General features: G+C 68.0%; 45 protein-coding genes, 1 tRNA gene and 1 pseudogene (2 of these 47 only partly in view). 15 read left to right on the plus strand and 32 right to left on the minus strand.

Annotation, left to right across the window (positions count from 1 at the left end; genetic code table 11):
* Positions 1-982: the 5' portion of a PrsW family glutamic-type intramembrane protease gene (locus G3I17_RS15110; RefSeq protein WP_164596635.1), read on the minus strand. Its footprint begins 230 nt before the window's first position; 982 of the gene's 1212 nt are visible here — the first part of the coding sequence; it begins with the start codon at positions 980-982; its stop codon lies beyond the left edge, outside the window.
* 140 nt (positions 983-1122) lie between these two features.
* Complete coding sequence (gene coaE / locus G3I17_RS15115; protein WP_164596636.1) at positions 1123-1737, minus strand: dephospho-CoA kinase; 615 nt, start codon at positions 1735-1737, stop codon at positions 1123-1125.
* 99 nt (positions 1738-1836) lie between these two features.
* Here coaE and G3I17_RS15120 point away from each other — a divergent pair, with 99 nt between their 5' ends.
* Complete coding sequence (locus tag G3I17_RS15120) at positions 1837-4647, plus strand: type 2 lanthipeptide synthetase LanM family protein (protein ID WP_164596637.1); 2811 nt, start codon at positions 1837-1839, stop codon at positions 4645-4647.
* Between the two features lie 324 nt (positions 4648-4971).
* On the plus strand, positions 4972-7890 hold the full coding sequence (locus G3I17_RS15125; RefSeq protein WP_164596638.1) for a LuxR family transcriptional regulator: 2919 nt from the start codon (positions 4972-4974) through the stop codon (positions 7888-7890).
* Between the two features lie 125 nt (positions 7891-8015).
* On the opposite strand, the gene rpsA is transcribed toward G3I17_RS15125, so the two are convergent.
* From rpsA to G3I17_RS15140, 3 genes are all read right to left on the minus strand, one after another.
* The gene (rpsA, locus tag G3I17_RS15130; RefSeq protein WP_164596639.1) at positions 8016-9494 is read right to left on the minus strand and encodes a 30S ribosomal protein S1; all 1479 of its coding nucleotides are present in this window, start codon (positions 9492-9494) and stop codon (positions 8016-8018) included.
* A 249-nt stretch (positions 9495-9743) separates the two neighbouring features.
* Entirely contained in the window at positions 9744-10649 is a 906-nt protein-coding gene (locus G3I17_RS15135; protein WP_164596640.1) for a phosphotransferase, read from the minus strand.
* Between the two features lie 97 nt (positions 10650-10746).
* On the minus strand, positions 10747-11655 hold the full coding sequence (locus G3I17_RS15140; RefSeq protein WP_164596641.1) for an SGNH/GDSL hydrolase family protein: 909 nt from the start codon (positions 11653-11655) through the stop codon (positions 10747-10749).
* A 142-nt stretch (positions 11656-11797) separates the two neighbouring features.
* Between G3I17_RS15140 and G3I17_RS15145 the strand changes: the two genes are divergently transcribed.
* From G3I17_RS15145 to G3I17_RS15155, 3 genes are all read left to right on the plus strand, one after another.
* On the plus strand, positions 11798-12373 hold the full coding sequence (locus tag G3I17_RS15145; protein WP_164596642.1) for a TetR/AcrR family transcriptional regulator: 576 nt from the start codon (positions 11798-11800) through the stop codon (positions 12371-12373).
* Complete coding sequence (locus tag G3I17_RS15150) at positions 12370-12915, plus strand: SRPBCC domain-containing protein (protein ID WP_164596643.1); 546 nt, start codon at positions 12370-12372, stop codon at positions 12913-12915. The genes G3I17_RS15145 and G3I17_RS15150 overlap by 4 nt, the downstream gene beginning before the upstream one ends.
* Before the next feature lie 68 nt (positions 12916-12983).
* A complete protein-coding gene (locus tag G3I17_RS15155; RefSeq protein WP_343238313.1) occupies positions 12984-13775 on the plus strand; it encodes a class I SAM-dependent methyltransferase in 792 nt (263 codons plus the stop codon).
* Here G3I17_RS15155 and G3I17_RS15160 read toward each other — a convergent pair.
* The gene (locus tag G3I17_RS15160; RefSeq protein WP_164596644.1) at positions 13772-14887 is read right to left on the minus strand and encodes a DUF3068 domain-containing protein; all 1116 of its coding nucleotides are present in this window, start codon (positions 14885-14887) and stop codon (positions 13772-13774) included. The genes G3I17_RS15155 and G3I17_RS15160 overlap by 4 nt on opposite strands.
* A 111-nt stretch (positions 14888-14998) precedes the next feature.
* Here G3I17_RS15160 and G3I17_RS15165 point away from each other — a divergent pair, with 111 nt between their 5' ends.
* Positions 14999-16798, plus strand: coding sequence for a hypothetical protein (locus tag G3I17_RS15165; RefSeq protein WP_164596645.1), 1800 nt, complete (start codon positions 14999-15001; stop codon positions 16796-16798).
* Between the two features lie 8 nt (positions 16799-16806).
* Entirely contained in the window at positions 16807-18021 is a 1215-nt protein-coding gene (locus G3I17_RS15170; RefSeq protein WP_164596646.1) for an acyltransferase, read from the plus strand.
* Here G3I17_RS15170 and G3I17_RS15175 read toward each other — a convergent pair.
* Complete coding sequence (locus tag G3I17_RS15175; protein ID WP_164596647.1) at positions 17910-21992, minus strand: alpha-(1->3)-arabinofuranosyltransferase; 4083 nt, start codon at positions 21990-21992, stop codon at positions 17910-17912. The genes G3I17_RS15170 and G3I17_RS15175 overlap by 112 nt on opposite strands.
* Positions 21989-22747 carry a class I SAM-dependent methyltransferase gene (locus G3I17_RS15180; protein ID WP_343238314.1) on the minus strand — a complete coding sequence of 253 codons (759 nt, stop codon included), beginning with the start codon at positions 22745-22747 and terminating at the stop codon, positions 21989-21991. Before G3I17_RS15180 ends, G3I17_RS15175 begins: the two co-directional genes overlap by 4 nt.
* Before the next feature lie 107 nt (positions 22748-22854).
* Here G3I17_RS15180 and G3I17_RS15185 point away from each other — a divergent pair, with 107 nt between their 5' ends.
* On the plus strand, positions 22855-23976 hold the full coding sequence (locus tag G3I17_RS15185; RefSeq protein WP_164596648.1) for a glycosyltransferase family 4 protein: 1122 nt from the start codon (positions 22855-22857) through the stop codon (positions 23974-23976).
* A 23-nt stretch (positions 23977-23999) separates the two neighbouring features.
* Here G3I17_RS15185 and G3I17_RS15190 read toward each other — a convergent pair whose 3' ends face one another.
* Together G3I17_RS15190 and G3I17_RS15195 are read right to left on the minus strand one after the other, a co-directional pair.
* Entirely contained in the window at positions 24000-24167 is a 168-nt protein-coding gene (locus tag G3I17_RS15190) for a DUF2613 family protein (RefSeq protein ID WP_164596649.1), read from the minus strand.
* 58 nt (positions 24168-24225) lie between these two features.
* On the minus strand, positions 24226-25947 hold the full coding sequence (locus tag G3I17_RS15195) for a hypothetical protein (protein WP_164596650.1): 1722 nt from the start codon (positions 25945-25947) through the stop codon (positions 24226-24228).
* Between the two features lie 89 nt (positions 25948-26036).
* On the opposite strand from G3I17_RS15195, the gene G3I17_RS15200 reads away from it, so the two are divergent.
* Together G3I17_RS15200 and G3I17_RS15205 are read left to right on the plus strand one after the other, a co-directional pair.
* Positions 26037-27302, plus strand: a complete 1266-nt coding sequence (locus tag G3I17_RS15200; protein WP_203590208.1) for a hypothetical protein — start codon at positions 26037-26039, stop codon at positions 27300-27302.
* Positions 27303-27350: 48 nt separating this feature from the next.
* The gene (locus G3I17_RS15205; RefSeq protein WP_164596651.1) at positions 27351-27836 is read left to right on the plus strand and encodes an NUDIX domain-containing protein; all 486 of its coding nucleotides are present in this window, start codon (positions 27351-27353) and stop codon (positions 27834-27836) included.
* A gap of 39 nt (positions 27837-27875) precedes the next feature.
* Here the strand turns inward: G3I17_RS15205 and G3I17_RS15210 are convergent, their stop codons facing one another.
* Together G3I17_RS15210 and polA are read right to left on the minus strand one after the other, a co-directional pair.
* Positions 27876-28727 carry a hypothetical protein gene (locus tag G3I17_RS15210; protein ID WP_164596652.1) on the minus strand — a complete coding sequence of 284 codons (852 nt, stop codon included), beginning with the start codon at positions 28725-28727 and terminating at the stop codon, positions 27876-27878.
* A gap of 3 nt (positions 28728-28730) precedes the next feature.
* The gene (gene polA, locus G3I17_RS15215; protein ID WP_164596653.1) at positions 28731-31442 is read right to left on the minus strand and encodes a DNA polymerase I; all 2712 of its coding nucleotides are present in this window, start codon (positions 31440-31442) and stop codon (positions 28731-28733) included.
* Between the two features lie 95 nt (positions 31443-31537).
* On the opposite strand from polA, the gene G3I17_RS15220 reads away from it, so the two are divergent.
* Positions 31538-31966 (plus strand): hotdog fold thioesterase, encoded by a 429-nt coding sequence (locus G3I17_RS15220; protein WP_164596654.1) that lies wholly within the window; start codon positions 31538-31540, stop codon positions 31964-31966.
* On the opposite strand, the gene G3I17_RS15225 is transcribed toward G3I17_RS15220, so the two are convergent.
* Positions 31945-32592, minus strand: a complete 648-nt coding sequence (locus G3I17_RS15225; protein WP_164596655.1) for a GNAT family N-acetyltransferase — start codon at positions 32590-32592, stop codon at positions 31945-31947. The genes G3I17_RS15220 and G3I17_RS15225 overlap by 22 nt on opposite strands.
* 174 nt (positions 32593-32766) lie before the next feature.
* Between G3I17_RS15225 and G3I17_RS15230 the strand changes: the two genes are divergently transcribed.
* Positions 32767-33507, plus strand: coding sequence for a DUF554 domain-containing protein (locus G3I17_RS15230; protein WP_164596656.1), 741 nt, complete (start codon positions 32767-32769; stop codon positions 33505-33507).
* Between the two features lie 69 nt (positions 33508-33576).
* Here G3I17_RS15230 and G3I17_RS15235 read toward each other — a convergent pair whose 3' ends face one another.
* From G3I17_RS15235 to G3I17_RS15265, 8 genes and pseudogenes are all read right to left on the minus strand, one after another.
* Positions 33577-34293: an ABC transporter ATP-binding protein gene (locus G3I17_RS15235; protein ID WP_164596657.1), complete on the minus strand. Its 717-nt coding sequence runs from the start codon at positions 34291-34293 to the stop codon at positions 33577-33579.
* Positions 34290-35165, minus strand: a complete 876-nt coding sequence (locus G3I17_RS15240) for an ABC transporter ATP-binding protein (RefSeq protein ID WP_164596658.1) — start codon at positions 35163-35165, stop codon at positions 34290-34292. Before G3I17_RS15240 ends, G3I17_RS15235 begins: the two co-directional genes overlap by 4 nt.
* Positions 35162-36856 (minus strand): branched-chain amino acid ABC transporter permease, encoded by a 1695-nt coding sequence (locus G3I17_RS15245; protein ID WP_164596659.1) that lies wholly within the window; start codon positions 36854-36856, stop codon positions 35162-35164. The genes G3I17_RS15240 and G3I17_RS15245 overlap by 4 nt, the downstream gene beginning before the upstream one ends.
* Positions 36853-37653 (minus strand): branched-chain amino acid ABC transporter permease, encoded by an 801-nt coding sequence (locus G3I17_RS15250; RefSeq protein ID WP_343238319.1) that lies wholly within the window; start codon positions 37651-37653, stop codon positions 36853-36855. The genes G3I17_RS15245 and G3I17_RS15250 overlap by 4 nt, the downstream gene beginning before the upstream one ends.
* An 84-nt stretch (positions 37654-37737) precedes the next feature.
* Positions 37738-38169, minus strand: a pseudogene (locus G3I17_RS39805) (hypothetical protein); the annotation flags it as partial.
* Between the two features lie 78 nt (positions 38170-38247).
* A complete protein-coding gene (locus tag G3I17_RS15255; protein ID WP_164596735.1) occupies positions 38248-39477 on the minus strand; it encodes a branched-chain amino acid ABC transporter substrate-binding protein in 1230 nt (409 codons plus the stop codon).
* 335 nt (positions 39478-39812) lie between these two features.
* Positions 39813-40388: a response regulator gene (locus G3I17_RS15260; RefSeq protein WP_164596660.1), complete on the minus strand. Its 576-nt coding sequence runs from the start codon at positions 40386-40388 to the stop codon at positions 39813-39815.
* 24 nt (positions 40389-40412) lie between these two features.
* Positions 40413-41333 carry a helix-turn-helix domain-containing protein gene (locus G3I17_RS15265; protein ID WP_203590210.1) on the minus strand — a complete coding sequence of 307 codons (921 nt, stop codon included), beginning with the start codon at positions 41331-41333 and terminating at the stop codon, positions 40413-40415.
* 53 nt (positions 41334-41386) lie between these two features.
* Here G3I17_RS15265 and G3I17_RS15270 point away from each other — a divergent pair.
* Both G3I17_RS15270 and G3I17_RS42110 read left to right on the plus strand, forming a co-directional pair.
* A tRNA-Leu gene (locus G3I17_RS15270) sits at positions 41387-41459 on the plus strand.
* A gap of 82 nt (positions 41460-41541) precedes the next feature.
* Positions 41542-41823 carry a helix-turn-helix domain-containing protein gene (locus G3I17_RS42110; protein WP_343238315.1) on the plus strand — a complete coding sequence of 94 codons (282 nt, stop codon included), beginning with the start codon at positions 41542-41544 and terminating at the stop codon, positions 41821-41823.
* A 231-nt stretch (positions 41824-42054) separates the two neighbouring features.
* Here G3I17_RS42110 and pyk read toward each other — a convergent pair whose 3' ends face one another.
* The 4 genes from pyk to gltB form a co-directional block, all read right to left on the minus strand.
* Positions 42055-43497: a pyruvate kinase gene (gene pyk / locus G3I17_RS15280; RefSeq protein WP_164596661.1), complete on the minus strand. Its 1443-nt coding sequence runs from the start codon at positions 43495-43497 to the stop codon at positions 42055-42057.
* A 74-nt stretch (positions 43498-43571) separates the two neighbouring features.
* Positions 43572-45122, minus strand: a complete 1551-nt coding sequence (locus G3I17_RS15285; RefSeq protein ID WP_203590211.1) for a metallophosphoesterase — start codon at positions 45120-45122, stop codon at positions 43572-43574.
* 453 nt (positions 45123-45575) lie between these two features.
* On the minus strand, positions 45576-47042 hold the full coding sequence (locus G3I17_RS15290; protein ID WP_164596662.1) for a glutamate synthase subunit beta: 1467 nt from the start codon (positions 47040-47042) through the stop codon (positions 45576-45578).
* Positions 47042-51574 (minus strand): glutamate synthase large subunit, encoded by a 4533-nt coding sequence (gene gltB / locus G3I17_RS15295; protein WP_164596663.1) that lies wholly within the window; start codon positions 51572-51574, stop codon positions 47042-47044. The genes G3I17_RS15290 and gltB overlap by 1 nt, the downstream gene beginning before the upstream one ends.
* A 489-nt stretch (positions 51575-52063) precedes the next feature.
* On the opposite strand from gltB, the gene G3I17_RS15300 reads away from it, so the two are divergent.
* The gene (locus tag G3I17_RS15300; RefSeq protein ID WP_164596664.1) at positions 52064-52933 is read left to right on the plus strand and encodes a phosphotransferase; all 870 of its coding nucleotides are present in this window, start codon (positions 52064-52066) and stop codon (positions 52931-52933) included.
* On the opposite strand, the gene G3I17_RS15305 is transcribed toward G3I17_RS15300, so the two are convergent.
* The 7 genes from G3I17_RS15305 to trpA form a co-directional block, all read right to left on the minus strand.
* On the minus strand, positions 52885-53694 hold the full coding sequence (locus G3I17_RS15305; protein WP_164596665.1) for a serine/threonine protein kinase: 810 nt from the start codon (positions 53692-53694) through the stop codon (positions 52885-52887). The two genes, G3I17_RS15300 and G3I17_RS15305, sit on opposite strands and share 49 nt — an antisense overlap.
* A 10-nt stretch (positions 53695-53704) precedes the next feature.
* Positions 53705-54427, minus strand: a complete 723-nt coding sequence (locus G3I17_RS15310; protein ID WP_164596666.1) for a VIT1/CCC1 transporter family protein — start codon at positions 54425-54427, stop codon at positions 53705-53707.
* Entirely contained in the window at positions 54420-55466 is a 1047-nt protein-coding gene (gene lgt, locus G3I17_RS15315) for a prolipoprotein diacylglyceryl transferase (protein ID WP_343238320.1), read from the minus strand. Before lgt ends, G3I17_RS15310 begins: the two co-directional genes overlap by 8 nt.
* A gap of 97 nt (positions 55467-55563) precedes the next feature.
* A complete protein-coding gene (locus tag G3I17_RS15320; RefSeq protein ID WP_203590212.1) occupies positions 55564-56238 on the minus strand; it encodes a thioredoxin domain-containing protein in 675 nt (224 codons plus the stop codon).
* 92 nt (positions 56239-56330) lie between these two features.
* Positions 56331-56810, minus strand: a complete 480-nt coding sequence (locus tag G3I17_RS15325; RefSeq protein WP_164596669.1) for a MauE/DoxX family redox-associated membrane protein — start codon at positions 56808-56810, stop codon at positions 56331-56333.
* Positions 56807-57469, minus strand: coding sequence for an SCO family protein (locus G3I17_RS15330; RefSeq protein WP_203590213.1), 663 nt, complete (start codon positions 57467-57469; stop codon positions 56807-56809). The genes G3I17_RS15325 and G3I17_RS15330 overlap by 4 nt, the downstream gene beginning before the upstream one ends.
* 7 nt (positions 57470-57476) lie before the next feature.
* Positions 57477-57671: the 3' end of a tryptophan synthase subunit alpha gene (trpA, locus tag G3I17_RS15335; RefSeq protein ID WP_164596670.1), read on the minus strand. The gene runs 630 nt beyond the window's last position; 195 of the gene's 825 nt are visible here — the last part of the coding sequence; its start codon lies beyond the right edge, outside the window — the gene reads right to left on this strand; the stop codon is at positions 57477-57479.

The raw sequence follows: 57671 nt of genomic DNA on the forward strand, positions 1-57671 counted from the left end.
CCTTGTGCAGGACGGTCCGGACCAGAATGATCAGCGCGCCGAGCAGCACGAGCCCCCAGGCCACCCCGAGGATGGCGCCGACCGTCGAGCCGTGCCCGCCGACGAAGCCCAGCAGGTAGACCCCACCCTGGAACAGGGCGTTGACGACCATCGCCTGGATCAGGCCGAACACCCACCGCGGCGTGAAGCCGTCGTACTTCTCGCCCAGCCCGGAGAACTCCGCGACGGCGAGACCCGTGGCCGAGCCGTAGATCAGCGGCTTCACGAAACCCTGCAGCAGTACTACGGAGATCCACGTCCCGGCGCTGCTGCCCGGCCCGGCGAAGCCGCCGCTGATCCAGCCCCAGTGGAGCACCAGCGTCTCGAAGCAGGCGAACCCGACACCGGCCACCACGCCGAAGGTGAAGCCGTCCATCAGGTCGTCGTACCGGGGCCGCGAAGCCAGATAGATCGGGCCGATCTGCCGGATCAGCTCCGAGACGACCGGTACCAGCAGCATCAGGATCAACAGGTCGCGCCCGGACGGACCGCCCGGGTTGCCGCCGACCAGGTCGGTCGACAGGCTGATCTTGTCGGACCACAACCAGGTGAACACCGCGGCCAGTACGCCGGTCAGCACGAAGGCCGCGGCGACGACCGGGATCGGCTCGTCCTCCCAGAGGTTCACGTCGTACAGGTAGAGGATGTAGACGATCGGGATGGCGAAGGCGGCCACCATGATCGCGACCGGCAGCGCGCCCAGCGCGGCCGTCACCACGGTCAGCAGCAAGGCGATGCCGAGCGCGACGCGGTAGGTGTACGGCTGGCGGCCCGCGCCCTGCGGCATGATCGTCGAGACCAGCTTGAACGACGCGACCGGCTCGTCCGGCCGGGCGGCATAGGCCTTCTTGCGCTGAGCGTCCCCGGACTGCAGATCGTTGCCACAGTGATGGCAGAAGTGCGAGACCTCGGGAACGTCAGAGCTACAGCGCGGACACTCCACGCCATCCTCCCAACCTTGGGCTTGCGGACCGGCGCGGGGCGCGCGCCGAGGGGTGGTCAGGTCGGCCGGGCCTCAGGCCGGGCGAACCCGGACAGATTCTCGTACAGCTGGGCCAGGATTCATCATTTCCCGGCCAAGGGTCACCTTTTCGTGTCCGTACCGTGCCCTGCGCGCTCCGCCAGACCGGGCCAGAGCTCGTCGATCAGAGCGTCGAGCTGCTCGAGGCTGCCCGAGTTGTCGACCACCAGATCGGCCACCGCCAGCCGCTGTTCCCGCGTTGCCTGGCTGGCGATCCGGGCGTTCGCTTCCTCGTCAGTCATCCCGCGATCCCGGGTCAGCCGCTCGACCTGGACCTCCCGCGGCACGTCGACCACGAGCACCAGTTCGAACTTGTCCCCCTGCCCGGTCTCCACCAGCAAAGGAATGTCGTGTACCACCACGGCATCACCCGATGCCCCGGCCTCGAGCTCGGCCGCCCGCGCTCGTACCCGCGGATGAATGATCGCCTCCAGCTTCCGCCGGGCCACCTCGTCCCCGAACACGATCCGCCCCACCGCCGGCCGGTCCAACTCCCCCTCGGCCGTCAGCACGTCCCCGAAGGCTGCCACCACCTCGGCCAGCCCATCGGCACCCCGCGCAACAACCTCCCGCGCGAGCAGATCCGAGTCGATCACCACCGCCCCAAGTGCCGCCAGCCGCGACGACACAGAGCTCTTCCCCGACCCGATACCCCCGGTCAACCCAACTCTCAGCACGCCAGCACCCTACCCAGTGCGCCGGCCCCCTGCAGTCGACCCCAAAGTTGGGGGCCTATTACCTACTAGTGTGTTGCAGTCGGCTGAGACGATGTGCCGGTGTCCTCCCCCGCAGCGGCCGAGCCGTCGACCCGTACGGCTCCGGTAGCCGGGCCGGCCGGCTGGCGGTCGGCGATGACGCAGGTGTTCGAACCCCTGGTACTGGATGCGTGCCGTTCCGTGCCGAGCGTGGCTCAGGTCGACCCCGGGGTCGATCGCCAGTTCGCCGAGCAGCTCGGTGGCCGCCTGGCGCTGCTAGCGGTCCGGACGATGGTGCTGGAACTGAACCAGGCCCGGGCCTGCGGACGTCTCCGCGCCGCCACACCGGCCGGGCGGTTCACCGAGTTCACCGATCAGCTCAGTACAGAGGCCGGGCTGGCGGGATTCTTCGAGCGGAACCAGGGTCTGGCCCAGACCCTCAGCGGCACCTGCCTACGGGCCGCCGACGCGCGCAGAGAACTGCTCAGCCGGTTCGGCCAGGACCGGGCCGAGATCGCCGCGGCGCTGCTTGGCGGAACCGATCCGGGCCGGTTGGTCTCGATCGAGCCTTCCGGGGACAGCCACGGCGGTGGAAGGTCGGTTGCAGTACTGACCTTCGCCGGTGGCCAGAAGGTGGTCTACAAGCCACGCCCCCTGGACCTGCATGCGCATTTCAACGAATTCCTGCAGTGGCTGGGCCGGCAAAGCCGACTCGACCTTCGAGCGGTGCGGCTGCTGACGAAGCGCGACTACGGCTGGATGGAGTTCATCGAGCACCAACCCTGTTCCGGACCGGCCGAGGTTCAGCGCTTCTATCAGCGCCAGGGTGCGTTGCTCGCCTTGCTCCACGTGCTGGACGGAACCGACATCCATTACGAGAACCTGATCGCCTCAGGTGACCAGCCGGTCCTCGTGGACGTCGAGACGCTGTTCCACCCAGCAGACACAGTGGGTTCGGTCATCAGGGACGACCCGGCCACCACCGCCATCAACGGCTCGGTGCTCCGAACCGCCTTGCTGCCCCTCCTCCTCGCCGGCGACCACGGCGTGATCGACCTGTCGGGCCTGGGCGGGGACGAAGGCGTCCAACTGCCTGACGCGATGGTCGATTGGGCAGACGCCGGGCTCGACACCATGCGGCTGATCCGGCGACCGGCAGTGGCACACGGTGCGCAGAACCGGCCGAGGGTCGGCGGCTGTCTGGTGGAACCGCGGGACCACCAGAAATCCCTGCTCGCCGGCTTCCTCACGGCGTACGACGCGATCGCTGCCGGTCGCGCCGAGCTGCTCGGCCCTGACGGGCTGCTCGAACGGTGCGCGGCGGACGGCACTCGCTATGTCGCCAGGCACACGCAGACCTACGCAACGTTGCTCGACGAATCCACCCATCCCGACCTGCTGCGAGATGCCGGGGCCCGCCGACGGTTCTTCGGCCTCCTCCGCGACGATCGCCCTGACGACAGCCACCTGCGGCTGGTGGATCACGAGCTCGCTGATCTCGAGCGAGGCGATGTGCCGCTGTTCACGTCGCGGCCCGGCTCACGAGATGTGACGGCCTCGGACGGCACCTGCCTACCGGATCTGCTCCGGACCACCGGGCTCGGCCGCGCCGAAGCGAAGATCCTGGCCTTGAACGAGATCGACCGCGGTCAGCAGGAGTGGCTGATCACCGCATCGCTGTCAACCCGCCCCGAGCCGGTCAGTCATCAGGGCACCAGGGTCCGTTCCTACCCCGCGGCCACAGCGCCCCCGGATCCCCAGCGGCTGCTCGCCGCTGCGACGGGGATCGCCGACGAGATCCTCGGTCGAGCGCTCGGCCGCGACGGCAGGGCGAACTGGATCGGGCTGGAGCTGGTAGACGACCTCTACTGGGCAGTGCTGCCGGCCGGGGCCGGGCTGGCGAACGGCTACCTCGGGCCGGCGCTGTTCTTAGCTGAGATGAGCCGCATCACCGGCGCGGACCGCTACGTCAACCTGGCAGCGGAGGTCATCCGGCCGCTGCCCTGGCTGTTCGAGGCCTGGGCCGCGGATCCGGCGCTGACCCGGGCGGTAGGGCCGGGGTTCCACGGGCTGGGCGGTGTCGGCTATGCGCTCAGCAGGCTGTCGGATCTCGGCCTCGGCAGCGAGCTGGACGGCTGGCTGACCACCGTGATCGAGCTCGCCGAGCAACTCGCCCACGACCCGGATCGGGCGACCGGTTACGGCTTCGGTACCGGGGATGCCGGCGGTCTGGCGGCCATGATGGCCATCGGTAGCAGCCCCGACCGGGCGGCGGCGCTCCGCGTCGCGGCGACGTATGCCGACCGGCTGGCACAGGTCGCCGAGGAGGGTGGTGGCCTCGGTCCGGCCGCCGGTTTCGCCCACGGATCAGCGGGAGTTGCCTGGAGCTTGCTGCGTTATGCCTCGGCTGATGGACGACCCCGCCATCGGGACGCCGGACTGCTGGCTCTCGCGGCACCAGCTGGAGGTCTGCTGGAAGTTGCGGCCGACCACGGTTGGTGCTCCGGCGACGCCGGTACAGCGCTCGCGCGGTTCGCCGCCGGGGCGATCCCGTCCAGGGACTATCTCCGCCAAGCCAGGGTTCGACCGCAACTACTGGACATGAGCTTGTGTCATGGAGAGGTCGGGGCGCTCGAGCCCTTGGTCTGGCTGGCCGGCCAGGGCGATGATGAGGCTGCCGCAGTACTCCGTCACCGGACCGCACTCGTGGTCGGAGCCATCGAACAGGAGGGGACACGCTGTGGCACGCCGGGTGGCGTCAGCTCACCCGGACTGATGACCGGTCTGGCCGGCATCGGTTACGGTCTGCTGCGCGCTGGGTTCAGCAGTCTGGTCCCCTCGGTGTTGCTGCTGGAACCACCAGCGGCTGACCGTTCCTATCGATCACCATAAGGAAAGTGGTAACAATGACGCAGCAGCCCAAAGCAACCTCGCCGGATCCAGCTGGCGCGACCTCCGATCCTGCGCCGCTCGGCGACCCGATCGGTCCGGTGGTTCCTCCCGAGCACAGCAGTCGGGTAGCCCGGACGATGGCGCTGGCCGGATACGCGGTCGGCCTGGCCTCGCCCACGTCCCCCGGAACACCGACCTGTTCCATCCGCCAGTCGCTCTAGACGGACCGGCCGGGAGCAAGCTGACCTGCCGCCCGGAATATCCCCGATTACGGTTCGCCCGAGCGCTACGGCGGTACTGACGCGACGGCTACAGTACGGAGGTATGGCGAGCCGGGCGGGGGAACTGGTCGGGCGGCAGGCCGAGGTCGACAGCATCAATGCGGCCCTGGCCGACGCACGCTCTGGAACGGCCACTGCAGTGTTCGTGGTGGGCGAGCCTGGTATCGGCAAGACCAGGCTGGCCGCTCATGCGATCGGTGTGGCGGTCGATTCGGGAATGGTGGTACTGCGTGGCCGGGTGAGCACCATCGGACCGATCACGCCGTACCGGCCGGTGATAGAAGCACTGCTGTCCTTGAGCCGCAGCGGGCAACTGCCGACGGCCGACGAACTGGGCAGCTACGGATCGGTCCTCGCCCATCTGGTCCCGGAGATCGGCGCCGGGCAGGAGACCGCGGCCAGCTCTCCGATGATGATCGCCGAGGCATTACTCCGCCTGCTGTCAGCGTGCGGACACCAACGCGGTTGCCTGTTCGTCCTCGACGACCTGCACGACGCCGACGCCGAGACCCTGGCGATCGTGGAGTTCCTGCTGGACAACCTCGACACCCAACCGGCCGCGCTCTTGCTGACAGCTCGCTCCGAACCGTGCGTCGCGACCGACCTCGCCTCGGCTGCGCGCCAACGCGGCTCAGCTCTGATAGTGGAACCGAGGCGTCTGAGTCCGCCAGAGGTACGGCAACTGGCCGGGTCCCGGCTGGAGGTCGCGGCCGGCCAAGTGCCGGACGCTGTCGTCGAGCGGCTGGTGACCGACAGCGCCGGCGTTCCCTTCGTGATCGAGGAACTGGTCTACGAGCTCACCCGCAGCGGCCAGCTCGTGACCGAGCCGGATGGTTGCCACTTGGTGCAGGACGCGGCAGAGCCGACCGTCCCCGCCACCGTCGCTCGCAACATCAGCCGCCGTACCGACCGGCTCGGACCGTACGGACGATCGATCCTGACGATCGCCGCGGTGGTCGGTCAGCGCTTCCCGCTACCGATCCTGCGGCAGGCAACCGGACTGGACGACCGCGACCTGCTGGCCACCTTGCATGCGGGTGTCGCTGCCCAACTGGTGCGGCCCGACGAACCGGCTCCGGACTGGTACGCCTTCCGCCATCCGCTCACCGCCGAGGCCCTGCTCAGCGATCTCAACCCCACCGATCGGGCCGTGTACTCGGGCCGCGTGGCCGACGCGGTGGAACAGCTCTACCCCGAACTTCCCGACGAGTGGTGCGCCCGGGTGGCCCAGCTCAGGGAGCGGACCGGGGATTTCGCCATGGCCGCCCGGCGGTTTGCCGAGGCCGGCCGCAGAGCGCTCGCTGAAGGAGCGGTCAGCTCAGCTGTCGCCCTGCTGGTGCGCGCTGACGATCTGCTCGCTCCCGCAGGCAGCCCCGACGAGCGTGCGGACGTTCTCGAATCGCTGCTGCTCGCGGTCGGCGAGTCCGGTGAGTTCGACCGGATGCCCGGGCTCACGGAGGCACTGGACGTGCTGACCAGGCGCGGCGTGCCCGCGCCGCGCCGAGCCGCGCTCCACGCACAGCTGGCGAACATAGCCAACATGGCGGGGCACATGACAGAGGCAGTCGAGCAGATCGGCATCGCGCGCCGATTGCTGGGCGACGATCCGGCCGGCGAGGACTCGGCGCGAGTCGACGTGATCGCAGCCCACGTGGAGCTCAGCAAGCCCAGCTCCGATCGCCTCGAGGCAGCGGCGTCACTTGCCCGGCGAGCCGCCTCGACGGCTGAGCAAGCCGGTCTGCCGATCGTCGCCTGCGACGCTCTTCAGCTGGTCGGATACCTCACCCGTGACCGTGATGAGGAGGCCGCCCAGCAGTACTTCGAGCAGGCTCGCCAACTCGCCGAAACCCATCGGTTGCCGATCTTCCGGGTCTACTCGGAGGTCTTCCTGGCCCGTGCCGACTGCCTGCGCGACGGGGGAACCGCCGAGCTCGAGCAGGCCCGCCGGAGCGCACTGCGGATGGGTATCCTGCCGCTCGCCTACGACGCGGGCGGCATTCTGGCTCTCCAACAGGTGATGCGGTGGGAGCTTCCCGCCGCGCAACAGACCATCGAGACAGAGTTGGCCGCCGCGGTCCGGTTGCGGCTGGGCCGGGCGGTCCCCTTCTTCCGCCTTCTGGTGGCGGTCTCGCACGCCCATCATGGGCAGCGCGCCGAGATGGAACTGGCGCTTGACCAGGTCAGAATGGACGGCGACGGCGCGCCCTACATCCGGGCGACCTCCTATGGTCTGGCGCGGGCGTTCTGCTCGTTGCTGGAGGAAGACGGCGAGCGCGCCGCTCAGGAACTCGCCCAAGCACGGGAGTACGACGCCGAGAACCCGTCGATGATGGACTTCGGGAAGTACGGCCTGATCCCCTTGCTCGGTGTTCTCGCGGGTCGCATCGGCTGGCAGCACTATCGATCGGTGACCGAGCTGAGCGCGAGCCGGACCCGGTGGAACACCCAGTTCATCCAGTTGGCACACGCCGTACTGCTCGGCCGCGCTGGGCGGCCCGACGAGGCGAATGCCGCAGCGGCGAGCGCCCTGCGCGCCGCTGAGCTGTACCCGATGGCCGCGCACCTCGGATTACGGCTCGTCGCCCAGTCTGCGTACGACGACGGCTGGGGCGAGCCCGTCGAGTGGCTCCGGAAGGCCGAGGAGTTCTTTCACCACGGCGACCTGCCCGTGGTCGCGAGCGCCTGCCGGGGATTGCTCCGCGGGATGGGCGCACCGATCCGTCAGCGGCGGGCCGGCGCCGACGAGCTCCCACCGGAACTCCGGCGGCTCGGGGTCACCATGAGGGAGTTCGAGGTGGGCAGACTGCTGGCGGAACGGATCGGCAACAAGGCGATCGCCGCCCGGTTGCACATCTCGCCGCGCACCGTCGAGAAGCATGTGGCCAATGTGCTGCTCAAGACGGACCACTGTGACCGGGAAGCCTTCGCGGCGAACGCGCCCGGCCTGTTCTCCAACCGCTGAAGGCCACTTGGGCGTCTCCGCCCGGGCCTCGGCGGCCGGGTCGAGGTGCCCCGGACGTGCGAGACCCCCGCACCCAAGTACTGGGTGCGGGGGTCTCTCGTACTGCGGGAACTACCGGAGCTCTATCAGCCCTGGCCGGTCAGCTTCTCGCGGAGAGCCTGCAGCGCCTCGTCGGAAGCGAGCGCACCCTCGACGGGAGCGTCGTCTGCCGGCTCAGCGGCCGAGGAGTACGTGGAGGCCTCGCCGGCCTCGACGTCCGCCGTCTTGGCGTCCTCGATCTGCTTCTTGTGAGCTTCCCAGCGAGTGTGGGCCTCGGCGTACTGCCGCTCCCACTCTTCGCGCGCCGAGTCGAAGCCCTCGAGCCATTCGCCGGTCTCGGGGTCGAACCCGTCCGGGTAGATGTAGTTGCCTTCCTTGTCGTACGTCGCCGCCATGCCGTAAAGCGTGGGGTCGAAGTCGTCCGACACGGGGTCAACACCCTCGTTGGCCTGCTTCAGGGACAGCGAGATCCGGCGACGCTCGAGATCGATGTCGATGATCTTGACCATCACGTCGTCGTTGACCTGGACAACCTGCTCCGGGATCTCGACGTGACGCTCGGCGAGCTCGGAGATGTGCACCAGGCCCTCGATGCCCTCTTCCACCCGGACGAACGCGCCGAACGGCACCAGCTTGGTGACCTTGCCGGGCACGATCTGACCCATCTGGTGGGTCCGGGCGAACTGCTGCCACGGGTCTTCCTGGGTCGCCTTCAGGGACAGCGAGACGCGCTCGCGCTCCATGTCGACGTCCAGCACCTCGACGGTGACCTCCTGGCCGACCTCGACCACCTCGGTCGGGTGGTCGATGTGCTTCCAGGACAGCTCCGAGACGTGCACCAGACCGTCGACGCCGCCGAGGTCCACGAACGCACCGAAGTTGACGATCGAGGAGACGACACCCTTGCGGATCTGGCCCTTCTGCAGCTGGGTGAGGAAGTTCATCCGCACCTCGGACTGCGTCTGCTCCAGCCACGCGCGACGCGACAGAACCACGTTGTTGCGGTTCTTGTCGAGCTCGATGATCTTGGCCTCGATCTCCTGGCCGACGTACGGCTGGAGGTCGCGGACGCGACGCATCTCGACGAGCGAGGCGGGCAGGAAGCCACGGAGGCCGATGTCCAGGATGAGTCCACCCTTGACGACCTCGATGACGGTGCCGGTGACGACGCCGTCCTCTTCCTTGATCTTCTCGATCGTGCCCCAGGCCTTCTCGTACTGGGCGCGCTTCTTCGACAGGATCAGGCGGCCTTCTTTGTCCTCCTTCTGGAGAACCAGGGCCTCGACGTGGTCGCCGACCTTGACGACCTCGTTCGGGTCGACGTCGTGCTTGATCGACAGCTCGCGCGACGGGATGACGCCTTCGGTCTTGTAACCGATGTCGAGGAGAACCTCGTCCCGGTCGACCTTGACGATGGTCCCCTCAACGATGTCGCCGTCGTTGAAGTACTTGATGGTCAGATCGATCGCCGCGAGGAAGTCTTCCTCCGACCCGATGTCATTGACCGCTACCTGCGGGGTGATGCGTACTGCGGGGTCGAGAGGTGCCTCGATGCTGGCCGTCATGTGGTGGGTTGCTCCGTGGGCTGATGGTGTCGTACGGGTGCACCGGGCCGTTGGATCGCATCAGAAGCGCTGGATTACCTGAACAGGACAGAATCACCACCGACTGCTGCGAGCACGAGCCTGCTCCGTCCGAGGTCGCGCGGGCCCATAGCGCATCTCACAGAATACGTGTAATGGTGAGGGCACGGCAACCCGGGGCACCCGGTTGCGACCGGCCGCCCGCCGAGGTGTCCCGACGTGCCACTGCTCTCAATGTACGACGTCCGGATCCGGACGGCCGCCCGCGAGGTCTCCCGTGTCGCAGATCCGGCCGACCAGAGCGTGCGCGGCAGCGGCGACGGGGTTCGCTCCAGGGCGCGCGGCGAGGTCGATCAGAGCCCACAGATCCGCCGCCCGGGCCCGCTCCACCAGCCTGTCCCCGAGGTCGGGACCGGCCCGTACTGCGCTCAGCACCGCGCCGCCGAGGACGGGATCGACACAGAACCGGAGCAGGTTCCCCAGATCCGCGTACGGCGACCCGGCGTGCGCGAACTCCCAGTCGATCAGCCCGGTGAGCTCGGCGGTCGCCGGGTCGACCAGCAGATTCTTCGGGTTGAAGTCACTGTGGACGAGGCAGATCCGGTCCACCCCGGTCTCGGCCAGATCCTCGGCCTGGTCGATCACAGCCTCGAACCGTGCGCCCTGTTCGCGCGTCAACCCGATCCCCTCGGCGTGGGACTCGAAGAACTCCGCGAGGTCACCGACCCCGAACGGCTCGATCGCCAGCTCGCGCCCGGCGAAGTCACCGAAGGTCAGGAACGGCATCCCGCTCAGCCGCACCAGGAGCTCGCCGAGCTGCTCCCCCACCTTCCGCCGCTCGTCGTCGCCGGCCGCCCCGAGATAGGTCTCCAGGTTCACGCCGGGCAGCCGCTCGTACAAGACATAAGGAGGAGCCCCGTCCCCCGCCGGGTCCGGCATCGCGTCCAGCACCCGCGGCACGGGCAGCAGCCCACGGACCAGTTGCATCAAGGACGCATCCACCGCCGCACGCTCGGGGCGCTTGCCATACAGCTTCAGCACCGCATCCTCGCCGGCGGCGCTCACGGCGAAGGTCTCCCCGCCGTAGCCACCGGTCAACGGCACCGCACTGGCCGCGAGCGCCCCGAAGTCATCCATGTCGCGCATCCTGCCGCACCGCCCGGACAGCCGCCACACACCAACCCGCGGCGAGGACGCTTCTCGCCGGCGAGCTGAGCGTGGCGGCAGCGGTTTGCTACGCCTTGGTGGGTGCTGCGAGTCCGGCCGCCGCCAGGACGGTCGGCACCGCGTTACGCAGGCCCGCCGCGTTCGGGTGCAGCGGCACGAGCCCGTTCGTCGGCACGCTCGGGATCAGCCCCTCGATCCATCTGGTCGAGCTGCCCTTGCACATGTCGTGACCGACGCTGGGGGTCGCCAGGTCGACGTACGTCGCACCGTGCGCGCTCGCCTGCTGCGCCATCCGGAGGTTCAACCGGGTCAGGGCCGCCTGCAGGTAGTCGGCATCCATGCCCCAGACCGGAACGATCGGCCAGCAGCCGCCCTTCTTGATCCCGGTCGGGTAGCCGACCATCAGGATCTTCGCGTGCGGCGCGCGTTGCCGGATCTGCTCGATCACTGTGCCGTAGGTCGGCGCGAACGCGTCGATCTTCTGGGCCAGCTTGTCCACGCCACCAGCGGTGTTGGCCGCCTTGCAGGACTTACCGAGGCCCTGCGGCAGCAGGTTCACGCATGAGATCGCGAGCCCGACCAGACCGATGTCGTTGCCACCGATCCCGACCGAGACGAGCGTCGTGTCGGCACTCAGCGCGTCGTACTGCGGCGCCGCCGTCCCGAGGATGATGCCCGGTTGCGGGTTGGCGAAATGGGTGGTCTGCGCCGCACCACAGGTGACGTCGCGGAATTCCGCGGGCCTGACCTCCTTGGCGATCAGCGATGCGTAGTTGACCGCCGAGCGCGCACAGGTGAAAACCTCCTTCGCGGGCAGCACGAGCGAGCCGGCCGCATAGGAGTCGCCCATCGCCACATAGACGAGTGGCGGCGCGGCCGCCTGAGCACTGGCTGTCGCAGTGAGCGGCCCGGCGACGAGCAACCCCGTCGCCGCGAGCACCGCGACCGTCCGCGCACGTACTGATCTGTTCTGCATGCCGCCCACCTTCGCACGATAAGTAACCGGCCGGTAACACACCGGATGCGTGTCAGCTTGAAGAAAATTCAGCTTTTCGGCAAGAGCTCGGGCCTGGTGATTTTCCGCCCGCTCATTACGCTACTGTGGTAGCGTAAATAAGGTGAACACGACCGGACGCGGTAGACCGCGCGACGCAGGCGTCGAGGGCAGAGTGCTCGCGGCCGCAGCGGCGGAGATCCGCCAGAGTGGGTACGACGGGCTGTCGATCGATCGAGTGGCCGCGCGGGCCGGGGTCGCCAAGACGACGTTGTACCGGCGCTGGGCCACCAAGGCCGAGCTCGTCGTCGCGCTGATCACGAACTTGCGCGAGGACGTCCCGTTCGAGCCGTCCGACGACCCGCGTCGCGACCTGACCGACCTGGTCACCGCGATCGCGACCAACCTCGCCTCGACTCCGCCGACGCTGATCGCCGATCTGGCGGCCGCGGCTGCCCGCGAACCACGCGTCGGCGACAGCGTCCGCGCGTTGTGGGCCGAGCGCCACCGAGCCGTGACCGCTGTGGTCGCCAAGGCCCAGGAGGCCGGCCTCGTGCTCGACCACGTCTCCCCCGCCGTTCTGGTCGACCAGCTGGTCGGCCCGCTCTACTACCGGCTCCTCGTCACCGGCGAGCCGTTGTCCCCCGACTACGCGAGGACGCTCGTCCGCAGCGTCCTCGGCCCTGAGGAGCCCCGATGACCACCGCCACCTCCACCACCAAGAAGTCACCCGTACGCCGACGCGTGCTCACTGCCCTCGGATCGGCCGCGATCCTGCTGATCGGGTACTGCGTCTACGCGATCGCCCACACCACCGTGTTGCACACCGAGATCGAGGTGGACGCGACACCCGATGAGGTCTGGAAGGTGCTCGCCGACCGCGCGGCGTACCCGGAGTGGAATCCGTTCATCGTCTCGTCGACCGGTGAGCTGAAGACCGGCGCGACCATCACCAACGTGCTCAAGGACACGAACGGCAAGGACACCACCTTCACTCCCGAACTGCTCGCGGTCGAGCCCGGCAAGGAGCTGCGCTGGATCGGCAAGATCGCCTTCGGTGGCATCTTCGACGGCGAACACGCCTTCCGGATCGAGCCACTCGACGGCGGCCGCTCACGCCTGATCCAGGAGGAGAAGTTCAACGGCATCGCCGTCCCGTTCACCGTCAGCATGCTCAACGAGACGATCAAGCCCCAGTTCGAGGCGATGAACCGCGCGCTCGCCGCACGAGCGCGCGGGTAAGGGAAAGCGAGGCCGCACCGAGACCGGCCAGGCGTCGGGGGTGGCGGGTGGCCGATAGGCTGCGGGGCGTGGTTGAGCCGCGGCGGGTGGAGTTGACTGAGTCCGAGACTTCCAGGGCGAGTCGGGCCTATTGGGATTCGGCTGCTGGGGAGTATCTCGAGGAGCATGGGGAGTTTTTGGGGGACGACAGGTTCGTCTGGTGTCCCGAGGGGGTTGACGAGGCTGCTGCGCAGTTGCTCGGGCCGGTGCGCGGCAAGCGGGTTCTCGAGGTCGGGTGTGGGGCCGCGCAGTGCTCGCGATGGCTGGCCGGGCAGGCGGCGAATGTGGTTGCCTTCGACATCTCGGTCGAGCAGCTCAAGGTCGGCCGGCAGCTCGACGAGCGGACCGGGACCGCGGTACGGACTGTTGCCGCCGACGCCGTGGCCATCCCGTTCAAGGACGGCACCTTCGACCTCGCCTGCTCGGCCTTCGGGGCGTTGCCGTTCGTTGCCGACGCGGAAGCGGCGCTGAAAGAGATAGCGCGGACGCTGAAGCCCGGTGGCCTACTCGTCTTCTCGGTGACCCACCCGATCCGCTGGAGCATGCCCGACGACCCGACTCCCGCAGGACTCAAGATCACCCAGTCGTACTTCGACCGCACTCCGTACGTCGAGGTCGATGGCAACGACAACCCCGTCTACGCCGAGCACCACCGCACGACGGGCGACTGGATCCGCGCCCTCACCGGCGCAGGCTTCGTCGTCGACGACCTGCTCGAACCCGAGTGGCCGGCCGGCAACGACCAGGTCTGGGGTGGCTGGGGACCAGATCGCGGCCGGCTGGTTCCCGGTACCGCGATCTGGTCCGCCCGCAAGAACTAGTCCTTCTCGTCCGGCTCCGCGTCGGCCTCGTCGTCAGGAGCACCCGCGACGGCGGGCCGCGGACGCAGGTGCAGCGCGGCGACCAGCGCGAGCAACAGCAGCCCGATGATCAGCGAGATGAGCGGCACCCAGAAGCCGATCAGGTGCAGCTGGGCGGCCTTGTCCTTGTAGCCGCCCTCCTGGATGCCGTTCTCCTTGGCGCCCAGAACGTTCTTCTTCACCGTCGCGTCGTCGTAGGCGATCGTCACGTCGGTCGCGACCAGCCGCTCCTCGCCGTTGATCTCCAGGCCCGCGTGCTGCTTCTCCTGGCCCTTGATGATCGCGCCGGTGATCGGCTCGATCCACAGCGTCCGGGTGTTCTGGTAGGCGCGATCCACCTTGACCGCGGCCGGCGACGACTCACCCACGAGGGTGCCCGGAAGCTCCAGTTGGGTGGCCTGCTTGAGGTTCTGCTTCGGAACCTCCTGCTCGAACACATAGACCTTGAGGCCGTACAGATTGTCCTCGGCCTTGTAGTTGATCGGGTAGGCCTTGCGCGTCGTCGTGTCCCAGAACTGGTACGTCTTCTTCTCCGTACCGAACGGGAACTTCAGCACCAGTCCCTCATGCTTCTTGAAGTACTCGCTGCCGCCGTTCGACGCCGTCTGCCGGGCCGACTTGTCCAGCGAGGTGGCGATGTACTCGCCGGTGTCCTTGTCGTCCCAGAACACGGACTCACCGGTATGCGCGTCCAGCACGACCCGCTCCTGGACGAAGCTCAGCGGCGCGTCGTCGGTCTTGCTCGCGTCATCGGGGAACTGGTAGTTCGGCGAGTCGTCCGTCACCACCGCGGTGTCGAAGACGACGACCTTGCGGTCGAGCTTCTTGCTGATGTCCTCGGCCGCCTTGACGTCGCCGCGGACCGTCCGGCGTGCCTCCAGCGTCTCGTGCTCCTTCTTCTTCAGCTCCTTGGCGCTGAAGAAGGTCGCGTCCGGTCCCGCCGAAACGGTGTGCGCGACCTGGTCCGGTGGCGCCACCGCCAACGTCGGATACGCGTAGAACTTGGCCAATGCCGCGATCCCCACGAAGAAGATCCCCAGTGCGATCACCAGCACACGACTGCGATTCCCCACAACAACCCCTCCCGGTCTGTCCGCGGGACGCTACCAGCGGGTAGGTGCCTTGAACAGAGACCAGCGACGGGAAAATCCAGCAGTGGCCGAACTGTCATATAGTCCGGCCCCATGAGGGCGATCTGGGGGGCGACCGGGCGGCTGCGCGCGGCACCGGAAGAGGCGGTACTACGCGTTGCGGTGGTGGCGATCGCCGCCGTCCAGGCGATCGTGCTCGGCGTGCTCGCCCGCCGTGGCTCCTGGCTGAGCGACGACCTCGACTTCCTCGTCCAAGGCGGCAAGGGCTTCGCTCCTCGCGAGCTGCTCGTCCCGGTCAACGACCACATCGCCCCCGGCCTGCGTTTCGTCTACGCGGTCTTCGCCCAGGTGGCCCCGTTGAACTACGACCTCACGGTCGTCTGGCGGGTGCTGATGCAAGCACTGGCGATTGCGTTGATGGGCTTCCTGCTGCTCCGATTGCTGGGCACCAGTTGGTGGGTCGTCACCGGTACTGCGCTCTACGCACTGGCTCCGGTCAGCATGCCGTCGTTCATGTCACTGTCCAGCGCCGTCAACAATCTGCCCACGCACGTCTTCGGTCTGCTCGTCCTGCACGCCATCGTCGACTGGCACTCCGGCCGCCGGCACAGAGCAGTTGCCTACGGCCCCCTTTCGTTGCTGATCTCGTTGGCCTGCTGGGAGAAGTCGGGCCTGATCATGGCCACCGCACTCGCCCTGGCGCTCTACCTGCGCAAGGTGCCGCTGCGCCAATGGGTGCGGCAGAGCTGGCCGCTCGGCGCCGCGTTCGCCGTCCCAGTCGTTGCTTTCAGCATCCTTTACTTGACGCACGGCCACCCGTCCAGGGGCAGCTGGCCAGGCTTCGGGGAGCTGCTCGAAGAGGGTGCACGCTCGTTCGCGGTACCGATCGGAACGCTGGCCGGCGGACCGTGGCGCTGGGCCGCGTTCGACACGGCGTTCGGTCTCGCCGACGCACCCCTCGCGGCCGTCGTACTGGGTGCCGTCGTACTGGCCGCCCTGCTCGTGGCCGCCTGGCGGACGGACCCTCGAGTCCTTCTCCTCTGGGGATCTCTGCTCGCCTATGTACTGACAACCTGGCTGCTGGTGTCGTACGGCCGGTCCGCGGTCTTCGGCGCGGTCTTCACCCTGCACTACCACTACTGGTCGGACATCTCGATCCCGCTGACGCTGGCCGTCGTCCTGTCCGCGCGATCCGTCCACCCCCGCGTCGAGTGGGCTCGCCTGGCTCCCGCTGCTGTCGCCTGCTGCCTGGTTGCCTGGACCGCCGGAGTCGTCGTCTCGGACGCCGGCTTCGCCCAGAGCTGGGGCAAGAACCCCGCCCGGCCGTACTTCGGCAACGTCACCGCCGAGCTCGACAAGGCCGGCCCGGCGGTCAACCTGTGGGACGTCTCGATGCCCACGACGATCTCGGGGCTACTGTCCGCCGACAACCGCCTCTCCCCCGTCCTACGCACCGCCGGCGTCCCGTTCCGGCTGCAGGGCCCCGGCCCCGACATCTCCATCGTCACCGAACTCGGTGAAGTCCGGCCGTCGACGCTGAAAGTCTGGGCGACGTCGCACACCCCCGGCGGCTGTGCGACAGAACTGAAAGGTACGACGCCCGTGACGCTGCCGCTGAAGAAGCCGGGGCTCGACTACGGCCCGACCCGCTGGTTCGCGAAGCTCTCCTATATCACCAACCAGGAGGTCCGGGTGCTGGCCGAGCTGATCGATGCCGACGGCAAGGTCGTAGCGATGCCGCTGCCCGACCAGGCCTGGCCGAGCGGCTTCACCACGATGTACTTCGGTCCGTCCGCGCCGATCCAGGCGACCGAAGTCCGGCTGCGGGCCGTGGATCCGGACGACTCAGTCTGTCTGGGCGAGTTCGAGCTCGGCCTGCCGGTGGTGTTGTGATGAGGCGGATGAGGTTCCCGGCTCTGGACGGGCTGCGAGCGATCGGCGCACTGGCCGTCGTGACCACCCATGTCGGCTTCCAGAGCGGCGAATCGCTGAACGGGCCGTTCGCCGGACTGCTGGCGCGACTGGACGTCGGTGTCGCCATCTTCTTCGCCATCTCCGGGTTCCTGCTCTACCGGCCGCATGTCGTCGCCTGGTTCGACGAGAGCGAGCCGCCCCTGCTGTTGCCGTACCTGCGCAACCGGGCGCTGCGCATCGTGCCCGCGCTGTGGGTCGCGGTACTGCTGGCCGCCTTCCTGGTGCGCCACGACCAAACCATCGGCTGGCTGACCTACCTACGGCACGCCACCTTCACCCAGATCTATATCGAGAGCCCTTCCGTACCAGGCCTGTCGCAGCTGTGGAGCCTCGCGACCGAAGTGGCCTTCTATCTGCTGCTGCCCTTCATCGCCAAGCTGCTGACGAGCTACGAGCGGCCCACCCGGCGGGGAGTCCGGTGGCGGCTGGCAGTGCTGTTCGGGTTCGCGCTGCTCGGTCCGGTCTGGATGGCCGGCGTCAACGCGACGGACCACAGCCTGGCGGGCCTGTGGCTGCCCGGCTACATCGGCTGGTTCGCGGTCGGCATGGGCATGGCGCTGTGGCAGGTCGCCCGGGCCAGCGGGCGGCTCGGCCCGTCCGCGCTAGACACCCTCACGAAGATCCCCGGCACCGTCTGGGGGATCGCGATCGCGCTGTTCCTGATCGCCGCCACGCCGATCGCTGGTCCGTACGGCCTCAGCGTGCCGACTCCGGCCCAGGCGTTCGTGAAGTGCCTGCTCTACACCGGCATCGCCGCGTGTGCGCTGTTCCCGGCGGTCAGTCCGACCCGCCGGACGGCCGGAGTCCTGGGCGGCAAGGTCGGACATATCGCCGGCGATCTCTCGTACAGCGTCTTCGTCTATCACCTGATCGTGTTGAGCCTCGTCCAGCGGCTCTTCGACCAGCAGCTCTTCAGCGGACACTTCGCGCTGCTCTACTGGCCGACTCTCGGAGCGACGATCGCGGTGGCTGCTGCCAGCTACTACGGGCTGGAGCGGCCGATCATGCGCCGCGGCCGGAAGGACCGGACCTACGACGTCTCCGGAGTCGGCCGGGACAGCAACGCCAGCGCGCAGCCGAAGAGGATCGACGACTGGACCAAGCCGGAGATCAAGCCCGCTCCCCCGTTCGGCCACGGCTGAACCGCCGCCACCAGCGATCCCAGCAGGACGACACCGACCACGACCGCGATGAGGATCAGCCGGCGTCCGTCGAGGAACCAGGCGAGCAAGGCGGCGAGCAGAGTGGCACCGAGGCCGATCCAGCCGGCCATGAACGTCCCTGCCGCGACGGCCAGCACGGAAGCGATCCAGGGCCCGACGCGGCCGGCCTCGCGCAGCCTGTGCCCACTGCGCCGGCGACGCCTTCGGGCGAAGATCGCCACTCCCAGCACACCCAGGAACGCGATCAAGCCGACCAGCAGCCCGGCGCGGTAGTCCCGGTCCGGCGTGAAGCGAGCTGTGACCACCTGCTCCGCTCCGGCCGGCAGAATCCAGCCCTGCTGCCAGCCGCCGACCCTTAGCGGGACCAGCTTGCGGCCACTGCCGTCGTAGGCATCCCAGCCTACGCTGAAGTTCTGCGCGACCGTCAGTACCGACTGCTCGTCCGCCTGCGGTACCTCCAGGCTCATCGAAGCTGGTGTGGGCCGCCAGACATCCACGCTCTTGACCGGACTGACGGCTGTGTCGCCGAAGCCGGGGCGGGTCAGCTTGACCTCGGTCGGCACGAAGTCAGGGCTCGCCGTGACATCGACCGTGTGCCGGCCGCCCTGGAGCTGGACCGTGTCCTGCTGGCAGAGGGCGAAGCTGAGTGGCCGCCGCTGCAGGACATCGCGGACGGTACCTGTGAGGGCCGTGGGCCGGTCCACGCCGTCGATCCGGACCGACGGCCCGAAACCGCACTGCGATCCGGTGACAGCGTTCAGGTCGACCGCCTTGCGGAGTTGGTCGATGCCGACCACGCGCAACTCGGAGATGCCGACCGGGAGGTGCCGGGCGAACCCACTGGCGGCGTCCACGTCGATGGACTGATCGTTGCCGGTGAAGGCGATCACGATGTACTTCCGCACGGCGGATCCCGCGGGCAACGTGACGTAGCCTTCCGGATCGACCTTGTACTCGGTGGCCGGTCCGGAGTCGAGACTGACGGACACGGTGGTCGCCCGGGAGGCCGCCAGGTACGGGTCGTTCAGGAACTGCAGCCGGGTCACCGGCTTTTTCTTTGCCCCCGGCAACCTCAAGGTCAGGGTCGGCTGCAGGTCGTCCGGACCGGCGACCCAGCCGGTGCCGAGATCCCGGTCGACGACCGCGCCGGGCCGCCCCTCGGGCGCGGTCACCGCCCGCGACGATGCTGCCGCACGGATCGGCGCGGGCCGATCCAGCAGCCGCTCCAGCGCGTCGCCGTCCCTCGGCAACGCGGTCCCTTCCAGCCGGTACGCCGCGGCCTGGGGCAGCTCGACGCTCCGCAGCAGGCCGGTCGCCTCCTCGGAGTCGCGCGCGTTGCCCGCCCGGCACAACGGCCGGGTGCCGGCGTGCAGGCAGGCCGATCGACCGATCTGCTGGTTCCGGAACACGAGCGCGTCGGGCTGGCGATCCGGACCGGCCGGCACCACCAGTCTGCTCACCGGTGTCACGCCGGGCAGCAGGACCTCGGAGATCGAGACACCGTTGGGGTTCTTCCCGTCGGTCACGCCGACGGTGATCCGGAGCCGCTGGGTGGTCCCGGGCGGTGCCGAGATCCCCTGCGGCTTGTCGGTGTCCTGGACGGCCGACGTCAGCGAACCACGATCGGTGTCGACCTTGACCGTGCGGATTGCTTCATTGGTCGGTGCCGCCAGGGAGAACTGCACCTTGAGGTTGTCGAGCGACTGCGGCGCCGCGAAGGTCAGCTCCAGCCACTCACCACTGCTGCGGCCGAAGTTCCCGGAAATCCAGCGGGTGAGGGGATCACCGTCGACGGCGGCCGACGGCCCGTTGCCGGGCCCCACCCTGAGGGTCGCGTCGGCGTCCGCTGCCGATGAGGAGGCCTGTACGTCGGTGACGCCACCCGCCCACGATCTCGCCGTCAACGCGGCGGCCGGGTCGACGACGTAGTCGAGTGTGCGCCGCCGCTGCCGACCTGGGTCATCAGGGGTCAGTACAGGTGACACGTTCTCCGCGGGTCTGCCGACACTCACCTCTCGGCGCTGCAGCCCGTCGGTCTGCACGAGCTGAAGCTTGTCGAGCCCCTTGGCGTCGGTGCTCGTCACTGCTTCCCGGTCGCCGCCCAGCGCGGTCAACACCGCCGGTACATCTTCAGGAGCACCACGCACCTCGACCAGCTGCGACTGCGGGACCAGCCTCGCCGGGCTCACCTCGCCGACGTCGTAGATCTCTACACTCGGGAACGGCAGTCTGGTGTGCTCATCGAGCGTCAGGCCGGGCTGCTCGATGGAGCTGCCGGTCGGCGGGCCGAAGTACGCGACTCGCTTGAGGCCTGACTCGTCCAGGCTCTCGTGGACGGCCAGGGTCGGGCTCACCTGGGCGTCGATGCGTAGGTCGTTCCGCACGACGACGTACCTCACCCCTGCCCTGACCAATGCCTGCTGCAGCGTCTTGTCGCCGACTCCTGAGCCCAGTCGCCGCTCAACCTCGTCCAGCCACCGCGTAGTACCGGCTGATCCCAGCGGCACTGCGTCCCTGACCGCCAGTGGCCGCTTCAACAGCGACTGGAACGGCTCGTCCTTGGTAGAACCCCAAGTGAAGTCAGCAAAGGACGCAGCCGGTACTACGAGCACGCTGCCGGTCGTCTGCTGACTGTCGAGCCAGGTCGCCGCCTCACGCCAGTGCACCGGGATCGCTTGGTAGGACTCCGGCCGTGGCAGCTGCCCGAACACCGCGGGCGTGGCCACCGAGACGACCAGGCAGGCCGCCAGTACCGGGACTACGCGGCGGTGGACGCCACGGGCCGTCGCCCAGCTCGTCAGGCGAGTCAGGGCGTGCGCTGCGGCCAGTGTTAGCGGCAGCCGGACCACCAGCTCGAACTTGTGAGTGTTGCGGATCGCGGCGAGCGGCCCGTCGAGCAGCTCCTGCAGCTGCGGTGCCAGTGGCGATCCAGCCGTCCCTGCGTGTCCAAGGGTGACCAGCAGCAGGCCGACGACCAGCGAGAGCTGCAGGAAGCCACGGTGCTTCAGCGTGCCCATCGCGAGGCCTACAAGACCTAGTAGGGCGATGGCGGCCGTCGTGAGGATCAGGGCCGGCTGCGTGACGTACAGCCAACCGGCCGGCCAGGTCGGACCGTCGCCTGCCTGCAGGAAGTTCAGCCACTGCGACGTACCGCGGAAGGACTCGAAGGCACTCGCCTTGCTGGTCGTGACCGCGGCGTTCTCGATCCAGTCGAGGAAGGGCGGGCTGTAGCGGCCCAGGATCGCCAGCGGGATCAGCCACCACAACGAGACCGCGAATACGCACCCGAGCCAGCCCACTGCGACCTTGAGCGTCGACCTGTCCAGCCACCGGGTGACCAGCCACAGAGCAGGCAGCACCAGGGTCGCGCCGGTCGCGACCGCGTTGACTCCCCCGACCAGTCCGAACGCCACAGCGGACCAGCCGACCCGCCACCAGCCCGAGCGGGCCTTGGGAGTCACCAGGGGCAGCAGCACCCACGGAGCCATCGCCAGCGGCCAGACCTCGATGGAGGTGATCGCCACCTCGCCGAGCATCCGTGGACTCAACGCGTAGAACATGGCGACGGCGAACCGCGCCCACGGAGCGCCGTACCCGAGAGCGCCGCAGAGCTTCCAGACGCCGAGGAAGGCCACGCACATCACCAGTGACCACCACAGCCGCTGAGCGACCCAGCCCGGCACTGACAGCGTGTCCAGCAACCAGTGGAACGGACCCATCGGCAGCAGGTAGCCGTAGGCCTGGTTCTGCAGCTGCCCGAAGGCTCCCTGCGGATCCCACAGGTGGAGCGAGCGGGCCAGGAACGCGCCTGGTCCGGCGGTGAGGTCGAGCTTGGTGTCCGGGACGATCTTGCCCGGCGCCTGGTGGAAGGACAGCGCGATCAGGATCAGGCAGCCCAGCAGCAGCCGGGTCCGCCAGATCACCTTCTCCTTGCTGGAGGTCTTCTTCATCGGCGCCGAAGCACCACGACGAGGTTCCAGGTCGCGAACTCCCGCAGCCCGGGCACCGCCAGTACGCCGTACGCCCAGCGTGGGTGGTACCGCGGGAAGGCTGCGACCAGCTCGGCGTCGCGGCACGAGCGTGCCCAGCGCAGGCCGCCGGCGACGGTGATCGGGAAGAGCGATTCACCGAATTTGTTCTTCGGTGGTTTGCCCTGCTTGCGCTCGTAACGCCGCGCGGCCCGGTGGCCACCGAGGAAGTGCCAGGGCGCGGTCTCGTGGCCGCCGTGCAGCCCCCACCAGCCCGTGTAGGACAAGAAGATCGTGCCGCCGGGTTTGGTGACGCGGACCAGCTCGTCGGCCATCAGCCACGGGTCGGGCACGTGCTCGAGAACGTTCGAGGAGAAGCAGATGTCGATCTCGCCGTCGCCGATCGGCAAGGCCATTCCGCTGCCCAGGACGGTGCCCGGCACTGGCTCACCACGGCCGCTGAGCTCGCCGAGATCGGAGTCGACCGCGTAGTAGGTCGCCCCCGCGGCGCGGAAGGCGTCCGCGAAGTAGCCGGGGCCGCCGCCGACGTCGAGCATCCGCGCGCCGCGCAGGTCGGCGTACGAGGAGAGCTGGCCGACCGAGTCCGCGGCGAGCGTCCCGTAGAAGTGATCGGGGTCGGTCTGCTCGACCCCGAACGCCCGGAACAACCGCACAGCGCGGCCGAGATCGGCCGTCCAGCCGACGGTGGTCACAGGGCTCGGAATCGCTTCGGACACAGGCCGGACCCTAACCGATATCGCGAGCTCTGGCGGACATCGTTACTCCCTGGTAACCTCGCGGCCTCATCCGCGGGGGCGGACTAGCGGAAGGTGGGGCATTACCGGTGCGCGAGCAGACCGTGCTGTTGCTGAACTGGCGGGACACGACGAACCCTGAGGGCGGGGGTTCGGAACGGTGTGTGGAGGAAGTTGCGAGAGGCCTTGCAGCGATGGGCTGGTCCGTCACCATGCTCTGCGCGGCCTACCCCGGCAGCCCTCGTGAGGCCCGCCGCCATGACGTCCGGTACCTGTACCGCGGCAGCAAGGTGACCGTGTACCTGTGCGGGCTGCTCTACGCATTGCTGCACCGCCCTGCCCACGTCATCGACGTGCAGAACGGCCTCCCATTCTTTACCCGCCTCGTACGTCGTACCGGGGTCGTCGTGCTCGTGCATCACGTGCACCAGGAGCAGTGGCAGGTCGTGTACCCGGGATGGAAGGGTCGGCTCGGGTGGTGGCTGGAGTCGCGGGTGGCTCCCCGGCTCTACCAGGACTGCCGTTACGTGACCGTGTCGTCGGCATCGCGCGATGAGCTGCAGGCGCTCGGGGTGGAGCGGGCACGCATCGACGTGATCCACAACGGGACCGACCCTGCGCCGCCACGTCAACTGCCGCAGGCGACTGCGCCCACTGTGGTCTGCGTCGGACGGATCGTGCCGCACAAGCAGGTGGAGCACGCGGTCGACGCCATTGCTGAAGCCAGGAAGGTATTGCCGGACGCACGGCTGCTCGTCGTCGGGTCTGGGTGGTGGGAGGACTCGCTGCGCTCCTACGTGGAGTCGCGCGGCCTGCAGGACGCCGTGGAGTTCCGGGGGCACGTCAGCGAGGCCGACAAGCATGCGGCGTACGACGAGGCCTGGGTGCTTGCCCTGCCGAGTCTCAAGGAGGGTTGGGGACTGGTGGTCGGCGAGGCGGCAGCGCACGGCGTACCGACTGTCGCCTATCGCAGTGCGGGTGGACCGACCGAGTCGGTGCAGCACGACGCCACGGGGCTCCTGGTGGACACCGAGGCCGAGTTCAGCACCGCCATCCTGTCGCTGCTGCAGGACGAGGCCGACCGGCGCAGGTTGTCGACGGGCGCGCTGGCGTCGGCGGGCAACTTCACCTGGGCGGCGACCGTCCGCGGGTTCGATCGCGTGCTCTGCGGTGAGGTCGTGACAGCAGAAAAGCCGGCCAGCGTTCGCTGACCGGCTGTCTGAAAAGCTAGCTGCTACTTGCCCCCGTAGTTGACGAGCGGGACGTCCACCTGGCCCGCGCTGGTCTGACCAACGGGCGCTTTCGGCTCGTCCTGCACGGTCTGCACGACCCCGACGACAGCGGCGGTCGAGACGGCCATGCCGGCGAGTACTGCCAACACAGCACCAATCAGAGTTCCCATGAAGCGTGTCCCCTCCTAGACAAGTAAACCGGATGGTAACAACCGGCTAGTAACTTCGCTAGAGGCTGGAACGGACTCGCTTTCGCTCAGTGATCGTTCCTACCGCGGCGGCGGCTAGTACAGCACCTGCGAGGGTCCAGGCGGCTAGTACCAGGACTACTGCCCAGGGGCGGGCGTCTTGCTCTGCAGGGCTTCCCGCGATGCGGTAGACGATGACTGTCGGGCCGCTGAACTCCTCGATGAGCTGTGGGGTGAGCTCGCGCGGGGACGGGCCGCCTGCGTCCCGGTCGACGACCACCCAGCCGACGCCTTGCTGCTGCAGGGCCTGGGCCGGGTCCACTCCGGAGCGGACGGACTCCCGGAGGGCGGTGGCGATCGCGGTTGCTCTGGGGTCTTCGCCGGCCAGGCGGCGGCCGTCGACGATCAGCTCGTCGGGGACGATCGATGGTCTGGAGAAGTAGCGCGGCATCGGGTCGAGCACCGGGCGGCGGCCGTTCCAGGCGGGTGCTCGGTAGGACTCGAACGGCCAGGGGATGAACTCGCCCGTTGCCTTGTCACTCGCCAGCGCCCGGCGGGCCTGCGCCCAGTCGGCCGGGTACTGCGCAGGCTTGAGCCCGTCGCCACCGGCCAGCGACGGCATCGCTGCGATCGGGATAAGGGCCGCTGTGGCTCCCACCATCCACTTCATCGGCACTACGCGCAGTACTGCGGCCAGGGCGACCCCGAAGCCGAGGGACTCGAGCAGGACCAGCGGGCCGAGGTACCGCTGCCCGTCCCGGAACAGCCCCGCGCCCGGCACCTCCCGCACCGCCCACGCCAACACCCCGGGCGCCACCACGCCGGCCATCCCCACTACAAGCCCCAGCAGGCCAAGCACCACGAGCCCTCTGACCAGGCGCTCCGGTCGGCGCCACCAGATCACCACACCCGCAATAGCCACCATCAAGACCAGGTAGCCGAGCACTACCGGCACCAGCTGTCCCCGGCTCCCCGGCACCACATCCGCATTCCAGACCCCGCCCAACGTGAGCAACGTCGGCAGGGTGCCCCCATACCCCTCATCCCGAGCCGCAAAAGCCCGCACAGCCGCCGGATCCGACGTAGCAGCCACCACCCGAGCCACCCCAGCCACCACCCAAGGCGCATTCAAAGCAGCAGCCCCGACCAACACCATCCGCGTCAGCCGTACCGTTCCCCGCCCAGGCGTCTGCTTTGGCCACAGGAGAACTGCGGCCGCCACCAGCAGGCCGGTGATTCCGCCGGAGGCGGTCAAGGCGCAGCCGGCTGAAGCCAGCAAGAAGCCCGGCCAGCCCTCCCCTTGTCTCACCCTCAACGCGGCGCGGACCAGCCACGGAAGGGCGGCGTAGCCGAGCAGGAGGGCCCAGGCACCCAGATGGAAGCGCTCGGCTACGAACGGGTTCCAGACGTACAACGTGGTGGCTGCAGCTCCAGCCAGCGGGCCGCCGAGGCGTAGGTGGCGCCAGAGGGCCGTCATGCCCAGCCCGCTCAGGAGCGGGATCGCTACCAGTACCAGCTTGTTGAGCAACTGGCCGCCAAGGAGCTCGTCCAGTACTGCGACCAGTACGTCCGAGGGGACGGCGCGCGGCAAGGCGGTTGTGACTCCGAACAGGTCAAGCCGTAGCGTGAGGTCGGGCACGAAGACCATGTCGTAGCCGACCACGTACCCAGGAGCGAGCAGTGGCGCGGTGATCAGCACGGTCAGCAGCACTGGCCAGGACCACGGCAACCACCGCGCCAGCCGGGTGGATCCCCCCTCCACGCCTACCTCCTCGCAAGTGATGTGTTCATGCCTTCCCCGCCCCAAGTCTTTAGCGCAACCTACCCGCCAGCCAGCAGAACAGAAGCCGCATGACCTCTGAGATGACTCCCGACCAGCAGCCCGTCGCGCCGAAGCTCGGCTTCCTGCGCAGCGCCACCGTGGTAGCGGTCGGCATGGCCATCATGAACGTAGCGGCCTACGGTTTCACCTTGTTTGCGGTGCACCGGCTCGTCCCGGAGCAGTTCAGCGCCGTCATCGCCCTTCTCGGCCTGCTCCTGATCGGCAATGTGGTCCCCCTCGGCCTGCAGGCGTCGGGCGCCCGCCGGATCGCCACCCACGTCGGCCCCGGCCGGGAGGCGCTTGCCGACGCCCTGCTCAAGGCGGGCCGTCGCTCAGCGCTCGGACTGACCGCTGTCAGCCTGATCGCCGCGCCGCTGCTCGTCTGGCTGCTGCACATCGATTCAGTGCTCGCGGTACTGCTCCTGGCGCCCACACTCGGCGGTCTGACCCTCATGGGGTCGCAGCTCGGCGTACTGCAGGGCAGCGAGCGCTGGACCGAGCTGGCCGGCATGTACGTCGCAGTTGGCGTCGGGCGTTTCGCCTTCGGAGCCGGTGGCCTGCTGGTCCACCCGAGCCTCACCGCCGCCATGATCGGCATTGCGATCGGGGCGGCGGTACCGCCACTGGTCGGCAGCATGCTGCTCCGCGGCTCCACCGGCGGCACACCAGAGCAAGTCAAGGAAGTACTGCGGGAGACGGTGCACGGCACTCACGCCCTGCTCGCCTTCTTCGCCATCGCCAACGCCGACGCGCTGCTCGCCCGGGCCATGATGGATGGCGAGCACAGCGGGTACTACGCGGCCGGCGTGATCGTGGCCAAGGCCTGTTTGTTCCTGCCCCAGTTCGTGATCGTGATCGTGTTCCCGTCCCTGGCCAACTCCCCCGGCGACACGCTCCGCCTCCGCCGCTCGATCCAGGCGGTAGCCGCGCTCGGCGTCTGCTGTGTGCTCGGCGCACTGTTGCTGCCGGACCTCGTGGTGACCGTTGCCGGCGGCAAGGAGAAGTACCCCTTCCTCGGCGACTTCGCCTGGATCTTCGCTCTCGCCGGTTCCGCGTACGCCGTTCTGCAGCTGGTCGTGTACGCCGCGATCGCGCAGCAGGAGAAGCGTGCCGCCCTGGTGATCTGGGTCGGGTTGGCCGTGCTGGCGGTCGCCGCGCTGATCGTCCTGGGCGCCGATCTCGCCACCGGTTTCGCCGCCATCAAGGTGCTGGCCGGGATGACGGCGGCCTGTGCCCTCGCCTTGTCGGCCGTCCTGGCGACAGGGCTTCACCGCCAGACGGCCGACGCCGGCTAGTACTCACTTCTTGCGTCGGGCAACCCCGCCCTGTCTAGGCTCGGCGGCATGACGACACCGAAGTTCATCCTCGACCTGCGCGAGAAGATCGGCCACGACCTGCTCTGGCTGACGGGGATCAGCGGGATCGTGCTGGACGACGCCGAGCGCATCCTGCTGGTCCGGCGGGCCGACACCGGCCTCTGGTCGTTGCCTGCCGGGATCCTGGAGCCTGGCGAGCACCCCGCGGTGGCGATGCTGCGGGAGATCCACGAGGAGACCGGTGTCGAGGCCGAGATCGAGCGCCTGGTCAGCATCGACGTCCTGCCACCCGGCTCCTACCCGAATGGCGACCAGGTCCAGTTCCTCGACCTGACCTTCCGCTGCAGTCCACTCCGCGGCGAGGCCCGGGTGAACGACGACGAGTCCCTCGAGGTCGCCTGGTTCGACCTCACCGGCCTACCGCCGCTGCCCGACCGCCAACTCGCCTCGATCGCCAACGCCCGCAGCGCAGACCCCCTCCCCCTCTACACCGGCCGCCCACTGGCGAACTGACGCGGCAGCTGCAGCCGGGACCAATCGCTCTCGGGTTTGCTAGCGCCGCAGCTCCAGTTGCAGATCGCGGGACCAGCGCTCGCGAGCCGAGGGCTCCTTCGCCAGCTGGGCTGCGAGTTTCTGGCGGCTCGGTACGGAGCGCCCCTGCTCGACCAGCCAAACGGCCTGGCGCAGTGCGGCTCGGGCGGCGTCATCGCGCTTGGGCGTGGCAACGGTCGGGTCGCGCCAGCGGGTCCGCCGGAAAGAGTCGGCCGTCTTCGGCTGGTGGTCGCCGAAGTACTCCCAGATCCGCAGGTCCAACGACACGTTCCGGATCGCGGCCGGCGGCAGCTCGGCCGTCCAGGTCGCCTGCTGCTGCCAGCGCCATGTGTTCGGGCTCGTCTTCTCCCGCGAGGTGATCCCGACGAAGCGCAACTGCCGCCGGATCACGTCCCACTGCGCCGACTCCTCGTCGATCCAGTCCCGCAGGATCGCGTACAGATTGCCGAAGGTGGAGCCGCGGAACACCAGGTCGACGAACACCGTCGGCCGGCCACGCATCAGGTCCGCCGGTGCGAGCCCGTCCGCCGCCAGGTTCGTCCGCAGCTGCCGGAGCTCCTCGCTGGTGAACCCGCGGCCGTCCATCCCGAACAGCGAGAGCGGCACCTGATGCAGCCGGTCCTTCCAGCTCGTCGCGGCGAGTGCGCCGCTGAGCAGGTCGAACCAGCTGTCCACCGAGCGCCCGACGAAGTACAGGTCGCCGCCCCCGCTGTGCGCGAGGACGCGACCAGCACACTGGACCAGATCGTCGAGGCGGTACAACCCCGTCGGCTCGTCACCGTCGAGCAACGAGCCGAGCTGATCCGGCCGGACCAGATCCCAACGGAACGGCCGGTTCGGCTCGTCGGGCATGACCTAGTGCGCAGCCTCGTGCCAGGTGCGGCCGACGCCGACCGAGACGTCCAGTGGGACGGTCATCTCGACGGCGGCGCCCATGTCGCGGCGGACCAGCTCCTCCAGCGTCTCGCGCTCGCCCGGGGCGATCTCGAAGACCAGTTCGTCGTGGACCTGGAGGAGCATTCGCGACTTCAGGCCGGAGGACTTCAGCGAGGCGTCGACCTTGAGCATGGCCATTTTGATGACGTCGGCAGCTGAGCCCTGGATGGGGGCGTTCAGGGCCATTCGCTCGGCCATCTCGCGCCGCTGCCGGTTGTCGCTAGTCAGGTCGGGCAGGTAGCGACGGCGCCCGAGGATGGTCTCGGTGTAGCCGCTCTTGCCGGCCTCGAGGACGATGCTGCGCAGGTAGTCGCGGACGCCGCCGAAGCGCTCGAAGTACTCGTCCATCAAGCCCTTCGCCTCGTCGACGCCGATCTTCAGCTGCTGACTCAACCCGTACGCCGACAGGCCGTAGGCCAGGCCGTAGTTCATCGCCTTGATCTTGGCGCGCATCTCCTGCGTCACCTCGCCGGCCTCCACCGAGAAGACCCGCGCGGCGGTGACCGAGTGGAAGTCCTCGCCGGAGTTGAACGCGTCGATCAGCCCCTGGTCCTCCGACACGTGCGCCATGATCCGCATCTCGATCTGGCTGTAGTCGGCCGACATCAGTGCCTCGAAACCCTCGCCGACGACGAACGCCTCGCGGATCCGGCGGCCCTCCTCGGTCCGGATCGGGATGTTCTGCAGGTTCGGGTCGGTCGAGCTGAGCCGCCCGGTCGCCGCGATCGTCTGGTTGAACGTGGTGTGGATCCGCGCGTCGGCCGGGCTGATCGTCTTCAGCAGCCCCTCGACCGTCTGCCGCAGCCGGGTCGCGTCGCGGTGCGCGAGCAGGAAGGCCAGGAACGGGTGCTCGGTCTTCTCGAACAGCGACTGCAGCGAGTCCGCGTCGGTCGTGTAGCCCGTCTTGGTCCGCTTGGTCTTCGGCATCTGCAACTCGTCGAACAGCACCACCTGCAGCTGCTTCGGCGACCCGAGGTTGATCTCCTTGCCGATCACCTCGTACGCCGCGGTGGCCGCCTCCCGCACACCGGTGGCGAACCGGGCCTCGAGCTCCTCCAGGTACGGCCGGTCGACGGAGATCCCGTCGCGCTCCATCGCCGCGATCACGTCGATCAGCGGGAGCTCCACGTCGGCGAGCAGCGGCGTCCCGGCCTGCTTCTCCAGCTCGGCGTCGAGGGTGTCGGCCAGGTCGGCGATCGCCCGGGCGCGCAGCATCGTCGCGTCCGCGGCCGGGCCGCCCTCGATGTCGTCGAAGCTGAGCTGGCCGTTGTCGGCCTCCTCGCTGCGCAGCTCACGCTTGAGATACCGCACGGTCAGGTCGGCCAGGTCGTACGACCGTTGGTCCGGGCGGGCCAGATACGCGCTCAGCTGGGTGTCGGAGGTGAGCCCACCGAGGGTCCAGCCACGCTCCAGGAACCCGAGCAGCGGGCCCTTCGCATCGTGCAGCGCCTTCGGCTGGTTCTTGTCCGCGAGCCACGCCTGCCAGGCGGCGTCGTCGTCCGGCGTCAGCGTGGCCGGGTCGAACCAGGCCGCCGCCCCCGTCGACGTCGCCAGCGCGAGGCCGGTGATCTCGCCGGTCCCGCGACCCCAGCTGCCCTGGACCGCGACGCCGGTGCGCGCGCCGGTGGAGACGTGCTCCTTGATCCAGGCCTCGACCTCGCCGGGTTTCAGCTGGGCGCCTTCGAGGTCGAAGCCTTCCTCGATCGTCTCCTCGACCTCTTCGTGCTCGGCGACCAGCCGCTCGCGCAGCACCCGGAACTCCAGGCTGTCGAACAGGGTGTGCACCTTGTCGCGGTCCCACGGGTGCCGGACCAGGTCGTCGACGACGACGTCCAGCGTCAGGTCGCGGACCAGCTCGTTGATCTGCCGGTTGCGGATCACGTCGGCCAGGTGGTCGCGCAGCGACTCACCGGCCTTGCCCTTGATCTCGTTCACCCGGTCGATCACGTCGTTCAGCGAACCGAACTGGTTCAGCCACTTCGCCGCGGTCTTGTCGCCGACCCCGGGCACGCCCGGCAGGTTGTCGCTCTTCTCCCCCACCAGCGCGGCCAGGTCCGGGTAGAGCCGCGGCGGGATGCCGTACTTCGCCTCGACCGCGGCCGGGTCCATCCGGGCGATCTCGGAGACGCCCCGCTTGGGGTACAGCACGGTGATGTTGTCGTTGATCAGCTGGAACGAGTCGCGGTCACCAGAGCTGATCAGCACCTCGAAACCCTGCTCGTCACCCTGCGTCGCGAGGGTGGCGATGATGTCGTCGGCCTCCCAGCCGTCGATCTCGGTGGTCGGGATGCGGAGCGCCTCCAGCACCTCCTTGACCAGCGAGACCTGCCCCTTGAACTCGTCCGGCGACTTCGAGCGGCCGGCCTTGTACTCCGTGTACTGCTCGGCGCGGAAGGTCTTGCGGGACACGTCGAAGGCGACGCAGATGTGCGTCGGCTGCTCGTCGCGCAGCATGTTGATCAGCATGGAGGTGAACCCGTACACCGCGTTGGTGTGCTGACCCGTCGAGGTGGAGAAGTTCTCCACCGGCAGCGCGTAGAACGCCCGGTACGCGAGCGAGTGCCCGTCCAGCAGCAGGAGCCGCGGTCGCGCGGTGGAGCCGTCCACCGCCGTACCCGGTTCCTTGGTCATCGTCGAAGAGTCTGTTTCAGGAGCCACACACCGACTCTAGTGGGTCCCACGGACAGTTTTCGCACCCGCACGCGGGGCTCCCGTAGCCTTGTCACATGAGTGATGAGAAGACCGCCTCGGAGCTGGTACCGGGGATGTCGACCGAGGGGACACTGCTCGAGCTGATGGGCATCGCCATCACCGAGGCCGCACCGGACCGGGTCGTCGCGACGATGCCGGTGAAGGGCAACGTCCAGCCGTACGGGTTGCTGCACGGCGGCGCGTCCTGCGTGCTCGCCGAGAGCCTCGGCTCGATCGGCTCCGCGCTGCACGCCGCGGCGTACGGCAAGGTCGCGGTCGGCGTCGACATCAACGCGACCCACCACCGGGCAGTCCGCGACGGGGTCGTCACGGGTGTCGCCACCCCGATCTACCTCGGCCGGACCACCACGTCGTACGAGGTCGTCATCACCGACGACCGGGACAAGCGGGTCTGCACCGCGCGGATCACCTGCCAGCTGATTCAGGCGCCGCCGGGAGCCTGAGCTCCCTCGTACTGCCCGTCTTCGTCATGCAGGGCGCTGTGGTCCTCCACCAGCGGCGAGCGGGTGAGCTGGGCGCGGCGAGCCATCACCGAACGCCTCGACGACAACAGGGCCAGCAGGTTGGGCGCGTGCTCGGCCGCGAGCCGCCGCCGCACGGTATGCGTGCTCGCGAACCGCAGTACGCCGGCCTGCCCCAGCCCCAACCGGGCCAGGAACCTGTTCGCCTCGCGGGCGACCGGCGGGGCGACGACGGCCAGATGCGGGCAGTTCTCGTGCTCGGCCCAGCCGGCCGCCTCGGCGATCAACGCCTTGCCCAGGCCATGCCGGCGGGCGTGGTCGCTGACGTGCAGGTACTCCACCGTCACGGTGACCTCATCGTGCAGCGGGCTGATCGGGGTCTGGCGCAGATAGGCCATCCCACCCAGCTCGCCGTCGATCTCGCCGACCACCAGCCGGCCCGACGGGTCGGCCGCGTGCTTGGCCACGGAGGCCTGCGCGGACTCCACGGACGGCGCGGCGAGCAACCGGGCCTGGTGTCCGGCCCCGAGCACCATCTCGCGCCAGAGCATCACCAAAGCAGCGGCGTCGTCGGGATGGGCGTCGCGCACCTCAATGGCTGGTGCCACGTGGCCCTCCTAGATCTTGATCCACCCCCGAGGTGAACAAGTGCGAGCGGATACGCTCATCCCCCGCGCAACAGTAGGGCCTCGGCCGTCACTTGCAAAGCTGTGACTCGCCCATGCAACCACCCCCGCACCGGCAGTCACCGGCGGGGTGTGAATTGAAACAGGAGACCAGGTTTGTTCATCGGAATCGGTACTGTCGTGAACGTCGCGGCGGTACTCGCCGGATCGGTCCTCGGTGTTCTGATCGGCCATCGACTGAGTCAGCGGACCCGCGACCTGGTCACTGATGCGCTCGGGCTGGTCACGCTGCTGATCGCGATCACCTCGGCACTGACCGTGGGCGATGACGCTCTCAGCAACGCGGTCGGTGACAGCGCTCCGGTGCTGATCGTGCTCGGCGCGATGCTGATCGGTGGCATCGCCGGCTCGCTGCTGCGGATCGAGCAGCGGCTGGAGGGGCTGGGCGCGTGGATGCAGCGCCGGTTCAGTCGCGACGACAGTGAGAGCACTTTCGTCGAGGGCTTCGTCTCGGCGTCGATGGTGTTCTGCGTCGGCCCGCTGACCTTCCTGGGCGCGTTGTCCGACGGCCTGGGCCGTGGCGCCGACCAGTTGTTCCTCAAGTCGGTACTGGACGGGTTCGCCTCGATCGCCTTCGCCGCGTCACTGGGCTGGGGCGTGGCCGCCTCCGCGGTCGTAGTACTGGTCGTCCAGGGCCTGATGACGGCCATCGGCGCAGTACTGGGCGACGTACTCCCCGAGGCCCACGTGACCGCTCTGGGCGCCACTGGCGGGCTGCTGCTGATCGGCGTCGCCCTGCGGCTGCTGAAGATCAAGCAGATCGCCGTCGCCGACCTGCTGCCCGCGCTGATCGTCGCTCCCCTGCTGGTCCAGCTACTCGTCGTCCTCCGCCACTGATTTCGTTGTCAACGGCAAGGAGCCCCGGTCTCGCGACCGGGGCTCCAGGCAACCTTGTACTGCGGGGTGTCAGTCCTCGCCGAGGTACGCCTTGCGGACGTCGTCGTTGACCAGCAGATCGCGCCCCGTGCCGGACAGCACGATCTGGCCGACCTCGAGCACGTACCCGAAGTCGGCACGCTTGAGCGCCGCCTGGGCGTTCTGCTCGACCAGCAGGATCGTGGTGCCCTGCTTCTGCAGCTCGGTGACCGTCGACATGATCAGCTTCATCATGATCGGCGACAAGCCCATCGACGGCTCGTCCAGCATCAGCAGCTTGGGCTTGCTCATCATCGCCCGGCCCATCGCGAGCATCTGCTGCTCACCACCCGAGAACGTCCCGGCCGGCTGCTTGCGCCGCTCCCCCAGGATCGGGAAGAGGTCGTACGCCGCGTCCAGATCGGTCCGGATCGCCGCGTGGTCGTTGCGCGAGAACGCCCCGAGCAGCAGGTTCTCCTGCACCGAAAGGCGCGGGAAGATCCGCCGGCCCTCCGGAGAGTGCGCCAGCCCCCTCGTGACGATGTCGTGGGCCGGCACCTGGTCGATCCGCTCACCCTGGAACCAGATCTCGCCGTGCGTCGGCCGGAGCAGGCCGGAGATCGTCCGCAGCGTGGTCGTCTTGCCGGCGCCGTTCGTGCCGATCAGCGAGACGACCTGGCCCACCTCGACGGAGAAGCTGATCCGCTTCACCGCAACGATCTTGCCGTAGGCAACTTCCAGGTCCTTGACCTCGAGCAACGCGGTCATGCTTTGCCCTCCTCGTCGGCCGCGGTGGTGTCCTGGACGCCGGCATCGGTGATGTCGTCCTCGTCGTCGTCCTCACCGGTGCCGATGTAGGCCTCGATCACCCGTGGATCCGACTGCACCTCGCCCGGCGTGCCCTCGATCAGCGCCTCGCCCCGGACCAGACACAGCACCCGGTCACAGAGGTTGAAGATGAACCGCATGTCGTGCTCGATCACGACCACCGACAAGCCCGAATCCCGGATCTTGAAGATCAGGTCACTGGCCTGTTTGGTCTCCTGCGGGTTCATCCCCGCCGTCGGCTCGTCCAGCAGGATGAGCTTCGGGTCGGTGGCCAGCGCCCGGGCGATCTCGAGCCGGCGCTGGTCGCCGTAGGGCATGTTCCGGGCCAGGTACTCCGTCGACTTGCCGAGCCCGACGAAGTCGAGCAACTCCTGGGCCCGCGCCCTGGTGGCAGCCTCCTCGCGCCGGAACTTCGGCCCGCGCAGGATCGAGGTGATCGCGCCCGAACTGGTCCGGCAGTAGCGCCCGACCATCACGTTCTCCAGCGCCGTCATGTTGGCGAACAGCCGGATGTTCTGGAAGGTCCGGGCCATCCCGGCCCGGACGACTGCCCGCGGCTTGGGTGGCAACGGCGTACCGGCGAAGCGGACCTGGCCGCTGGTCGGCTTGTAGAGGCCGGTGAGGCAGTTGAAGAAGGTCGTCTTGCCGGCCCCGTTGGGGCCGATCAGACCGACGATCTCGCCCTCGCGGACGGTCAGGTTGACATCGTTGACCGCCAGCAGACCACCGAACCGCATGGTCACCCCGGAGGCCTCCAGCACCGGCTCGCCGATCGCGCGCGCCGGGCTTGCCGCCGCTTCGGTGATCGTCATTTCGCCTCCTCGACCAGGTCGCTGCCGATGGCCACCGCGAGCTCCTCGTCGTCCTCGTGGAACTCCAGTTGCCTGCGTCTACTGGCGACCAGTCCCTCAGGACGGAACCGCATCATCAGCACCAGCAGCAGACCGAACATCAGCAGCCGGTACTCCGAGAAGAACCGCAGCTTCTCCGGCAGCAGCTTCAGGATCGTTGCTCCCAGCAACACACCGGCGATGGTGCCCATCCCGCCGAGCACGATCGCCGCCAGCAGGAACGCCGACTCGAGGAACACGTACTGGTCGGGGCTGACGGCGACATCCTGGTGGGCCTTGATGGTGCCGGCCAGGCCGGCCAGGAACGCGCCGATCGCGAAGGCGAGGATCTTCAGTCCGAAGACGTTCACACCCATCGCCTCAGCCGCCTTCTCGTCCTCCCGGATCGCCACCCAGCCACGACCGATCCGGCTGTCGTTCAGCCTGGCGAAGACCAGGATGACGAAGGCGATCAGGATCAGCAGCAGGAAGTAGTAGTTCGTGAACCGGCCCAGCTCGATGCCACCGACGGTGTGCGTGTCACCGAAGTTGAAGCTACCGATCTGCAGCTCCGGAATACCGGGGATGCCGTTCGGGCCGTTGGTCAGCAGCGGACCGTTGGTGCCGTCCAGGTTGTTCATCGTCAACCGGAAGATCTCACCGAAGCCCAGCGTCACGATCGCCAGGTAGTCACCCGAGACCCGCAGCGTCGGCGACCCGATGATGAGCCCCAGCGTGGCCGCCACACAGGCGCCGAGCAGGACGACGATCGGGAACGGCGGGTGCCAGTCGATCGTCGCGAACGCCGACTCGGACAGCATCGCCGCGACGTAGGCACCGGATCCGAGGAACGCGATGTAGCCGAGGTCGAGCAGTCCGGCCAGGCCGACCACGATGTTCAGGCCCATCGCGGTGGCCGCGAAGATCAGCACCTGGGTCGCGATCGACATATTCGCGTCCGACCCGTTCTGGGTGAACGGGAAGAAGAACGCGACCACGAACGCGGCCAGCGTGAGGACCTTCTTGTTCCGCTGCGCGACGTGACTGAACCAGTTCAGGGTGCCGGTACGGAACATCACCACGACGACCACGGCGAAGAAGACCAGGCAGATGATGAACGACCACGCCTCGGTCAGCCCGAGTGCGTAGGCCGCACCGAACAGGACCGCCGCCATCGTCACCGCGATGGCCAGGATCTCCGCCCAGGCCGGCGCCTTCGCCCTGCTCAGGTCTTTCAGCTGCCGCAACGGCAGCAGCCTCGAACCGACCAGCAGCGCGATCGCGCCGGCCAGGCTGATGTACGCACCCGGGTCGACGTTGATCAGACCGCCGGACTCGGTGCCGATCGCGATCAGGATCAGCACCATGTACAGCGTCAGGCCGACCCCGAACGCCCGCAGGCCAAGCGTCGCGTCCAGCCACGGGCCGAGCGACTTGGTCAGCGGACCCTTGATGGCCAGCAGCAGGATCAGCGCCAGCACGGCGCCGATGATCGTCAGCCGCTGCAAACCACCGGGGTCACCGATGTACGACAGGTCACCGAGGATGCTGCGGTCGTAGCTCCAGGACAGGAAGGAGCCGACGATCACCAGCACCACGCCGGCGATCCCCAGTGGCCAGGCCGCGCGGTTCGTTCCCGCCGCCTGCGGAACTGCTGTTTGTGCGGCACTCATGCGCGGTCCACCACCCTTGCTCCGAGCAGACCCTGCGGCCTGAAGACCAGCACCAGGATCAGCAGGACGAAGGCCCAGACATCCTTCCAGGATCCACCGCCGAACTGTCCCGGAACGTACTGAGTGGCCATCGACTCGACGACCCCGAGCACCAGGCCACCGACGACGGCGCCCTGGATGTTGCCGATTCCGCCGAGTACTGCCGCCGTGAACGCCTTCAGACCCGCCAGGAAGCCCATCCGGAACTCGATGTTGCTGTTCTGGAAGCCCTGCGAGATACCGGCGATCGAGGCGAGCACGGCACCGAGGGCGAACGCGACCACGATGATCCGGTCGACGTTGATGCCCATCAGCCGGGCGGTGTCCGGGTCCTGGGAGACCGCGAGCATGCCGCGGCCGAGGCGGGTCCGGTTGATGAAGTACCACAGCAGCACGGTGCAGACGGCCAGGGCGATGATCGTGAAGAGCGCCGACCGCTGGATGGTGACGCCACCGAGCTCCAGCGCCTTACCGGTCACCACGTCGATCTGCGGGAACGGGATCTTCTGCTTGGCGCTCGGCCACTCGACCTTGCCGATGATGTCCTTGTAGACCAGCCAGCTGATCTCCATCAGTACGCCGCTGGCCACCGCCACGACGGCGACCGGCCGCACCAGGGCCTTGGCCCGGTCCGTACCATGCAGGCCGGCGGCGAACAACAGTCCGGCCGCCGTACCGATGATCAGGCCGCCGACGACCGCCGCCAGCGTGATCAGGACGGACAGGTCGGGCTGGGCCAGCCGGAGCAGCCCCCACACCGCGAGCGCGAGAACACTTGCCGCCAGCAACGGAGCACGGTCGCGCCATTTGGTGACCGGGTGATCGAGCGGAACTTTGGTGTTGCGCGCCCCGATCAGGTACGCGACCAGCAAGGTGAGACCGGCCATCGCGAACACCGTCCAGCCCGGCTTCTCGTAGAGCAGCCGGATGAACTCCTGCAGGAACACCGAGATACCGATCGCGGTGATCAGCGGGGCCAGCCGTGGCGCGTTCCGCAGGGGACGATACGCGACACGTTCCATCAGCACCGCGGTCCCGACCGAGGCCGCCATGGCGCCCACGATCATCACCGGGAGGATCCAGACCGAGGTGTGACCGTTGAAGAACAAAAGATAAGTGGTCAGTGCGCCGAACGCACCGATCATGAACACCTCGCCATGGGCGAAGTTGATGAGCTGCACGATTCCATAGACGACGGTGTACCCGACCGCGATCAGGGCGTACAGCGATCCCAGCGTCAGCCCGTTCACGAACTGCTGGAGGAACTGGTCCACGGCGACCTCCCAACTGCCTCAGTTTCGACATGCCTAGGGGGTGGGACGTTCGCCCCACCCCCTAGGACATCAGGTCGACTACTTGGTTTCGAAGTCCTTGGTCTCCACGGTCGCCCACTTGCCGGCGGCAACCTTGTAGACGGTCAGGACCTTGGAGGTCGTGTCGCCGAACTCGTCGAAGGCGACCTTGCCGGTGACGCCGTCGAATGCCACCGAAGCCATCGCGTCGACAGTCGCCTTGCGGGCGGACTCGACGTCCTTGGCGTCCTTCAGCGACACCTTCAGCGCGTTGATGATCGAGTTCGCCGCGTCGAAGGAGTAGCCGCCGTACGCACCGTAGGCGTCCTTGTAGCCGGCCGCGGTGTAGTCGGCGACGAACTTCTTCGCCGACGGCAGCGAGTCGGTCGGCGCGCCGACCGAGGTGGCCAGGTCACCATCGCTGGTCTTGCCACCGAGCTGGATGAACTTCGGGTCGAAGATGCCGTCGCCACCCATCAGCGGGATGTTCAGGCCGGCGGCCTTCATCTGCTGCGAGAGCGGACCGGCCAGCGGGAACTCGCCGCCGTAGTACAGAGCCTGCGGCGCGCTCGGCTTGATCGCCGAGATGACGGCCTGGTAGTTCGAGTCGTCCGGGTTGACCGTCTGAGCCTCGACGACCTGGCCACCGAGCTTCTTGAACTCCTCGGTGAAGGTGCCGACCAGGCCCTGGCCGTAGGCCTTCTTGTCGTGGATCGTGGCGACCTTGGTGATCTTCGCCGTCTCGTACAGGTACCGGGCAGCGAACGGACCCTGGACAGCGTCCGTCGTGCAGGTACGGAAGTAGTTCGTGTAGAGCCGCTTGGGGGCGGTCTGCCACTGGGCGCCCTGGGTCAGGCCGGGACCGGTGTTGGCCGGGGAGACCTGGACGATGTTCTTCGGCGCGAGCACCGGAGTGACCTGCTGGGCGACGCTGGTGTTCAGCGTGCCGACCACACCGATCACGTCGGGGTCGGAGGACAGCGAGGTCGCGGCGTTCTTGCCGACGTCCGTCTTGGCCTCGTCATCCTTCGCGGCGACCTCGAGCTTCCAGCCCGGGACCGCGTTCGTGTCGTTCGCCTGCTTCACGGCCAGTTCCACCGAGTGCTGGATACCCAGACCCAGAGCCGACAAGTCTCCGGACAGAGGCGCGATCACGCCGATCTTGGCGGTCTTCGTCGCGGTGCCGGAGCCCCCACCGTTGTCGTCGTCGCTGCGTGAACCGCAGGCAGTCAGAGCCAACGACGCAACGATCAGCGACGCGCCGACCCGTACTACGGAACGCTGCTGCACTGTTCCTCCCATGTCTGGATAGTCCGGGCAAACCCCCGGACTCTCGCGAATGCCGCGAGCACCCGCAGGTTAGACCGCCGGGAGTCCTACAAGCGAACGTCACCCAGCGTGTGTTGTGAGGTCGTTACCGCCGTAAGCAGCATGGGGACGAGTGACGACTGTTAACCGCTGGTCGATGCCCTGGTTCGGTGACCAGAGAGTGACAGTGCCGTCACTGCGCGCCCCGGCAACAACCAACTCGATGACCTTGCGCAACGAAACTCTTTGCACCGCACCCGCGCATCTCGTTGCGTCAGGCATCGAAATGGCACGGAGGGTGTCCACCGGACTACGGGTCAGGAACCTGCTTCGTCAACGACCAGCTCGGCCACCTGGCGCATCGAGACGCGCTTGTCCATCGCGGTCTTCTGGATCCAGCGGAACGAGTCCGGCTCGGACAGCCCGAACTTGGTCTGCAGCACCGACTTGGCCCGGTCGACCAGCTTGCGCGTCTCCAGCCGCTCGGCCAGGTCGGCCACCTCACGCTCGAGCTCCGCCAGCTCGACGTACCGGGAGGAGGCGATCTCGATGGCCGGCAACAGGTCCGCCTTGGAGAACGGTTTCACCAGGTACGCCATCGCGCCGGCGTCCCGGGCCCGCTCGACCAGTTCACGCTGCGAGAACGCGGTCAGCATCAGCACCGGAGCGATCCGGTCGCCGGCGATTTTCTCGGCCGCGCTGAGCCCGTCCAGCTTCGGCATCTTGACATCGAGAATCACCAGATCAGGCCGGAACTCGGTCGCCAGCCGGATGGCTTCCTCCCCATCCCCCGCCTGCCCGACAACGTCGTACCCCTCCTCAGCCAGCATCTCCGCCAGATCCATCCGGATCAGCGCTTCATCCTCCGCGATCACCACCCGCTTAGCATTCACAAGGGCCACCTTATCGATCCCCCCTCAGCTCTTGACCCCGACAAACCGATCGAGCGCCTCGACCCCCTCTTTCCGACTGACGGCGACCAGGTTCCGTCGCGGCAGCCGCCAGGGAATCGCGAGTCGGTCGAGCGCGTCGGTCAGGATGCCGATGATGTCCTCGGACTCGTTGGAGAACATGTACCTGCCGTACTCGTACCGCCTCATCTCCCCACCCACGATCGAGCGGGTTGTCCAGTTCACGATCCGGCAACCGTCCGAATGAAACAAACCCCGCAGCAACTTTTCGGGGTACTTGGCAACGATCTCCCGCTGCCAGTCGGCCAACTCGATCTTCCGCAGATGCTTCCGCCCCGGCCCATGCTGAGGAAACAAACAAGGCCAGTGCTTCCACCGCACCTCGATCCGCGTCGCAGTTGAACCACCTCGCAGGCACGGGCTCGCAGTCGGCTTCACCAGCCGCATCGTCGCCGCGACTTCCTCGCTGAGGGTCATGTACTTCTGATCGTTCGCGATCTGCAAGGTGTAGACACCACGCTTCGCCGCGACGATGTGACCATCACCCAGGTACCAGCCAAGCAACAGCGCGTACGCCGATTCGTCGAGTTCCGCCCCATCGCAAAGCGGACATGGCGTAGGAGCAAACCCTAGCCGCCGCGGCAGTCCGAGCTCCTGGTACTGCCGCCGCCACCGCTTGATGGTCTTGACCGCAACCCCATGAATCTCAGCATTGGCTCGATCACTGACCCCGTTGTCCGACATCCGCAACGCGGAGTCAACCGTCTCCTGCGACCTGAAGTGAGGCATGTCACCAGGTTTCCAGTGACCGCCGACACTTTGCGTACCACGCCTGAAATGGAATCGATTTGCCAGGAGGCCGCCAAAACAAGGAAGATGGTCTTGCTCAACGGAGCTGCCGAATGACGGAAGCACCGCAGCGAACAACGCGCCCTTGCAGTGTCGCGACCTCCTCTGTGGGTTAGGATCTTGGGCGGAAAGCCCTGGTACTCCAACGGCAGAGAGGATGCACTCAAACTGCATACAGTGTGGGTTCGAATCCCACCCAGGGCACCGAATCGGCCTCGAATCCATTGGGATTCGGGGCTTTTTCATGCTTGGCCGAACTGTCGGTGGGTTCTGAGATTGTCTGGTCATGTACGACGACGAGGTGCGGGCCGCGGCCATGGCTGCTATCGCCAGCGGTGAGAGCCTCAACTCGATCAGCAAGCGCCAAGGCATCAGCAGGTCGACCCTGCGCGACTGGCGCGATCGGCCGGAGCCGAAGGTTCGGCTGAGCCGTTGCCCGCTCTGCGCTGACGGGCTGCTTGGTCGCAGCGGAGCCGGGCATCTGTCTCCGCGGACTGTTCAACTCCGATGGCTGTCGGGGCGCGAACTGGACGACCCGTACCGTCGGCGGCGAGGTCAAGCGGTATGAGTGCCCGAGGTGCCAGTTCTCCAATGAGTCGGCCGACATCATGGCGTTGTGCCAGTGGGCGCTGGATCTACTGGCCATCCCTTGGCGAATGCCGCGGCGGAACCTGCTCTCGGTTGCCAGGCGTGGAGGCGTTGCCGCGCTTGATCGGTATGTCGGGCCGAAGTCCTGACCAAAAAGTTAGAGGCAGCCGGTCAGGTGGCCGGCTGCCTCTAGGTGCTTGGTGTTGCTTGGTCAGTCGCGGTACGCCGGGGCTGCGCCGGAGATGGCGTCGCCCATTCGGTGGACTCGGAGGGCGTTGGTGGAGCCGGGGATGGAGGGTGGGGAGCCGGCGACGATGACTACCAGGTCGCCCTTTTGGAGTTTGCCGAGTTCCAGCAGGCGCTGGTCTACCTGGCGGACCATGTCGTCGGTGTGCTGGACGGTCGGGACGATGTGGGTCTCGACGCCCCAGACGACGCTCAGCCAGGCGCTCACCGACGGGACCGGCGTGAAGGCCAGTACCGGGATCTCGGTGCGGTAGCGGGCCAGCCTCAGGGCCGTGTCGCCGCTCTGGGTGAAGGCGACCAGCATCTTCGCGTTCAGCGCCTCGGCCACGTCGGCCGCCGCCTTGGCGATCACGCCGCCCTTGGTCTTCGGCTCCCACTCGATCTCGGCGACCCGGCCGAGGCCGTGCTGCTCGGTCGACGCGACGATCCGGGCCATCGTCTTGACCGTCTCGATCGGGAACCGGCCGACGCTGGTCTCACCGGACAGCATCACCGCGTCGGCGCCGTCGAGCACCGCGTTGGCGACGTCGGAGGCCTCGGCCCGGGTCGGCCGCGGCGCCGAGATCATCGACTCCAGCATCTGGGTGGCGACGATCACCGGCTTCGCGTTCAGCCGGGCCTGGTCGATGATCAGCTTCTGGACCAGCGGGACCTCCTCCAGCGGGAGTTCCACGCCGAGGTCACCGCGGGCGACCATGAAGCCGTCGAAGGCCTCGATGATCTCGTCGAGGTTGGCGACCGCCTGCGGCTTCTCGATCTTGGCGATCACCGGCACCCGGTGACCTTCCTCTTCCATGATCTTGTGCACGATCTGGATGTCGGCCGCGCGCTGGACGAAGGACAGCGCGATCATGTCGGCCGGCAGGTGCAGGGCCCAGCGCAGGTCCTCCACGTCCTTCTCCGACATGGCCGGCACGCTCACCGTGACACCTGGCAGGTTGATGCCCTTGTGGTTCGACACCGGTCCGCCCACGGTCACCCGGCAGATCACGTCGGTCTCGGTCACCTCCTCGGCGACCAGAGCGATGCGGCCGTCGTCGATGAGTAGCTGATCACCCACGTTGACGTCGCCGGGCAGCCCGTCGTACGTCGTACCGCAGATGGTCACGTCACCGGGGACCTCCCGGGTGGTGATGGTGAAGCGCTCACCGTAGGTCAAGGTGACCTTGCCTTCGGCGAACTCCGCCAGCCGGATCTTCGGGCCCTGCAGGTCTACGAGGATGCCGACGTTTTTGCCGGTCTCCTCCGCTGCAGCGCGAATCCGGTGGTAGATGCGCTCGTGCTCGGCATGGGCGCCGTGGCTCAGGTTCAGCCGAGCGACGTCCATACCAGCTTGGACGAGTTCCAGGATGCGCTCCGGGGCGGCCGTAGCCGGGCCGAGCGTACAAACGATTTTTGCGCGACGCACGTCACAAAACCCTACTCCTACAAGACCACTGTGCCGCTGGTCCGCCCCCGTTACTGGTGGGTTAACAACTTGTATCAGGACGCGAGCGGCTTGTACACGCCGACCGTGACCTCGCCCGTCAGCTCCGCCGTGACGGTCTGCAGGCCGACCGGCTGACCCTTCACGTAGGTGACCAGAGTGACCTCACCAGGCCGCCTCAGGGTGTATCCGAGGGCGAACGCGTACGCCGCTCCGCCGGTGGTCCCGTTGGTGAAGGTGGTGACCGCCCTGCCGCCGATGATCTTCGTCTCCGGCCCGACCTGGCGATGCAGGTGACCCGAGAGCAGCAGCGACGCGCACCCCCGGTTCGCGGTGTCCTGGAAGGACGCCGGGTCGTGCACGACGAAGGTCGAGATCCGTTTGTCCTCGGGCTGGTCGCAGGCCACGTCGGACAGCCGCTTGGACTGGTCGGCCGTGGTCTCGTCGCCCTTCTCGTCGGCGCTGCCGAGGCCGGTCCGGGTCGGGTCGCTGTCGCCCAGGAACCGGATCCCCTCGACCTCGACCGGCTTGCTGTCCAGCACGGTGAACTTGTTCTTGCGCATCGCGTCCTCGATATGGCCGCCGGCGTCGTGGTTGCCCGCGACCGCGACCACCTTGAGGTCCTTGAAGTGCTCGGCGAGCGAGTTGATGCTGAACACCTCCCACGCCTGCCCCGAGGACGAGTCGTCACCGGCGTCGATCAGGATCTTCGCGCCGGCCACCTTGCCGACCTCGGCGGCGAACGGGTCCATCCCGATGTTGTCGTGCCGGTCCGACACGAGCAGCGCGATGGTCTCCCCGTCGGCTGCCTGATGGATCCGGCCGCCGACCCGGCTGACTCGGTCGCGGAGCTGGCCGTAGAAGTCGGTGGACCGCTCGTAGGTCTCGACCGCGGTCCGGATCACGCCGACCCCGCCGGTGGTGGAGAAGCCTGACGCGACCTCGACGCTCTTCAGCCGATCGTCGAAGGACAGCTCCGGTAGCAGTTTCGACAGCGGCTGCCACTCGGTCGGCGTCGTCTCGGGCGTGCGCATCCGGGCCGGGCCGAAGATCGACGCGATCGTGATCAGCATCGCCACGAGGACGACGATTGCGCGGTGCTGCACGCGGCGTTCGGAGTTGTGCAGCGCCGTCCAGAGCTCGCGCCGGCGCCGGGGGCCGACCGTCGCCCAGGCGGTCGCGACGACGACCGCCACGAGTAGGCCGGCGCCCGCGCCGGCGACCGCGTTGTCGATGGCCATCTCCTGGAGCACCTGGAGGATCCGGGCGATCTCACCGTCGGGCTGGGAGGCGATCAGGGCGTCGCGGTTGAGTAACTCGGTGAGGTTGTCGGCGTCTGTTTCCTGGATGTCGATGTTGATGCCGAAATCCGCGGGAAGGTCGGTTTGCAGGCGCAGCCGCGGCAGGACGGCGCCGAGGTCGAGGGTGACGTGGCCGTCGAAGGTGGGTGAGACGTTCGCGGCGTGCGCGCCGATCGTGACGCGCTCGGAGTCGTTGGTGAAGCCGAGTAGCCCGACCGAGACCGAGACCAGCAGCCAGAGCAGAACCAGCCCGGCCCATGGCGCCGCTTTGCGGAACCGGGCCTTGGTCACCAGCCGTCGAAACACAGGCTCCAACCTATTGCGCCGGGTCAAACGGGTGCATCTCGGCGCGCGGTTGAGGTTGTACTGCGGGGGCTTGCTGCCGCGATCTGGGTGGTGAGGTGTGGGTTAGCTTCCAGCCAGCACTTTTCGCCCAGATCCAGGTTGATTGCCTGAGCACAACCAATCCCCCGGGCGAAAAGCACTGCCTGAAAGCAGTTGGTGTTGGCGGTGTAGGCACGCGCGGGTTCGTCCGTTGAGGCGGCACTACACGCCGCCCACCCCGCCTGCACCGCGCTCGCACTCCACTCCCTAGCAACAGACCCGCTCGCACTCCACTCGCTAGCAACATCCCCGCTCACCCCCAGCAGTCCGCTCGCCGGCCGGCATCGCGCTCGCCTCGCCAGCGCCGCGTCCAACAGCGATGCAGCCGGCGAAGCGAAGCGGAGTGGGCGTCGCGAGCCGTGCACGGCATCACTGTTAGACGACGAGGGGCCGTGCCGTGGGGGGAATGGGGGTGGGGAGGGTTGAGGAGCCGGTTAGGTGGGCGTCTACGCCGGCGGCGCAGGAGCGGCCTTCGGCTATGGCCCAGACGATCAGGGACTGGCCTCGGCCGGCGTCGCCGCAGGCGAAGACTCCGGTTACTGAGGTTTGGTAGGTCTTGTCTCGTTTGACGTTGCCGCGCTCGTCCAGCTCTACGCCCAACTGTTCGAGGAAGCCTTCCTTTTCTGGGCCCAGGAAGCCCATCGCGAGCAGGACCAGCTGCGCGGGGATGGTTCGCTCGCTGCCGGCGACCGGCGTGAAGCGGCCTTCGACGAGCTCGACCTCGACCAGGTCCAGACCGGAAACCTTGCCGTCGGCATCCGCGACGAAGTTGTTGGTCGAGACCGCGTAGACCCGCTCGCCACCCTCCTCGTGCGCGGAGGCGACCCGGTAGATCATCGGGTATGTCGGCCACGGCTGTCCGGCCGGCCGCTCCTCGGTGGGGCGCGGCATGATCTCCAGTTGGGTGACGCTGCGAGCGCCCTGGCGATGCGCAGTACCGAGGCAGTCGGCGCCGGTGTCACCGCCACCGATGATCACGACGTCTTTGCCGGTGGCAACGATCTGGTCCTCGACCGTCTCCCCCAGCGCGACCTTGTTCGCCTGCGGCAAGTACTCCATCGCCTGGTGGATGCCGCCGAACTCGCGACCCGGCACCGGCAGATCCCGGGCGGCGGTGGCGCCGGTGGCGATCACGACCGCGTCGTACCGCTGCTTGAGCTGGGTCCCGGTGACGTCCGCGCCGACGTTGACGCCGGAGCGGAAGACCGTGCCCTCTTCCTTCATCTGCTGGATCCGGCGCTCGACCTGGATCTTCTCCATTTTAAATTCCGGGATACCGAACCGCAGCAGCCCGCCCGGCGCCGAGGCGCGTTCGTAGACGGCGACGGTATGACCCGCGCGAGTCAACTGCTGCGCGACGGCGAGCCCGGCCGGGCCCGAGCCGACGACCGCGATCGTCTTGCCGGTCAACCACTCCGGCGGCTGGGGCTGGACGTCGCCCGACTCCCAGGCCTTGTCGATGATCGCGACCTCGACGTTCTTGATCGTGACCGGTTCCTGGTTGATGCCGAGCACGCAGGCCGGCTCACACGGCGCCGGGCACAGCCGCCCGGTGAACTCCGGGAAGTTGTTGGTCGCGTGCAGCCGCTCGATCGCGCCGGTCCAGTCGTCGCGCCAGACCAGGTCGTTCCACTCCGGGATCAGGTTGCCCAGCGGGCAGCCGGAGTGGCAGAACGGGATGCCGCAGTCCATGCAGCGGCCCGCCTGCTTGCTGATGATCGGCAGCAGCGCCTTGCCGGCCCCACCGGGGTAGACCTCTTTCCAGTCCTGTTTGCGTTCCTCGACCGGGCGACGGTCCGCGACCTCGCGCTGGGTGGTGAGGAATCCCTTCGGGTCAGCCATCAGATGGCCTCCATCATCGCTCGCGTGGTGGCGTCCTCGTCGAGCCCGTCGCGTTCGGCAGCCGCCTTGGCTGCCAGAACTCGGGCGTAGTCACGGGGCATCACCGTGGTGAATCGAGAAGCGGCCGCTTGCCAGTCGCCGAGCAGCTTGGCCGCCCGCTCCGAACCGGTCTCCTCGTGGTGCCTGCGGACCAGGTCCTGCAACAACTCGGCCTCCGCCTCGGTGAGCGGGAGCAGGTCGACCAGCTCCGGGTTCACCAGCGCGCGGTCCAGATCGAGCACGTGGGCCACGCCGCCCGACATACCTGCCGCGAAATTCCGGCCGACCGCGCCGATGACGACGACGCGACCACCCGTCATGTACTCGCAGGCGTGGTCGCCGACTGCCTCGACCACGGCGGTGGCGCCGGAATTCCGGACACAGAACCGTTGCCCTGCGCCACCATTGATGAACAGTTCACCCGACGTCGCGCCGTACGCGATGACGTTGCCGGCGATGATCTGGTCGGCCGCGTCGAACCGCGCGTTGCGGTCCGGACGGATCACCACCCGCCCACCGGACAGTCCCTTGCCGACGTAGTCGTTGGCATCGCCCTCCAGCCGGAGGGTGACACCGCGCGGTACGAAGGCGGCGAACGAGTTGCCGGCCGACCCCGTGAAGGTCAGGTCGATCGTGCCGTCGGGCAGGCCGGCGGCACGGTACTTCTTGGTGATCGCGTTGCCGAGCATGGTGCCGACGGTCCGGTTCACGTTCCGGATCGCCAGTTGCGCCCGGACCGGCTCGCCGTTGTCGATGGCCGGTGCGCAGATCCGGATCAGCTCGTTGTCGAGCGCCTTGTCGAGCCCGTGGTCCTGCGTGATGGTCTGATGCCGCGAGGCGCCCTCCGGCAGCGAGGGCACGTGCAGGATCGGCGACAGGTCGAGCCCGTCGGCCTTCCAGTGGTCGACCGCACGCCGGATGTCCAGCGCTTCGGCGTGCCCGATCGCCTCGTCGAGCGTCCGGAATCCCAGCTCGGCCAGGTACTCCCGGACCTCCTCCGCGATGAACTCGAAGAAGTTGACGACGAATTCGGGCTTGCCCGCGAACCGCTCCCGCAGTACCGGGTTCTGGGTCGCGACGCCGACCGGGCAGGTGTCCAGGTGGCAGACGCGCATCATGATGCAGCCCGAGACGACCAGCGGAGCCGTGGCGAAGCCATACTCCTCAGCGCCGAGCAGTGCCGCGATGACGACATCCCGACCGGTCTTGAGCTGGCCGTCGGTCTGGACGACGATCCGGTCGCGCAGACCGTTGAGCAGCAGGGTCTGCTGGGTCTCGGCGAGGCCGAGCTCCCATGGTCCACCCGCGTGCTTCAGCGACGTCAAGGGAGCAGCACCGGTACCACCGTCGTGCCCGGAGATCAGTACGACGTCCGCGTGCGCCTTGCTGACGCCGGCCGCGATCGTCCCGACCCCGACCTCGGAGACGAGCTTCACGTGGATCCGGGCCAGCGGGTTGGCGTTCTTCAGGTCGTGGATCAGCTGGGCGAGATCCTCGATCGAGTAGATGTCGTGGTGCGGCGGCGGCGAGATCAGGCCGACGCCCGGCGTGGAGTGCCGAGTGCTGGCCACCCACGGGTACACCTTGTGCCCCGGCAGCTGACCACCTTCACCGGGCTTCGCGCCCTGCGCCATCTTGATCTGGATGTCGTCGGAGTTCGTCAGGTACTCCGAGGTGACGCCGAAGCGCCCCGACGCGACCTGCTTGATGGAGCTCCGCCGCTCCGGGTCGTGCAGCCGGTCGGAGTCCTCGCCGCCCTCACCGGTGTTCGACTTGCCGCCGAGCCGGTTCATCGCGATGGCGAGCGTGGTGTGCGCCTCGGCGCTGATCGAGCCGTAGCTCATCGCACCGGTCGAGAACCGCTTGACGATCGCGGTAACCGGCTCGACCTCGTCGATGCCGATCGGCTCGCGACCCGAGTTGAAGGTGAACAGCCCGCGCAGCGTCATCAGCCGCTCGGACTGCTCGTCGACGCGGGACGTGTACTGCTTGAAGATGTCGTACCGGCCGCTGCGGGTCGAGTGCTGCAGCCGGAACACGGTCTCGGGGTCGAACAGGTGCTGCTCGCCCTCACGGCGCCACTGGTACTCGCCGCCGACCTCCAGCGTGCGGTGTGCGGCGAGGATGCCGTCGGCCGGGTACGCCTTCAGGTGCCGGCGCCTGACCTCCTCGGCGATGACGTCGAGCCCGATCCCGCCGAGCTTGGAGGAAGTACCGGTGAAGTACTCGTCGACCAGGTCCGGGGCCAGGCCGTTGGCCTCGAAGATCTGCGCGCCCGTGTACGACGCGACGGTGGAGACGCCCATCTTGGACATCACCTTGAGCACGCCCTTGCCCAGCGACTTCACCAGGTTGCGGACGGCCTGCTCGGGCTCGAGACCGGGCAGGTACGTGCCCTGGCGGCAGAGGTCCTCGACGGACTCCAGCGCGAGGTACGGGTTGACGCCGGCGGCGCCGTACCCCATCAGCAGGGCGACGTGGTGGACCTCACGGACGTCGCCGGCCTCGACCACCAGACCGACCTGCGTACGGGTCTTCTCCCTCACCAGGTGGTGATGAACCGCGCCGGTCAGCAGCAGCGACGGGATCGGCGCGTTCTCGGCGTTGGAGTGGCGGTCGGACAGCACCAGGATCCGGGCGCCTTGAGCAATCGCCGCATCGGCTTCCGCGCAGATCTCGTCGAGCCGGGCCTTGAGCGACGCGCCACCGCCCTCGACCACGTAGTGACCGCGCAGCACGGTCGTGGCCAGGCCGGGCAGATCGCCGTCCAGGTTGATGTGGCGCAGCTTGGCGAGCTCGTCGTTGGTGATCACCGGGAACGGCAGCACCACCTGACGGCACGACGTCGGGCTCGGGTCGAGCAGGTTCGCCTCCGGCCCCAGCGACGAGGACAGCGAGGTGACGAGCTCCTCGCGGATCGCGTCCAGCGGCGGGTTGGTGACCTGGGCGAACAGCTGGGCGAAGTAGTCGAACAGCAGCCGCGGCCGCTCACTCAGGATCGCGATCGGGGTATCGGTGCCCATCGAGCCGATCGGCTCCGTGCCCAGCTTGGCCATCGGGGTGAGCAGCACGCGCAGCTCTTCCTCGGTGTAGCCGAACACCTGCTGGCGACGGGAGACCGAGGCGTGGCTGTGCACGACGTGCTCACGCTCGTGCAGGTCGCCGAACCGGATCAGGCCGGCGTGCAGCCACTCGTCGTACGGGTTCTCGGCGGCCAGCGCCGACTTCACCTCGTTGTCGGTGATGATCCGGTGGCCCTCGACGTCGACCAGGAAGATCTTGCCCGGCTCGAGCCGGCCCTTCTGGACCACGGTCGCGGGGTCGATGTCGAGGACGCCCGCCTCGGAGGCCAGGACGACGAGACCGTCGTCGGTGACCCAGTACCGGGAGGGGCGCAGACCGTTGCGGTCGAGGACCGCGCCGACCTTGGTGCCGTCGGAGAAGACGACCGACGCGGGTCCGTCCCAGGGCTCCATCACGGTGGAGTGGAACTCGTAGAACGCACGGCGCTTGGAGTCCATCGTGGTGGCGTTCTCCCACGCCTCCGGGATCATCATCAGCATCGCGTGCGGCAGCGACCGGCCGCCCAGGTGGAGAAGTTCCAGCACCTCGTCGAACGAGGCGGAGTCGGAGGCTCCCGGCGTACAGATCGGGTAGAGCTGCTCCAGATCACCCGGGATCAGGTCGCTGGCGAGCAGGGCTTCTCGGGCGCGCATCCAGTTCCGGTTGCCCTGCACGGTGTTGATCTCGCCGTTGTGGGCGATGTACCGGTACGGGTGGGCCAGCGGCCAGGACGGGAACGTGTTGGTGGAGAAGCGCGAGTGCACGACGCCGATCGCCGAGGCGAGGTCGGGGTCGGTCAGCTCGGGGAAGAACTTGTCCAGCTGGTCGGTGGTCAGCATCCCCTTGTAGGTGATGGTGCGGCCCGACAGCGACGGGAAGTAGGTCTCCGTCTCCTTCTCGGCGCGCTTGCGCAGCCGGAAGGCCATCCGCTCCAGCGCCAGGCCGAGCACACGACCGGCCTTGGCCGTCACGAACAGTTGGCGGAAGACCGGCATCACCGAACGCGCGGTGGAGCCCAGCAGATCGGGTGTGGTCGGCATCTCGCGCCAGCCCAGGACGGTCAGGTTCTCCTCGGCGGCCAGCTCTTCGATCCGCGCGACGGCCTTGTTCGCGTCGTCGGGATCCTGCGGCAGGAAGGCGATACCGGTCGCGTAGCTGCGTGCGACGGGTAGCTCGAAGTCGCACACCTTGCGGTAGTACGCGTCCGGGATCTGGATCAGGATGCCGGCGCCGTCACCGGAGTCCGGCTCGGCACCCGAGGCACCACGATGCTCCAGGTTGCGCAGGGCGGTCAGAGCCTTGGCCACGATGTCGTGGCTCGGTTCACCGGTCAGGGTTGCGACGAAGGCGACACCACACGCGTCGTGCTCGTGGCGTCCGTCGTACAGACCCTCGCTAGGCCTCTGCGAAAGGGGGGCGCGACCATACATTCAGGGGCTCCCGTCGTCCTACGGTCAACAACTGGCCGCGGGACAACACTGGCCCAAGCCGGGAGTCCCGAGACTACCTCATGACGCCCGACAGGTGGACAGACATTCCACCGTCCGAGCGCCTTTCACAGTCCACAATCACACCGCGTAAGCAAGCGCTCACTCCGTTGTCTACCCATGGTGACACCACGGGGTTAAATCTGGGTGCTGAACTTCGTTCCGAAAGCCAACTGGCAACCGCTCCCCGCCCACGGCGACGCCCATCCACTGAACCTGATCGCTCTGCACCCCGCCATCACCGGAGCCGCCGCATAGCGTCCCGACCGACAGGACATAGTCCTCCTACCGCCCCCTCCCATCACCTCAGCAAGCCTGACCTCCCGACCGATCGCCGACTATGTCCTGTCGGTCGGCACAGCCCACGCCCCGGGCGCGAGGGACGGTGGGGTCGCTGGGGAGAGCCTGGGGTCAGGTGGTAGATCTGGTGGGATGCACTGGGAGCCGGAGGACGACTGGGTTGCGCTTACCGCGGGGACCGGGGTGTCCAACGGTGGGGTGTGGCTGACGCCTGGCGGGTTGGTGGCCAAGCGGTTGTTGCCGGGGGTTGAGCGGCCCGATCACTACGCGTACTGGCGGCGGCCGGCTGAGGTGGCTAGTAGTGGGCTGGTGGAGGGGACGGCGGGGGTGCGGGCGCCGCGGTGTGTGAAGGTGGACAGCGATCCCGATGGGGTGACGGTGTGGAGTGTGGCGGTTTCGCCGGTGGCGATCGCGCCTGAGGAGCTGGCGGCGGCGGTCGGGCGGTTTGGGTTGAATTCGATGGTGCCGACCGAGTGGTTCGCGCGGCGGATTCTGCGGGATCGGCTGGCCAATGACGAGCAGGGGGACGGCTGGGCGCCGTTGGCCGGGGAGGATCGGTTGCCGGTGGGGCTTCGCCGGGATTGCGAAGCGCTGTGGGCCAGGCGGTACGAGTTGATGGATGAGCTTGATGCGCTGCCGCAGCAGGTGGTGCATGGGGACGCGCATCCGGTGAATCTGCTCGGGTGTGAGGGTGATGAGGTGATCGCGGTCGACTGGGAGCAGTTCGGGGTCGGGCCGGTGGGCTTTGACCTCGCCTATCTGGTGGTCTCCACTCCCGCACCGATCGACGTGTTGCTGCCCGCTTTTCAGGCCGGGAGCCGGTCGGCTTGGCCAGTTGAGGCCGTACGGCGGGGCGCGGTGCTCACGGCTGCGATCACCGTGGTGGCCCGGGCCGCTTGGTCGCTGAGGCAGGTCGAGCCGGGTGATTACCTGGAGCGGCTGGAGCGGTTGGCTCAGGTGGTCGAGGAGGCTGCTCGCCAGGCTGCGTGGAAGGCCGGGTAGCTGGGGAAGCGGGTGGTGACGGCTTCCTGCAGTACGGCGTACAGGGCGTCGGAGCCTTTGAAGGCCGGCCGGTCGAGAGTGCCGTCGGCGAGGAAGACCAGGGCGGTGCGCGCCATCACGAAGGCGGTCGTACGGTCGTCGATCGGAGCGCCGAGCGAGAGCTCCTCGGGCGCCATGAACCGGCTCGAGCCGAACATCCGGCCCATGTCGTTGCGGTAGGCACCGAGTTGGTAGTCGTCGAGATCCATCGCGGTGAGCTGCCGGGTGCCGAAGTCGTACAGCAGCGAGCCGTCGTAGAAGTCACCCTCGACCCAGCCCTGCGTGTTGAGCAGATCATGCAGATCAAAGAGCTGGTCGAGGGCTGTGGCGATCTGCTCGACAGACAGCGCTCGAAACCGCTGGAACGCGCTCGCCGGATCATCTTGCCGCGTGCCGAGGTGCTCCCCATCCCGCCATTCGTAGACGAGCAACGGACCCGCGGGCGACTCGATCAACCCGTGGTACTCCGGCAACAACGGATGGCTGACCGCCTCGGCCAGCCGGGCCGCGTTGCGCAGGCCAGCCTCGCGCCGCTCGAACTTGGCGAACGGCTCGGGATCGGCCGGATCCCCCGCGGTCTTCAGGAAGAACCGCTGCCCGGCCACCTCTACGCCGTACGAGACATTGCCCGAGTCCTGGGTGTTGGCGCCGAAGCGCGCGAACACCTGACCGAACTGCTGGACAAAGAGATCTGGCCGCTCATCAATCGCCGCAGGAAACACCCACACGACACTAGCCGATGCCGGGGCCGACCAGGGTGCCGACGAAGTAGGTGAGGGCTGCTGCGGTGCCGCCGAGGATCAGTTGGCGGAGACCGGAGTACCACCAGGAGCGGCTGGTTACCCGGCTGACTACGGCGCCGCAGATGAAAAGGGCGGTGAGGGACATGATCAGGGAGGGGAGCACTGAAGAGGCGCCGAGGAGGTACGGCAGGAGTGGAATCAGGGCGCCTACGGCGAAGCAGACGAAGGACGAACCTGCGGCGACGACTGGTGAGGGTAGGTCGTTGGGGTCGATGCCCAGCTCTTCGCGAACGTGTTCCTCGAGGGCCTGCTCGGGGTCGGCGTGGAATTGCTGCGCGACCTTGTCGGCCAGCTCTGGGTCTAGACCCTTCTGCTGGTACGTCTCGGAGAGCTCGCGTTCCTCGTCGGTCGGGTGCCGCTGGATCGCGCGGCGCTCGACCTCGATCTCGGCGCGGGCCAGTTCCCGCTGCGAGGCGACGGAGGTGTACTCCCCCGCCGCCATCGAGAATGCGCCCGCTGCCAGGCCGGCCAGCCCGGCGAGGACGATGAAGTTCGAGCCGCTGTCCGTGCCGCCGTCCATACCGGCGATCAGGGCGAAGTTGGAGACCAGGCCGTCCATCGCGCCGAAGACCGCCGGGCGCAGCCAGCCGCCGGTGACATCCCGGTGGGTGTGATCACCGGAATACTCAGCGGAAGTGGACGATTCAGTCACGAGGCCCGTCGGTGGACTCGACCTTCGTCGCGTCCACGTCCGCGCCCGCGTCTGCGTCCGGCACCGGGCTGTGCGGCCCGGTCTCCTCGACGACCGGAGCCGTCTCGTCGGCGTCCTGGGCCGGCTTGTCAGCATCCGCCGGGGACGAGGCCGGCGAGGGTTCGCCGGCGGCGGGGTTGGAGGCCTCAGCAGTGGCTGCGGAGGCAGCGTCCGTCGCTGGTACGAGGGTGATGTCTTCTTGGCCGGGTTTTAGTTTGGCGCTGAGGATGAAGAAGGCTACTGCGAGGACGAACATGATCATCGACGTCCAGACGTTCAGCCGGAGGCCGGCGAACTCGTTGACGGTGTCGATGCGGAGGTTCTCGATCCAGGCGCGACCGGCGGTGTAGCCGGCGACGTACAGGGCGAAGGCACGGCCGTGGCCCAGCTTGAAGCGGCGGCCGGCCAGGATCACCAGGGCGATCACGCCCAGGTTCCAGATGGCTTCGTACAGGAAGGTCGGGTGGAAGGTGCCGAAGTCCGCGAAACCGTCGGGGCGGTGCGCCGGGTCGATCTCCAGGCCCCACCAGTGGTTCGTCGGGCGACCGAACAGCTCCTGGTTGAAGTAGTTCCCGAACCGCCCGATCACCTGGGCCAGCGCGATCCCGGGCGCCATCACATCGGCGACGGCCAGGAACGGCACCTTGTGGCGGCGGCAGGCGATCCAGGCGCCGAGGCAGCCGAAGCCGACCGCGCCCCAGATGCCGAGCCCGCCGTGCCAGATCTTCAGCGCGTCGATCGGGTGCTTGCCCTCGCCGAAGTACAGCTCGGCGTCGGTGATCACGTGGTAGATCCGGGCGCCGACCAGGCCGAACGGCACCGCCCACATGATGATGTCGGCGAGCACCTCGGGCGAGCCGCCGCGGGCGACCCACCGCCGGCGGCCCAGCCAGTAGCCGGCGAAGATGCCGATCAGGATGCAGATGGCGTAAGCACGCAGCGGCAACGGGCCGAGGTGCCAGACGCCCTGGCTGGGACTGGGGATGAACGCCGGAACGATCACGGCGGGCAGCAGACTAGACATGGCAGTCGGGACCCTACTCGACCCGCCCCGATCGCGACCACAGACCCATGGTCACGATTGGGAACGGAGCGTGTCAGCTGACTCCGCTGACGGCAGCTTTGAGGCCGTCGACGGTCAGTTGGTCACTCTGCAACTGCTTGCCGTTCACGAACACGGTGGGAGTGCCTTCCACCTTGCGGTCGTTGGCCACCTTGCCGACCGACTCGAGCCAGCCCGCGTAGCTGTTGTCCTTGATCGCCGCCTCGAACTTCGCGTCGTCGATGCCGAGCTTCTTGCCCAGCTCGATCAGCTGGTCGTTCGTCCACGCCTTGGTGAAGTCGGCGTAGATCTCGTCGGAGTAGCTCAGCGCCTTGCCGCTCGCGGCCGCCGCGGCGAACGCGTTGGCGAGCCGGGGTGAGTTGTCCGGGTTGACGAACGTCATCGGCCAGTACGTCAGGGTGACCGTGCCGTCCTCGACCAGCTCGTCGAGCATCGGCCCGGTCTTCTCCTCGAACTCCGCGCAGTGCGGGCAGCGGAAGTCGAGGTACAGGTCGATGTTCGTCGACGCGTCCGCCTTGCCGACCTGCACGCCCTCGCCGCTGGTGCCGGGACCGGTGATCACCGCCGGCTCGGTCCGCCCGTTCGTGGTCACCTCGACCGACGAGTGCTTGCGCCAGTAGTCGACGCCGACGGCTGCGACGATCGCGAGCAGGACCACACCGACGACGACGATCAAGCCGACCGGCACCCGGCGCTTCTTCTCCTGCACCAGCGGATTGCCCGGGCGCGAATTGCCTGGACGAGAATTGCCTGGACGAGAATTGCCCGAACGCGGATTGCCGGGACGGCCTTTGGACTTGCTCACGACGCTGCTTCTCCCGTTGAGGTGTGCGGATCCGATTCGAGCGCGAACTTGCTGAGCGGTTTCAGGAAAAGCCATCCCGCGAGCACCAGCAGGCCGGCGTCCCGCAGGATCTCCTGCAGGTACTTCGTCTGCCCGGGCGCGACCTGACCGCCGCCACCGAAGCAGCCGCAGTCGATCGCCAGCCCGCGGGCCCAGGCCGACGACACCGCGGCGATGAACATCAGCATGAAGACACCGGCCGCCACCGCGGCCGCACGGACGCCGTAACCGATGATCAGCAGCAGCCCGATCCCTATCTCCAGGAAGGGCAGCAGCAGACCGACGATGCCGTCGAAGCCCTGCGGCAGCAGTTCATAGGCCCGGACCGCCTGCGTGGCGGCCTCCGGGTCGGTCACCTTCAGCGCACCGGCCACCAGCATCACGCCACCGAGTACCAGACGAGCGACCAACGACAGCCAGGGAAACCACCGTCTCACTGGTTGTCCTCCACCAGCTTGCCGAAGTCGTGCGCCAGGTCACCGATCGCGGCGTTCGACAGCCAGAGCACGCCGGCCTTGTCGTTCTTGCCGAAGCCGAGCACCTGCGCGCCGTGACCGACCTCGTAACCACCCGACGGCAGCTTCTGCATCCCCTCGACCGGTACGCCGACGGCCTTGGCGATGTCCTTGATCGACCCCAGTGACCCGGTCAGCCCGACGAAGGACGGGTCGAACCGGTCCAGGTACTTGCGGATCACCGGCCCGGTGTCGCGCGACGGGTCGGTGGTAATGAACAGCAACTGCACCTGGTCGCGCACCGACTCGTCGAGCTTGGTCAGCGCGGACGCCACGTCGGCCATCACGGTCGGACAGACGTCGGGGCAGTTGGTGTACCCGAAGAAGACCAGCGTGACCGGCTTCTTGGTCGAGGTGACCAGGTTGAAGTCGTTCCCCGCCGTGTCGCTCAGTACCTTCGCCGGCAGCGCGTACGGCCGGTCCAAGGTTGCCCCACGCAAACCGTTCGGGTCCCCGGCAGGAGTACGGATGATCGCTCCGCCGGGGTTGTTCGCTGTCTGCTTCTGTCCGCCACTGCAGCCCACAAGGGCAAGCAGAGCCACCGCGGCGAACACAACAGCCGCGTTCCTGGTTCGACTCACGGACGGTTCAACGCTCAACGGGCTTGCGGGGTTCCCGCCGGACGCCTTCGGCCAGACTTTCGGTCAGTTTCCGTACGCCGGCCGCGCCACCCGCGTCGAGCGCCTTGACGAAGGCCGATCCGACGATCACCGCATCCGCGTACGCCGCGATGCCGGCCGCCTGGTCCGCGTTGGAAACGCCGAGCCCGACGCCGATCGGCAA

This window comes from Streptomyces sp. SID13031 (genome assembly GCF_010548305.1).
Lineage (GTDB): Bacteria > Actinomycetota > Actinomycetes > Propionibacteriales > Kribbellaceae > Kribbella.

Bases quoted from the DNA above. Each gene is read 5' to 3' on its own strand.
- G3I17_RS15125 (WP_164596638.1), top strand. From the start codon at position 4,972: ATGGCGAGCCGGGCGGGGGAACTGGTCGGGCGGCAGGCCGAGGTCGAC.
- rpsA (WP_164596639.1), bottom strand. From the start codon at position 9,494: ATGACGGCCAGCATCGAGGCACCTCTCGACCCCGCAGTACGCATCACC.
- G3I17_RS15135 (WP_164596640.1), bottom strand. From the start codon at position 10,649: ATGGATGACTTCGGGGCGCTCGCGGCCAGTGCGGTGCCGTTGACCGGT.
- G3I17_RS15140 (WP_164596641.1), bottom strand. From the start codon at position 11,655: ATGCAGAACAGATCAGTACGTGCGCGGACGGTCGCGGTGCTCGCGGCG.
- G3I17_RS15150 (WP_164596643.1), top strand. From the start codon at position 12,370: ATGACCACCGCCACCTCCACCACCAAGAAGTCACCCGTACGCCGACGC.
- G3I17_RS15165 (WP_164596645.1), top strand. From the start codon at position 14,999: ATGAGGGCGATCTGGGGGGCGACCGGGCGGCTGCGCGCGGCACCGGAA.
- G3I17_RS15170 (WP_164596646.1), top strand. From the start codon at position 16,807: ATGAGGTTCCCGGCTCTGGACGGGCTGCGAGCGATCGGCGCACTGGCC.
- G3I17_RS15175 (WP_164596647.1), bottom strand. From the start codon at position 21,992: ATGAAGAAGACCTCCAGCAAGGAGAAGGTGATCTGGCGGACCCGGCTG.
- G3I17_RS15190 (WP_164596649.1), bottom strand. From the start codon at position 24,167: ATGGGAACTCTGATTGGTGCTGTGTTGGCAGTACTCGCCGGCATGGCC.
- G3I17_RS15200 (WP_203590208.1), top strand. From the start codon at position 26,037: ATGACCTCTGAGATGACTCCCGACCAGCAGCCCGTCGCGCCGAAGCTC.
- G3I17_RS15205 (WP_164596651.1), top strand. From the start codon at position 27,351: ATGACGACACCGAAGTTCATCCTCGACCTGCGCGAGAAGATCGGCCAC.
- G3I17_RS15210 (WP_164596652.1), bottom strand. From the start codon at position 28,727: ATGCCCGACGAGCCGAACCGGCCGTTCCGTTGGGATCTGGTCCGGCCG.
- polA (WP_164596653.1), bottom strand. From the start codon at position 31,442: ATGACCAAGGAACCGGGTACGGCGGTGGACGGCTCCACCGCGCGACCG.
- G3I17_RS15220 (WP_164596654.1), top strand. From the start codon at position 31,538: ATGAGTGATGAGAAGACCGCCTCGGAGCTGGTACCGGGGATGTCGACC.
- G3I17_RS15235 (WP_164596657.1), bottom strand. From the start codon at position 34,293: ATGACCGCGTTGCTCGAGGTCAAGGACCTGGAAGTTGCCTACGGCAAG.
- G3I17_RS15240 (WP_164596658.1), bottom strand. From the start codon at position 35,165: ATGACGATCACCGAAGCGGCGGCAAGCCCGGCGCGCGCGATCGGCGAG.
- G3I17_RS15245 (WP_164596659.1), bottom strand. From the start codon at position 36,856: ATGAGTGCCGCACAAACAGCAGTTCCGCAGGCGGCGGGAACGAACCGC.
- G3I17_RS42110 (WP_343238315.1), top strand. From the start codon at position 41,542: ATGTACGACGACGAGGTGCGGGCCGCGGCCATGGCTGCTATCGCCAGC.
- G3I17_RS15290 (WP_164596662.1), bottom strand. From the start codon at position 47,042: ATGGCTGACCCGAAGGGATTCCTCACCACCCAGCGCGAGGTCGCGGAC.
- gltB (WP_164596663.1), bottom strand. From the start codon at position 51,574: ATGTATGGTCGCGCCCCCCTTTCGCAGAGGCCTAGCGAGGGTCTGTAC.
- G3I17_RS15300 (WP_164596664.1), top strand. From the start codon at position 52,064: ATGCACTGGGAGCCGGAGGACGACTGGGTTGCGCTTACCGCGGGGACC.